This is a genomic window from Marinobacter flavimaris, from assembly GCF_002933295.1.
GTDB lineage: Bacteria > Pseudomonadota > Gammaproteobacteria > Pseudomonadales > Oleiphilaceae > Marinobacter > Marinobacter flavimaris.
Genome location: NZ_PSSW01000011.1, coordinates 54083 through 111753 on the forward strand (window position 1 = coordinate 54083; position 57671 = coordinate 111753).

At 57.2% G+C, this 57671-nt stretch carries 45 protein-coding genes and 1 riboswitch (1 of these 46 cut by a window edge); of the genes, 29 read left to right on the top strand and 16 right to left on the bottom strand.

Going from position 1 to position 57671, the window contains the following annotated elements:
* The 4 genes in view from MDHKLMBL_RS17485 to MDHKLMBL_RS17500 are tightly spaced (at most 34 nt apart) and all read left to right on the top strand, a layout consistent with a single transcriptional unit that may run on beyond the window.
* Window positions 1–466, top strand: partial view of a 3-deoxy-D-manno-octulosonic acid kinase gene (locus MDHKLMBL_RS17485; protein ID WP_104271636.1) — the 3' portion only. 251 nt of this gene lie to the left of the window's left edge; the window shows 466 of its 717 coding nt (coding positions 252–717); its start codon lies off the left edge, out of view; its stop codon occupies window positions 464–466.
* Complete coding sequence (locus MDHKLMBL_RS17490) at window positions 463–1581, top strand: glycosyltransferase family 4 protein (RefSeq protein ID WP_104271638.1); 1119 nt, start codon at window positions 463–465, stop codon at window positions 1579–1581. Before MDHKLMBL_RS17485 ends, MDHKLMBL_RS17490 begins: the two co-directional genes overlap by 4 nt.
* Entirely contained in the window at window positions 1582–2661 is a 1080-nt protein-coding gene (locus MDHKLMBL_RS17495) for a CDP-glycerol glycerophosphotransferase family protein (protein WP_104271640.1), read from the top strand.
* A 34-nt stretch (window positions 2662–2695) separates the two neighbouring features.
* On the top strand, window positions 2696–3742 hold the full coding sequence (locus MDHKLMBL_RS17500; RefSeq protein ID WP_092032926.1) for a polysialyltransferase family glycosyltransferase: 1047 nt from the start codon (window positions 2696–2698) through the stop codon (window positions 3740–3742).
* Here the strand turns inward: MDHKLMBL_RS17500 and MDHKLMBL_RS17505 are convergent.
* The 3 genes from MDHKLMBL_RS17505 to MDHKLMBL_RS17515 are packed head-to-tail and all read right to left on the bottom strand — an operon-like array spanning window position 3701 to window position 8027.
* Entirely contained in the window at window positions 3701–5710 is a 2010-nt protein-coding gene (locus MDHKLMBL_RS17505) for a glycosyltransferase (protein WP_104271643.1), read from the bottom strand. The genes MDHKLMBL_RS17500 and MDHKLMBL_RS17505 overlap by 42 nt on opposite strands.
* On the bottom strand, window positions 5704–6609 hold the full coding sequence (locus tag MDHKLMBL_RS17510) for a lysophospholipid acyltransferase family protein (RefSeq protein WP_104271644.1): 906 nt from the start codon (window positions 6607–6609) through the stop codon (window positions 5704–5706). The genes MDHKLMBL_RS17505 and MDHKLMBL_RS17510 overlap by 7 nt, the downstream gene beginning before the upstream one ends.
* Window positions 6606–8027, bottom strand: coding sequence for a mannose-1-phosphate guanylyltransferase/mannose-6-phosphate isomerase (locus MDHKLMBL_RS17515; RefSeq protein WP_104271647.1), 1422 nt, complete (start codon window positions 8025–8027; stop codon window positions 6606–6608). Before MDHKLMBL_RS17515 ends, MDHKLMBL_RS17510 begins: the two co-directional genes overlap by 4 nt.
* Before the next feature lie 131 nt (window positions 8028–8158).
* On the opposite strand from MDHKLMBL_RS17515, the gene MDHKLMBL_RS17520 reads away from it, so the two are divergent.
* The gene (locus MDHKLMBL_RS17520; protein ID WP_008170849.1) at window positions 8159–8953 is read left to right on the top strand and encodes a glycosyltransferase family 2 protein; all 795 of its coding nucleotides are present in this window, start codon (window positions 8159–8161) and stop codon (window positions 8951–8953) included.
* 23 nt (window positions 8954–8976) lie between these two features.
* Here the strand turns inward: MDHKLMBL_RS17520 and MDHKLMBL_RS17525 are convergent, their stop codons facing one another.
* The 4 genes from MDHKLMBL_RS17525 to lpxL are packed head-to-tail and all read right to left on the bottom strand — an operon-like array spanning window position 8977 to window position 13131.
* On the bottom strand, window positions 8977–10032 hold the full coding sequence (locus tag MDHKLMBL_RS17525; protein ID WP_008170847.1) for a glycosyltransferase: 1056 nt from the start codon (window positions 10030–10032) through the stop codon (window positions 8977–8979).
* Window positions 10029–11144, bottom strand: coding sequence for a glycosyltransferase family 4 protein (locus tag MDHKLMBL_RS17530; protein ID WP_053114344.1), 1116 nt, complete (start codon window positions 11142–11144; stop codon window positions 10029–10031). Before MDHKLMBL_RS17530 ends, MDHKLMBL_RS17525 begins: the two co-directional genes overlap by 4 nt.
* Complete coding sequence (locus MDHKLMBL_RS17535; protein WP_053114346.1) at window positions 11141–12136, bottom strand: mitochondrial fission ELM1 family protein; 996 nt, start codon at window positions 12134–12136, stop codon at window positions 11141–11143. Before MDHKLMBL_RS17535 ends, MDHKLMBL_RS17530 begins: the two co-directional genes overlap by 4 nt.
* A gap of 47 nt (window positions 12137–12183) precedes the next feature.
* Window positions 12184–13131 (bottom strand): LpxL/LpxP family Kdo(2)-lipid IV(A) lauroyl/palmitoleoyl acyltransferase, encoded by a 948-nt coding sequence (lpxL, locus tag MDHKLMBL_RS17540; protein WP_075267653.1) that lies wholly within the window; start codon window positions 13129–13131, stop codon window positions 12184–12186.
* 121 nt (window positions 13132–13252) lie between these two features.
* Between lpxL and waaA the strand changes: the two genes are divergently transcribed.
* Window positions 13253–14506, top strand: a complete 1254-nt coding sequence (gene waaA / locus MDHKLMBL_RS17545; RefSeq protein ID WP_008170840.1) for a lipid IV(A) 3-deoxy-D-manno-octulosonic acid transferase — start codon at window positions 13253–13255, stop codon at window positions 14504–14506.
* A gap of 48 nt (window positions 14507–14554) precedes the next feature.
* Here the strand turns inward: waaA and MDHKLMBL_RS17550 are convergent, their stop codons facing one another.
* Complete coding sequence (locus MDHKLMBL_RS17550; RefSeq protein WP_104271649.1) at window positions 14555–15958, bottom strand: TolC family outer membrane protein; 1404 nt, start codon at window positions 15956–15958, stop codon at window positions 14555–14557.
* Window positions 15959–16133: 175 nt separating this feature from the next.
* A riboswitch (TPP riboswitch) is annotated at window positions 16134–16247 on the top strand.
* Window positions 16248–16324: 77 nt separating this feature from the next.
* On the opposite strand from MDHKLMBL_RS17550, the gene thiC reads away from it, so the two are divergent.
* From thiC to cpdA, 4 genes are all read left to right on the top strand, one after another.
* On the top strand, window positions 16325–18202 hold the full coding sequence (gene thiC / locus MDHKLMBL_RS17555; protein ID WP_053114352.1) for a phosphomethylpyrimidine synthase ThiC: 1878 nt from the start codon (window positions 16325–16327) through the stop codon (window positions 18200–18202).
* A 61-nt stretch (window positions 18203–18263) separates the two neighbouring features.
* Window positions 18264–18878, top strand: a complete 615-nt coding sequence (locus MDHKLMBL_RS17560) for an NUDIX domain-containing protein (RefSeq protein WP_104271654.1) — start codon at window positions 18264–18266, stop codon at window positions 18876–18878.
* Between the two features lie 2 nt (window positions 18879–18880).
* Window positions 18881–19366, top strand: a complete 486-nt coding sequence (locus MDHKLMBL_RS17565; RefSeq protein WP_008170830.1) for a DUF1249 domain-containing protein — start codon at window positions 18881–18883, stop codon at window positions 19364–19366.
* Between the two features lie 202 nt (window positions 19367–19568).
* Window positions 19569–20375, top strand: a complete 807-nt coding sequence (gene cpdA, locus MDHKLMBL_RS17570) for a 3',5'-cyclic-AMP phosphodiesterase (RefSeq protein ID WP_104271657.1) — start codon at window positions 19569–19571, stop codon at window positions 20373–20375.
* On the opposite strand, the gene metE is transcribed toward cpdA, so the two are convergent.
* Complete coding sequence (gene metE / locus MDHKLMBL_RS17575; protein ID WP_008170826.1) at window positions 20369–22648, bottom strand: 5-methyltetrahydropteroyltriglutamate--homocysteine S-methyltransferase; 2280 nt, start codon at window positions 22646–22648, stop codon at window positions 20369–20371. The two genes, cpdA and metE, sit on opposite strands and share 7 nt — an antisense overlap.
* 119 nt (window positions 22649–22767) lie before the next feature.
* Between metE and MDHKLMBL_RS17580 the strand changes: the two genes are divergently transcribed.
* From MDHKLMBL_RS17580 to MDHKLMBL_RS17590, 3 genes are all read left to right on the top strand, one after another.
* Window positions 22768–23658: a LysR family transcriptional regulator gene (locus tag MDHKLMBL_RS17580; RefSeq protein WP_104271659.1), complete on the top strand. Its 891-nt coding sequence runs from the start codon at window positions 22768–22770 to the stop codon at window positions 23656–23658.
* A 46-nt stretch (window positions 23659–23704) separates the two neighbouring features.
* Complete coding sequence (gene gcvH, locus MDHKLMBL_RS17585; RefSeq protein WP_104271662.1) at window positions 23705–24097, top strand: glycine cleavage system protein GcvH; 393 nt, start codon at window positions 23705–23707, stop codon at window positions 24095–24097.
* Between the two features lie 193 nt (window positions 24098–24290).
* A complete protein-coding gene (locus MDHKLMBL_RS17590) occupies window positions 24291–25487 on the top strand; it encodes a class I SAM-dependent rRNA methyltransferase (RefSeq protein WP_008170821.1) in 1197 nt (398 codons plus the stop codon).
* 54 nt (window positions 25488–25541) lie between these two features.
* Here MDHKLMBL_RS17590 and MDHKLMBL_RS17595 read toward each other — a convergent pair whose 3' ends face one another.
* Window positions 25542–26198, bottom strand: coding sequence for a histidinol-phosphatase (locus tag MDHKLMBL_RS17595; RefSeq protein WP_104271665.1), 657 nt, complete (start codon window positions 26196–26198; stop codon window positions 25542–25544).
* Between the two features lie 173 nt (window positions 26199–26371).
* Here MDHKLMBL_RS17595 and MDHKLMBL_RS17600 point away from each other — a divergent pair, with 173 nt between their 5' ends.
* From MDHKLMBL_RS17600 to MDHKLMBL_RS17610, 3 genes are all read left to right on the top strand, one after another.
* On the top strand, window positions 26372–26902 hold the full coding sequence (locus MDHKLMBL_RS17600; RefSeq protein WP_041644941.1) for an RNA pyrophosphohydrolase: 531 nt from the start codon (window positions 26372–26374) through the stop codon (window positions 26900–26902).
* Between the two features lie 15 nt (window positions 26903–26917).
* Window positions 26918–29224, top strand: coding sequence for a phosphoenolpyruvate--protein phosphotransferase (gene ptsP / locus MDHKLMBL_RS17605; RefSeq protein WP_014576019.1), 2307 nt, complete (start codon window positions 26918–26920; stop codon window positions 29222–29224).
* A gap of 122 nt (window positions 29225–29346) precedes the next feature.
* Window positions 29347–30588: a patatin-like phospholipase family protein gene (locus tag MDHKLMBL_RS17610; protein ID WP_008170814.1), complete on the top strand. Its 1242-nt coding sequence runs from the start codon at window positions 29347–29349 to the stop codon at window positions 30586–30588.
* A gap of 56 nt (window positions 30589–30644) precedes the next feature.
* Here the strand turns inward: MDHKLMBL_RS17610 and hslU are convergent, their stop codons facing one another.
* The 5 genes from hslU to MDHKLMBL_RS17635 all read right to left on the bottom strand — a co-directional run bounded on the left by hslU (window position 30645) and on the right by MDHKLMBL_RS17635 (window position 37242).
* On the bottom strand, window positions 30645–31973 hold the full coding sequence (gene hslU / locus MDHKLMBL_RS17615; protein ID WP_092032952.1) for an ATP-dependent protease ATPase subunit HslU: 1329 nt from the start codon (window positions 31971–31973) through the stop codon (window positions 30645–30647).
* 12 nt (window positions 31974–31985) lie between these two features.
* Window positions 31986–32516 carry an ATP-dependent protease subunit HslV gene (hslV, locus tag MDHKLMBL_RS17620; RefSeq protein ID WP_008170810.1) on the bottom strand — a complete coding sequence of 177 codons (531 nt, stop codon included), beginning with the start codon at window positions 32514–32516 and terminating at the stop codon, window positions 31986–31988.
* A 90-nt stretch (window positions 32517–32606) separates the two neighbouring features.
* A complete protein-coding gene (locus tag MDHKLMBL_RS17625) occupies window positions 32607–33245 on the bottom strand; it encodes an SPOR domain-containing protein (protein WP_104271667.1) in 639 nt (212 codons plus the stop codon).
* A 5-nt stretch (window positions 33246–33250) separates the two neighbouring features.
* Complete coding sequence (gene argS / locus MDHKLMBL_RS17630; protein ID WP_104271671.1) at window positions 33251–34936, bottom strand: arginine--tRNA ligase; 1686 nt, start codon at window positions 34934–34936, stop codon at window positions 33251–33253.
* A 131-nt stretch (window positions 34937–35067) separates the two neighbouring features.
* Window positions 35068–37242 carry a primosomal protein N' gene (locus MDHKLMBL_RS17635; protein ID WP_085986433.1) on the bottom strand — a complete coding sequence of 725 codons (2175 nt, stop codon included), beginning with the start codon at window positions 37240–37242 and terminating at the stop codon, window positions 35068–35070.
* Window positions 37243–37505: 263 nt separating this feature from the next.
* On the opposite strand from MDHKLMBL_RS17635, the gene rpmE reads away from it, so the two are divergent.
* Complete coding sequence (rpmE, locus tag MDHKLMBL_RS17640; protein WP_008170804.1) at window positions 37506–37727, top strand: 50S ribosomal protein L31; 222 nt, start codon at window positions 37506–37508, stop codon at window positions 37725–37727.
* 251 nt (window positions 37728–37978) lie between these two features.
* The gene (locus MDHKLMBL_RS17645) at window positions 37979–39244 is read left to right on the top strand and encodes a malic enzyme-like NAD(P)-binding protein (RefSeq protein ID WP_053114367.1); all 1266 of its coding nucleotides are present in this window, start codon (window positions 37979–37981) and stop codon (window positions 39242–39244) included.
* Between the two features lie 65 nt (window positions 39245–39309).
* Here MDHKLMBL_RS17645 and MDHKLMBL_RS17650 read toward each other — a convergent pair whose 3' ends face one another.
* Window positions 39310–41838, bottom strand: coding sequence for a penicillin-binding protein 1A (locus MDHKLMBL_RS17650; protein ID WP_104271673.1), 2529 nt, complete (start codon window positions 41836–41838; stop codon window positions 39310–39312).
* 195 nt (window positions 41839–42033) lie between these two features.
* Here MDHKLMBL_RS17650 and MDHKLMBL_RS17655 point away from each other — a divergent pair, with 195 nt between their 5' ends.
* From MDHKLMBL_RS17655 to hemE, 11 genes are all read left to right on the top strand, one after another.
* Window positions 42034–43095, top strand: coding sequence for a pilus assembly protein PilM (locus MDHKLMBL_RS17655; RefSeq protein ID WP_062786515.1), 1062 nt, complete (start codon window positions 42034–42036; stop codon window positions 43093–43095).
* The gene (locus MDHKLMBL_RS17660; RefSeq protein ID WP_053114373.1) at window positions 43095–43658 is read left to right on the top strand and encodes a PilN domain-containing protein; all 564 of its coding nucleotides are present in this window, start codon (window positions 43095–43097) and stop codon (window positions 43656–43658) included. The genes MDHKLMBL_RS17655 and MDHKLMBL_RS17660 overlap by 1 nt, the downstream gene beginning before the upstream one ends.
* Window positions 43658–44269 (top strand): type IV pilus inner membrane component PilO, encoded by a 612-nt coding sequence (locus MDHKLMBL_RS17665; protein WP_008170795.1) that lies wholly within the window; start codon window positions 43658–43660, stop codon window positions 44267–44269. The genes MDHKLMBL_RS17660 and MDHKLMBL_RS17665 overlap by 1 nt, the downstream gene beginning before the upstream one ends.
* Window positions 44270–44271: 2 nt before the next feature.
* Window positions 44272–44820 carry a pilus assembly protein PilP gene (locus MDHKLMBL_RS17670; protein WP_008170793.1) on the top strand — a complete coding sequence of 183 codons (549 nt, stop codon included), beginning with the start codon at window positions 44272–44274 and terminating at the stop codon, window positions 44818–44820.
* Window positions 44821–44885: 65 nt separating this feature from the next.
* The gene (locus MDHKLMBL_RS17675; protein ID WP_199185529.1) at window positions 44886–46955 is read left to right on the top strand and encodes a type IV pilus secretin PilQ; all 2070 of its coding nucleotides are present in this window, start codon (window positions 44886–44888) and stop codon (window positions 46953–46955) included.
* Between the two features lie 136 nt (window positions 46956–47091).
* Entirely contained in the window at window positions 47092–47658 is a 567-nt protein-coding gene (gene aroK / locus MDHKLMBL_RS17680; protein ID WP_008170790.1) for a shikimate kinase AroK, read from the top strand.
* Window positions 47651–48745 carry a 3-dehydroquinate synthase gene (gene aroB, locus MDHKLMBL_RS17685; protein WP_008170788.1) on the top strand — a complete coding sequence of 365 codons (1095 nt, stop codon included), beginning with the start codon at window positions 47651–47653 and terminating at the stop codon, window positions 48743–48745. Before aroK ends, aroB begins: the two co-directional genes overlap by 8 nt.
* A 55-nt stretch (window positions 48746–48800) precedes the next feature.
* Window positions 48801–50258, top strand: a complete 1458-nt coding sequence (locus tag MDHKLMBL_RS17690) for an SPOR domain-containing protein (RefSeq protein WP_104271679.1) — start codon at window positions 48801–48803, stop codon at window positions 50256–50258.
* Between the two features lie 211 nt (window positions 50259–50469).
* A complete protein-coding gene (gene gltB / locus MDHKLMBL_RS17695; protein WP_104271682.1) occupies window positions 50470–54918 on the top strand; it encodes a glutamate synthase large subunit in 4449 nt (1482 codons plus the stop codon).
* A gap of 72 nt (window positions 54919–54990) precedes the next feature.
* Window positions 54991–56409, top strand: a complete 1419-nt coding sequence (locus MDHKLMBL_RS17700) for an FAD-dependent oxidoreductase (RefSeq protein ID WP_008170781.1) — start codon at window positions 54991–54993, stop codon at window positions 56407–56409.
* A gap of 126 nt (window positions 56410–56535) precedes the next feature.
* On the top strand, window positions 56536–57600 hold the full coding sequence (hemE, locus tag MDHKLMBL_RS17705; RefSeq protein WP_104271685.1) for a uroporphyrinogen decarboxylase: 1065 nt from the start codon (window positions 56536–56538) through the stop codon (window positions 57598–57600).
* Window positions 57601–57671: the final 71 nt, after the last annotated feature.

The following is a 57671-nucleotide window of genomic DNA, read 5'->3' on the forward strand; positions in this document are numbered from 1 at the left end:
GGAGCATGTGCGGTCCTTTGCAGAGTTCCGGTTGCTCAACAAGCTGGTTAGCCAGGGGCTTCCCGTACCCTGTCCTGTTGCGGCCTGGTATCGGAAACTGTCGCCAATTCAGTATCGGGCCGCCATCATCATTGAACGGTTGGAGAACACCACGCCCCTGGCTGACCTTATCTCGGAGCTGGGCAATGAGGCGTGGACGTCCATTGGAGAAACCATTCGTCGATTTCACGACGCCGGCGTCATGCATGCGGACCTGAACTGCTTCAATGTACTGGTCCGGGGCAACGAATACTTTCTGATTGATTTCGACAAGAGCAGGTTGATGACTGGCAGTGCCCCGGCGCGCTGGAAAGAGGCCAATCTTGATCGCTTCTCGCGATCGCTGGTAAAGGTGGCCGGAGAAGACGCACGGGCAAAAGCCTGGAGTTATTTCATGAACGGATACAACAGGGGAATGGCCACTTGACCAATCCACAACAGGGCGGATCGCTTCCGTCGATACTTTGTCTTACGGATGCCTGTGATCGTCCGGAGACTGAACTCTTTATCGGGCTCAGAAAGGCCGGGTTCGACGTCGACGTCATGTGTAACCCCAAGGGCCGGAACTATCGGCGTCTTGTTGACGAGGGCATGGTTGCCTGCCCCATGGCCTTGAAGAACCGCTTTGACAAAGAGGGCACCGAGTCCATCCGCCAACAACTGGCCAAGAAAAACTACGAGGTCATTCATGCTTATAATCCCCGGGCCCTGGCCTGCGGATTACGGGCTTCCCGGGGCACGGATATCAAGATCGTCGCCTATCGTGGTGTGATCGGTAACATCAGTTTTCTCAATCCGGAATCCTGGATTACCTTCCTGCATCCTCGCGTCAGCAAGATTGTCTGTGTCGCTGATGCCATCAAGGATTACCTGGCCAGCCTCCGGTTTCTGTGGATGCACATTCCTGAACGGAAGCTTCAGAGAATCTACAAAGGGCACGACCTGGACTGGTATCAATCGCCCAAGGCCGACCTGACACAGTTTGGTGTTCCGGAAGATGCCTTCGTGGTGTGCTGCACCGGGAGAAATACCCCGAGAAAAGGCTTCGATGACCTGATTGAAGCGATCGATAAGCTGCCTGAGGATGTAGATATACATTTGCTGCTGGTGGGAGACGTTATTGATAACAAAGAGATTCAGGCGCAGGCCGCTGCCACCTCTCACCCCGAGCGGATTCACTTTACGGGTTACCGCAACGATGCGCCGGCCATAGCGGCGGCCAGTGATGTGTTTGTGCTCCCCTCGAAGGAAAGGGAAGGTCTGCCCCGTGCGGTCATCGAGGCGATGGTCTACGGAGTGACGCCGGTAGTGACCAGTGTTGGCGGTATGCCGGAGCTGGTGGAAGATGGCGTCAGCGGTATTGTGGTTGAACCGAAAAATGCTCCCGGGCTTTCAGCGGCTATTGAGCGGCTTTACAGCGATCGTGAATTGGCGGCCTCTCTTGGGCAGGCTGCGAGGCAACGGATAGCCCGGAATTTTCACACCTCACAGACCGTCACTGAGACGGGTGAGCTATACAAATCGCTGACGGGCAGGGCTTGAATGCGCCGGTACCTGTTTTTTGTAAACCAACCCTATTCCTATTCAATACTGCGACCGCTGCAGGAAGAGATACGGCGCCGGGGCGATGAGGCTGCCTGGTTCGTCGCCGGGTGCTCAACAGCTCCACTTCAGGCCGATGAGCGCCGTCTCGTTTCCGTAAAAGAGGTCATGGATTACAACGCGGATGCGACCTTCGTTCCCGGTGATTGGGTGCCCTACTTTTTTCCCGGAATCAAGGTTGAGGTATTCCATGGCATGGCGCGCAACAAGCGGGGCCATAGCAGCGAAGATGAAAGTGACCATTACCGAATTCGGGGATGGTTCGATCTTTACTGTACGCATGCCCTTAAAGACACGGAAAAGTTCCGTGAACTGGCCGAGCGGTACCAGCATTTCGGGGTTGCTCACACAGGTTGGCCAAAGCTCGATCCATTGCTGTCGCGGAATGAAATCGGGAAGAGAAACCGTCTGGAAAATGAGTTGCCGGTTGTTTTTTACGCTTCAACGTTCAGCCGGTCCGTTACGTCAGCTCCGGATTTGGTGGAGAAGATCGGCGAGCTCTCCAGAAGTGGTCGCTGGAAGTTCATTGTAACGCTTCATCCGAAAATGGATCCCGCGGTAGTGGATCAGTATCGCAAGCTGAGTGGCGAGAACCTTCGTTTTGTCGAGAGCGATGAAGATCTGCTGCCTCTGCTGCCGCAGGCTGATGTGATGCTCTGCGACACCTCGTCCATCATGTTCGAGTTCATGTTCCTGGATCGCCCGGTGGTCACATTCAGAACCAAAATGCCGGGGCCTTATCTGATCGATGTTCAGGAAGTGGCGGGCGTTGAGAAAGCTCTGGAAGAGGCGGTGCAGTATCCCGATCCGCTGATGAAAGAAACGCGAGCTCTTTGCGACCAGTTGCACAGTTTCCGGGATGGTCGTTCCAGCAAGCGGGTTCTTGATGCGGTCGAGGATTTCCTGATCAACAAGCTTAGCCAACTCAAGCCAAAGCCGATAAACCTTTTACGCAAACTGAAAGTCCGACGTCGGTTGCGGAAGGAACTTGCACGCATGGCACCTGAAAGCTCAGGATAGACCAAGCGAAGATCCCGGCCAGGAAAGGAATGATTTGATCAGCGCCGCAAGCCCAATCAATGTCTTTGTTGCGAGTACGCCCCTGCAACTGATCAGTTGCTCCGAGGCTCGTTACCACTATGGCTGCGACTCCGAAAAAACACTTCTCATCATTGCTAGACCTGATAACCGCGAGACCGAGGGGCAAATGGCTTTCCTGGCCGAGGCGTTGGGCTGGCAGGGCATCGAAACCATTTATCTTAAAAAGAGTTCCTTTTACCTTCGTCTGGGGTCAGTTGCCAGGAGTCTCTCAAAGCGAACTATTGAGAGGTTGTTTATCGGAAACAAATCCAGCTGGATTCACGAAGTGTTTTATCGGGGGTTCGACAGCGAACAGCTGATTTTCGTGGATGACGGCTTGGCAACAGTAACCTATTACCATGCCATTCACGACGAGGGCATCGCCTCCCGGATTTCACCGGCCAAGAAGCGACTTTTGCGAACCATGGGGATCAGGATCCATCGTGTTGTTCCGGAGGTGATCGCATTCTTCTCCTTCTTTCCGTTACCGAACTCCGAGCTTGTCCAGGTGCGCGTTCACGATTTCCCGGTGTTTCGTAAAACTTTCAAAAAAACGCCCTGTGACAATAGCCAGATGCCCATGGTCGGGTTCCTTGGCCAACCCTTTGGTGGTGAGGATCGGCTTCAGCAATTGAAACTGCAAATCCAGCACGTGGTGGAGCGTCATCCTGATAGCCGCGTGGTGTACTTCATGCACCGAAAGGAAAGCCGGGAAGAGTTGGAGGCTTTGCTGGCAGAATTTCCGCTCGAGATACGGCAGGCCGGTCGTCCGATCGAGGTCGAAGTGGCTCTGTCCGGGGAAATCTATCTCGCTTTCTACAGCTTTGCTTCAACCGCTCTGTTTACCCTGAAAAAGATATTCCCGGAAATCCGGGTGTTCCAGATCGATGATGCCGCTCTGGGCGCCCGGCTCCCTTACTATGACGAATTAAGGCGTATGTTCGGGAGCGTCGGCGTGGAAACGACGCTCCTTCGGGGGTCACGACTTTTCAAAGCGGGCCGGCCGGTCCAGAGTCCATAACCCGGCATACTTGTTGAAAGTCACCTGTGCGTACGTCACAGCGGTAAGATAGCCCACAGCACCGTCCAGAAACCCGAACCGAATAAAGTACACCTGCACGAACGTCATCAGGCCCCGCAGGGTGGGGTAGATCATGGTGCGGGTCTTCTTGCCTTTGCGATGTTTCTCCAGTGAGCCAAGCCAGGCGTACTTGGCGCTTTTTTCCAGCGAGTGGCCGAAATCCCTGTGTGTATAGTGTGTCAGGCGGCCCCTCAGGGTTTTGATCTTGCGTCCGGACGGAATCAGTATCCGCTCGTGGACGAGGGCGTCCGAAAAGCTTACTCCCTCGCGACGGAACAGCCGGAGCGGGGCTCGGCCGCTGCGCCCGAAATCCAGGCGGCTGCCGTAGATTGTTACCGCCCAGGGGAGCTTGTAGGCGTCTGCATCGGGATCAGCCAGGTGATCATTGATTTCCCTTGCCAGCTCTGGTGTGACACGCTCATCGGCATCCAGTGACAGTACCCACTCACCGGTCGCTTTCTCAAGTGCGCGCTGCTTCTGGATGCCAAAACCCGGCCAGTCGGTGACTTCAACGACATCGGCCAGCTGTCTGGCCAGTTCGACAGTTCTGTCAGTACTGCCGCTATCCAGAACGATGATTTCGTCGGCGACCAGCCTCGCTGACTTCAGACAGTCGGTAATGTGGTCTTCTTCATTTTTGGTGATGATGGTCGCCGAAACCTTCCGCGCCCGGGCTCGAACATAGGACGCGCTCAACTCTGTGAACATAGCGGAGGCGATCGATGCAACTGCCAGAAGGTAGAAAGTTAGGAACAAAGTCCGATTGAAGGTGGCTTCTGTGAGGCCAAAGAAGAAGTAGCCAATAGAAATCATGCAACCGGCTGCCGCAAGGTGGGCCGTTGCTGCGTGGCGGCTGGACAGATTTCTGGCAAAGATGGCCAGTGGAATGAAAATGAGCAGGGCCCAGCTGAGAATGCCCGGAATGCCACTGGTTGCGGCGTTGTTCAGCAGATCGTTATGGGCATGCCCGGTGCAGCAGTCCAGGAAGTACTTCGGCAGATTGCCATCTGCAACTTCTGCTTCAATTTTATGGGTGTACCCGCCGAGGCCTGCGCCGGACCAAGGATTCTCTCTGAGCATATTCAAGGCCTGCCCCCATACTTCCAGGCGGATTTCCATGCCGGAGTCCAGCTGGCCATCATGGAGCAAGCCATTGAGTGAGGTGGACATGCGGTCGCTGGTGATAATCGCGCCGGCCACGATAAGTGGCACAACAATTAATCCGGCAACTCGAAGTTTTTTGCTGAGCAGCGGCACCAGCGCGACCAGAAGAAATGGCAGAGCAACCAGGTTGCTGCGGGTTTCAGACAGCATGGAGATCAGGGCCGCAGCCGTTCCACCCGTGAAAAACAATATCGCCAGGCCTACCCGTTTGTCCCGGATAAAAAACATGGCAGCAACGATCGTCAACATGCCGCCCAGGAGGGCGAGATTGCCAAAGCTGATAGGGTTGATTCCACCGCCAAAACGGGAATTCAAGACCTGACCAAGCGCGCCCTGGCGGGCAGCAATGGTCACCAGAAAAATCCCGATGACAGACACGGCCACCAGTCCGATGGCGGCGAAAGTCGTGCGGGCGCCAATCCGTGCATAGCTGATGGCAACAATCAGGGGCCAGAACAGGATGAACCGGGCGTGCGTGCCAAGGGTTTTTCCACCCTCGTAATCAAACCCTTCAAGGGCCCAGGACAGAAAACTCACCAGCACGAAGAACCAGAAGGAAAAGTGAAGCAGCCTGAGCTCTTTGGGTTTGTCCCAGCCGTCTTTATACAAAGATTTGCGGGCACTGAGCACCATTCCGGCAATCGCAAGCAAGAGAGTCGCGCCGGCCAGGATGCTTGAGGACAGGAGCGCGCCGCCGAGCCCGATGATCAGCAGCGCATGAAAGGCGAGTCTGGGGTTCAACATACTCGGTCCGGATTATAGGGGTTGATTTCGCCGGGCGGCCGATGGCGCATACGCTTGTATTCCCATTGATACTGCTCGGGGATTTCTCGCACGCATTGCTCAATCGCGTGATTCATGGCATTGGTCGCGGCAACAGGATCCTTGTCACCGAGGCCCGGGCCGGTCTCACGTACAACGATCCGGAACCCGGAAGCGTCGGGCAGGCGCTCGGCATAAGTAATCAGCACGTTGGCACCGGTGCGCTGAATCAGCTTGGATACCAGGGTCATGGTTTTCACTTCCATGCCGAAGAAAGGCGCAAAGGCGTTGCCCTTTCCGCGGGGCGACTGGTCCGGCAGGATTCCGGCAACCCCGCCTTCCCGAAGAATCGAGGCGAGCCTGGCCAGGCCGCGGCGGTCGCCCCGGACCAGCTCTGAGCCAAGTCGCCCGCGTACCTTGATCATGTAGTCCTCGAACTCGGGCATATTCGGCGGACTATAGAGCGCTGCCATTTTGTAGCGTGAGGAAAAGAACAGCCCGGCCAGTTCCCAGTTACCGAGGTGCGGCGCCAGGAGAATCAGGCCTTTGTCGCCGGCCATGGCCTTGTCGATAAGATCCAGGCCTTCGGTTTCCCGGATCAGGCCAAGGCATTTCTCCACCGGCCACTCCCACATCAGGGGCACCTCGAGCATGGTCATGCCGGTCTGGGCCAGGGATCTCTTTGACATAACCGCGCGTTCGGTGTCTGAAAGTACGGGGAGGCAAATGGACAGGTTAATGTCGGTTACCTGGCGAGATTTGGTGGGCAATCGCCATACCAGATAACCGACGAAACGACCTACCCTCTGGGCGCCGGCAAGGGATAGCCAGCCGGCAATCCTGAGCAGCCCGGCGATGATGAAATACTTGAGCTTGCTCATTTCCTACCGTACCGATCCTCGTAACGAACAATGTCGTCTTCACCCAGGTAAGAGCCGGACTGAACTTCGATCAGTTCCAGGTCGATGACGCCCGGATTCTCCAACGAGTGCACCTGACCAACCGGAATGTAGGTGGACTGGTTCTCGGTGACCAGGTAGGTTTTCTCGCCGTTGGTGACCCGGGCCGTGCCGCTTACCACGATCCAGTGCTCGGCGCGATGGTGATGCATCTGCACGGAGAGCTTGGCGCCGGGTTTCACAGTGATGCGTTTGACCTGATAGCGGGCACCGTTGTCGATGGAATCGTAGACGCCCCAGGGCCGGTAGACTTCCCGATGGTTCATGTGTTCGTGGCGGCCATCGGTTTTGATCCGTTCCACCACGGTTTTGACGTCCTGAACACTGTCTTTATGGGCGACCAGCAGGGCATCCTTGGTTTCGATAACCACCAGGTTGTCCACACCAACGGTGGCCACCAGCCGGCTATCGGCACGGATCAGCGTGTTGGCGGTGTTATGGGTAATCACGTCGCCGGTCAGGCTGTTGCCGTCCGCGTCCTTGTCACTGACTTCCCATAGCGCGGACCAGGAGCCAATATCGCTCCAGCCGGCATCCAGGGAAACCACGGCGGCCTTGTCGGTCTTCTCCATGACGGCGTAGTCCACTGAGTCCGACGGGCATTCGGCGAAGCGCTCGGCGTTGATTCGCGTGAAGTGCAGGTCATCGGCGGTGTCTGCGATGGCGGCACGGCACGCGGCCAGGATATCAGGGCGATGGGCTTCCAGTTCCTCGAGGTACTGACGGGCACCAAACAGGAACATTCCGCTGTTCCAGAGGTACTCGCCGGAATCGAGGTAACCATTGGCGGTCGCCTGGTCCGGCTTTTCGACAAACTTGTCCACCAGGTAGCTGTCAGGGCCCAGTTCGGTGCCTCGATGAATGTAGCCGTAGCCAGTTTCAGGATGGTTAGGGACAATGCCGAAGGTGACCAGCTTCCCTTCCCGCGCCAGCGGAATGGCTTTCTTCACCCCTTCCTGAAAGGCGGTGACGTCCTTGATCAGGTGGTCGGCTGCCAGCACCAGCATCAGGGGATCATCGGCACCGCTTTCTGCAGCCTCGGTCAGCTGCAGCGCTGCCAAGGCAATCGCCGGCGCCGTATTCCGGCCACAGGGCTCCAGAATGATCCGCGTATCCTCGTGGCCGGATTGCCGCATTTGTTCCGCAGCCAGGAACCGGTGTTCCTCGTTGCAGATCAGAAGAGGGTTTGCTGCGTCCATGCCCTCAAGCCGCGCAACGGTGGCCTGCAACATCGACAGGGGGCCGTTGGTCAGTTTCAGGAACTGCTTCGGATTCAGCTGGCGCGACATCGGCCAAAGGCGTGAGCCGGTACCGCCAGCCATAATGACGGGGTGAATCATCTGTACACTCCGGGCTTGAGTTAAAGAATTCCAAGAAAAACATCAAAATCAGGCGCGCCATCTTATCATAAGGCAACCATGATATTGTTTTGACCAGTCCGTAAACTGATTGCCCGATACCAGGAATTTTGATGAAGCTACCGTTATCCGTTTATTACATCACCCAGGATGAAGAACTGCGATTGCCGGAATCCCTCGCAAAGGTTTCCGGCTGGGTTGATGAGATTATCGTAGTCGATTCCGGAAGTATTGACCGAACCCGTGACATTGTTGAAGCGGCGGGTGCCCGTTTTGTTCATAACGACTGGCAGGGGTTTGCCTGCCAGAAAGCCTTTGCTGCAAGCCTTTGTCGTAATGACTGGGTGCTGGACCTGGATGCGGATGAGGTGCTATCGGACGAGCTTGTGGCCAACATCCAGGACCTGTTTTCAAAGCCGATTGACCCGGCCATTGCGGGATTCCGGATGCGCTGGGTGCTGTCCCAGCCGGATCCCCGGCATCCGTTCCGCCATGATAAATCGAAGAAGATCCTCAGGCTCTACAATCGTAACAAGGCAGTGATTGAGCCCGAAAAAGACAGCAACAATGACCGGCCGCAGGTGAAGGCTGGCCGGGTTGTGGATTTAAAGGGCGATGTGTTGCACCGCACGCTGATTTCTCTGGAGCAGATGGAGCGCAAGTACTGCCAGTTGTCGACGGAGCAGGCCCGCTTTATCGCCGCAAAGGGACGGCGAATTTCCAGCCCCCGCCTGTTTGCCGAGTTTCCCCTGAAGTTCCTGAAATATTACCTGCTGCACCGCCAGATCCTGAACGGTTGGTTTGGTCTAAGCGTTGCCATTACCGCAGCCAACAGGAACTTCATGCGCTTGGCCAAGGCTCGGGAGATGCAGATGCTATCCGAATTTGAGAGGGAAAATACCCGGTAGGTCTCTGCCGAATACAGCGGACATCAGGTGCCTCGTTGCTCGCCCATTGCCCTCAGGTACAGCGCTTCCGTTTGCTCCCCCATGGCGTTGATCGTGAGAGTTTTACGGGCAAAATCCATGGCGGGCTGCTCGCTCTGTTTCAGTGTTTCCAGATCAGAGAGCGCTCGTGTTATCAGTTCGGCAAGGTCCCGATCCCGATGCCCTGCGCTGAGAGACGATTCTGGAAGAATATCCCGCGGTCCGGACACCGGAGTGGAGACCACTGGGCAACCACTGAGAAGGGACTCCGCCAGTACATAGGGAAAGCCTTCCCGTTCGGAACTGATCACCGTCAATTCGGCCTTGTCATAGACGGGCGCCAGATCCTCCCTGAACCCTGCCAGAGTGACCGACTGTTCCAGTTTAGACTGACGGATGAACTTTTCCAGCTGTGACCGTTGGCTGCCCTCGCCGAAAATAGTGAGATGGCAGCGATGAGTGGAGTCGCCGAGCATGGCCCATGCTCGGATCAGCGCATCAAAACCTTTAACGGTTTCGAGTCGTCCCACGGCGATGACATTGGTGACTCCTGACGGTAGCTTCGGGCCGTCGTCAGTTTTAATTCCTTGGCCCTTGCAGTTCACGCCGTTATAGATCAAGTGTTTTCGGGGATGTCGCAGGGCTGCCAGAATTTGGGGGCTTACGGCAATGACCTCATCAAGTCGATCAAATGCCTTATGGTTGGACTTGGTGCCGTGCACCGTGCCGATTCGCACGCGGACAAGGTTTCCGGTTTTCGCCGCGAGTTGTGCAGCCTTGTTGCCTTGGGCGTGCAGAATATCAGGTGCTATTTCTCGAAGTCGCCGGCGGAGGGCCAGTTGGAGCCAGAGGTTCCGTCGCCCCAGTTGAACGGGCAGCGCATGAAAGTGGATGCCGGAATGAAATCTATCCCGGTAGTCTTTGTGAGCCACTACATGGACGCAATGCCCCCGTCTGGCCAGGTTGGCTGCCAGATCGGCGGTGTGTTTTTCCATGCCGCCCCAGGTTGTGCCGGGCGTGGCAATCAGAAGGGCGATCGTAAATCGGGGCGGTGAGGTCATGATCGACTTGCGGCATTCTGAAGCACCGTCTCGTAAACGGCCAGGCTCGCTTCTGTTTGTGCCTCCAGGCGGAACCGGTAGGGGATCTCAATGGCCGGAGGCCCGGCATCCAACATCCGGGAAACGGCCTTTGCGAACTCCTCCACGTTATCCGGCGCCACCAGGCCTTCCCGGAAGCACGCCTGCAGTGTTTCCGCCGCCCCGCCACGATTATAGGCCACGACCGGTGTTCCCGAAGCCAGGGCTTCGGTCACTGTCCGGCCAAAGGGTTCCGGTTTGGTGCTCATATGGCAGACCACATCGGCGAGCAGGTACAGCGTGGTCATGTCATTGCGCTGGCCGAGAAAGCTGACCTTGTCGGTCAGGTCCAGGCGTGCCCGCTCCTTTTCCAGTTCATCCAGGAAGTGCTCTTTGCCGGGCTCCGCGCCACCGACAATGATGCCATGGCAATCGGGCCGCTCGCGCACCAGCTTCGCCATCATGGCCAGGAAATCCAGTTGGCCTTTCCAGCGGGAAATCCGTCCGGGCATCATGATGATTTTCTTGCCGGCAAGCTGCGGATACTGACGGAACCAGCGGTCCAGCCATTGCTGGCTAAGTTCACGTTGGTGGAACGCATCCACATCGACACCACGCTGAATAACCGTCAGCTTCTCCGCCGGAACGGGGTAGTTGTTCATCACGTAGTCCCGCACACACTGGGACACAGCAATGATGTGATCGGCGCGGGTCATGATGGCGCTGTAGGGTGTTACCGAATACATGCCGTGGAATGTGGACACAACCGCCGGGCGTTCCCGTTTCGGGATGCTTTTCAGAGCCAGGAAGATAATCCAGGCGGGCATGCGCGAGCGGACATGAACGATGTCCGGCTTCAGTTCAAGAAGCAGTTTTCGCATCGGCAGGATTTGCCCGAAGGACGCCGGATTTTTCCGGTGAATCGGCATGAAAATATGCTTTGAACCCTGTCCCCGCAGTTGTTCCGCCATGGGTCCGCCCTTGGAGACGACAAAGGATTCGTGGCCGCGTTTGACGAGGTCTGCAGCGAACTCTACGGTACCTCTTTCTACACCGCCGCTGTACAGCGCTGGAAGTGCCTGAAGAATTCTCAAGGCTGGGCCCCCTTGGGCAGGCGTTGATTGGTTTTGTGGCTCTTTGGCAGTAACCCGTTTTCGATGACCCATAGGGCTGCGCGATTGGCTTCCCAGAGCGACTGGTTGTGGTCGGCCCTGCCGGCCATGACGCTGGCGTGATCCGTCCACTTGGCAACATAGCCGTCCCGGACCAGCCGTTCCACTCCGTCCACGACCCGGCTGCCGGGTCTCGCCGCCAACTCGAAAAGGCCCGTTGGCACTCCGGAGGTTGCCGCCTCGCAAACCATGGACATGCTGTCGGGAGTCACCCAGACCGCCCGTGAGGCGGAAAGTTGATGGCTTAGCCAATCCTCGTGGGTCTGCTGGGGGTGAACAACGGTGATCCGCACTCCGGCCATGTCGTCGAGGCGGTCCTGCAGGGGCTCCGGTGTTCGCCGTGAGGTGCTGATGGTCCAGCGCCAGTCAGGGTACTGACCGATCAGGTGGGATATCTGGCCCAGGACGACATCGTCGTCCCAGTCGAAGTGCGGCGAAGGCCCGCCTATGAGTAATAACGCTTCCCGTTTCTCGGTGATTCTGGCCAGGGGTGTGATGGTGTTCAGAACGCCTTCGGTTAACAGCACCCGCGGGCCTGGTTGGACGCGATCATGGGCTGGAATCAGGGCGCCGCTGACCAGAGACAGCGGAAACGCGGGCTTCATGATGACCAGCGTTCGGGTCCCGCGACGTTTTCGCAGCGCAAGCAGTAATCGATGCGTGCCGGACCCTGCCGCGACGACAAGATCGGGGCGAGGCAGTGACGCCTCCATACGTGGCGAAGAGGCCAGCAATGCCCGCCACAGAGGTACCTCTACGGTGGAGGCATCAACCCAGTAGGTGCTTGCTCCCGCCAGGACGCGAAGCCGGTTGCCAAGCCCCTTCAGTTGATTCCGGTGACCCGGCTTGTTGTCGGTCAGAAGCCACACCACCGGAGTGGATGCATCCTGCGTTCTGGGCTCGGGTTTGGCCATGGTGTTCCGGCATGTATTGCCGGCCTCCGTGTTGCCTGAGTTCGTTATTACCGGCGTTTGTAGAATCCCGGATCGTTCTCATCAGGGCGGGTCTTGAAGCGCCGGTGCATCCACAGATATTGATCCGGGGCGCGCCGCACTTCTCGCTCGATAGTCTGGTTGATCAATGTTGCATCCTGAAGATCGTCCCCGCTGGGAAAGCTCTCAAGGGCAGGATGGAAGTAGATGTCGTAACCCGGACCATCGTCACGTCGGAAATGACTGAACGGGACGACCTTGCAGCCGCTGCGCTCCGCGATCCTGGACGTAGCGGTAATCGTGCCCGCCGGTATTCCGAAGAAGGGCGCAAAGACAATATCCTTGCGGCCGTAATCCTGATCGGTGGCATACCAGACGGCCCGGTTTTTCTTAAGGCTGCGAAACAGGCCCCGGAGGTCCTTGGCGCCGAGCACGTTGCCATACCGGCGTTCACGGGCTCTCGTCATCACGGCGTTCATCAAAGGGTTGTTATGGTCCCGCTGCATCACGTCTGCTTCAATGAACTCGGTCACCAGGCTCCCGCCCAGATCCAGAGTGCTGTAATGGCCTCCCAGTAATAAAACGCCTTTGCCCTGCGCCAGAGCATGCTCGAAATGCTCAAGGCCATGGACCTGTGTGATGCCTGTCAGTTTGGCTGGATCGCGGAACCAGGCGATGCCAATTTCCAGCAAGCCAATACCATTGGCAATAAACGCTTTCCGAACCAGCGCAGATTGCTGAGCGGCCGTGAGTTCCGGGAAGCACAGCCGAATGTTCACCTCGGCGATGTGCCGACGTTCCCGGGCAAGGCGGAACGCCAGCAGTCCCGCCAGTTTGCCCAGCCACCACTGAACGCGTATTGGCAGCCGGGACACACACCACATCAAAAAGACTCCCAGCCAGGTGGGCCACCATCGGGGATGGCGGTAGGCCGAGTAATCCGTGTTTCGCGGTATTTTGCGGTATTTCGTTTTCACGTAAAGCCGGTCCTGCAAAGTCTGAATCGATTGATGGTGGCACAATGGCCCGAGCCATCAATCGGAAGCAAATCAATAGGTTTTGCGCTATGATAGCGCACTGTTTTGCCCGGAGTCCTGTGTGCTGCAATTTATCTATTCCCAGCTTATTAGGCTGATTCTGCCGTTCATTCTGCTGCGCCTGTGGTGGAACGGACGTCGAGCTCCGGAACTCAGGCGCAACTGGTACCAGCGCTTGGGCATTGTGCCCCGGGCTAGCGGCACGGTTGTGTGGGTTCATGCTGTCTCGGTGGGTGAAACCATAGCGGCAGCGCCCATGGTTCGACGATTGCTGGCCCGGAACCCGGGTATCACCATCCTGATGACAGCCATGACCGACACCGGCCTGGCCCAGGCACGCAAGATGTTTGGTGATCAGGTGCAGTACGCCTACGCACCCTATGATACGCCGGGCGCCATCCGGCGTTTCCTGGATCGCGCCAGCCCGCGAATACTGGTCATCATGGAAACCGAAATCTGGCCGAACATGATTCGTCAGTGCCGGGCTCGCCGGGTTCCGGTGTTTTTGATCAACGCCCGCCTGTCAGAACGATCCGCCCGGGGCTATGAGCGTATTCGCGGCCTCGCAGCCCCAATCATGCGCAGTATCAGTTGGGTGGCGGCCCAGGCAGAGAAAGACGCCGAGAGGTTTCGGCGAATTGGCGTTGCGCCTGAGAAAGTGGCCGTAACGGGTAGTGTCAAATTTGACGTTGATATCCCTGAAGATGTGCGAGCTGCGGCTATGGCGCTCCGACAGGAGCTGGCGGGGCGGCCAGTCTGGATTGCCGGCAGCACCCACGGCAGCGAAAACGATCAACTGCTGGCGGCTCATGGAAAAGTTTTGGCAGAACATCCAGGCGCTCTGCTGATCCTGGTTCCGAGACACCCCGACCGCTTTGAGCCTGTGGCAGAAAAAGCGGTCAAGGAGGGGCTGACTCTGGCCCGTCGCTCCCTTGGAGAGGGCCCTGCCCAGGCCCAGGTGTATCTCGGAGATACCATGGGGGAGCTGATGATGCTTTACGGCGCCAGTGACCTGGCCTTTGTAGGCGGCTCACTGATCGAGCGCGGCGGCCACAACCCCCTCGAACCCGCCGGATGGGGTATTCCGGTGTTTTCAGGCCCGCATATCTTTAATTTCGAAACTATATACCAGAGCCTGCTGAATGACCGGGGCGTTAAACTGGTTACCGATGCAGATGATCTGGCCGCTCACGTGTCGTCTCTTTTTAGTGACGGTCAGGAACGTGAAGCGATTGGTCAGCGAGCCCTGGAAGTGGTGAACAAGAACCGCGGGGCGTTAGACAAGGTGGTTGATGGGATTATTGAGCGGGTGTGATACATCCGCCCAAAAGATGCGGGCGAGCCTTCGGGCCCGCCCTGGTGGTTACTGGGTAGGATCGTCCAAGGTTTTCTTCTCGTTGGCCAGCGCCTCGATGCCGGGTGCAGCGGCGCTCAGCCAGTTGTTCAGGTCGATCAGGTCCCGAGGGGTCAGGGTTCCGGCGGCCTGTTTGAGCTGAAGCGAGTTGATCAGGTAATCATAGCGGGCGTTGGCGTAATCTCTCAGGGCTACGTAGTAGGCCCGTTCCGCATCCAGTACTTCCACAATATTGCGCGTTCCAACCTCATAGCCGGCGCGGGTGGCGTCGAGGGCGCTGCGGCGAGAGATGATGGTCTGTTCCAGGGCGGAAGCGGTCTCTATATTGTTGTTGACCGTCAGGAACAGGCTCCGGGTATTCACCCGTACGTCCCGGCGCACCGTATTCAGGTCCTGTTCGGCGGCGGTGAGCAGCGAGCGCTGTTCCCGGACGCCGGCCTGGGTGCCGCCGCCCGTGTAGAACGGGATGGTCAGTGACAGTGAGACAATCGATTGGTTGCCTTCTTGCTGAGTAAAAAGGGCGTTCTCCAGACTGGATTCCTGGTAGGAGGCGCTCAGCTCAAGAGTTGGTAAATGATCAGACTTTGCCGCTTTCAGGCTGGCTTCGCTGGCACTGAACTGTCTCTGGGCCGCCTGAATGGACCAGTTCTGCTCCACGGCGGTTGTTTCCCAGGAAGTTGGATCCATAGGCTCCGGGCGCCCGAGCGGAAAATTCTGCCTGAGATTTTCCATGGCGTCCGGATATTCTCCGGTTAACCGGGCCAGTTGTTCTTTGGCCACATTGAGGTCGTTGTCGGCGGCGATGCGCTGGCTTCTGGCATCGTCGTAGCTGGCACGCGCCTCATAGACTTCGGTGATGGCAATGAGCCCCACGTCAAACCGTTCCTGGGCCTGTTCGTACTGGCGCTGGATGGCCGTTTCAGTTGCTTTGGCGGTTGTGACGGTGTCTTTGGCGCGCAAGACATCGAAGTAGGCGGTTGCTACATCAAGAATCAGCTGTTGCTGGGCCAGGTTGTACTGGGCCTCGGCCGCCTCGGTCTGGAACTGGCTGGCCTCATAGCTGAACCAGTCTTGAGCCCGGAACAGTGGCTGAGTCAGTTCGATTCCGTAGCGGTAGGTGCGATAACTGTCTCCCGAGAAGAGTTGCCGCGTCAGTTCATCGGCGTTTGCCCCCCCGGGTATATTCCTGGGCTCGAAACTTGTGTAGCTTGCTGACCCAACCGCCGAGATTTTGGGCAGCAGGGCGCTCTTGCTGACATCGCTGGTTGCCTGCTGTGCCTGGAACTGCGCCAGGGACGAGGCAATGCCGGAGTCATAGGACAGTGCCTTTTCATAGGTTTCCATCAGATCCAGAGAGAACGCAGGCTGGGCTGCGAGCAGGCTGATCAATCCTGGAAGTAAACGCTTATTCATTGCTTCTCCTGACAAACTATCTCCGGGTATCCCTGATCTGGATAGGGGGTTCGGAAGGCATGTATTCAAGGTATGGGCCGGTGCCGACGGTGACCCAAAGGTATTGGTTGCTCATTATGGACAATAAACGCCTCCGCCTCTACACTTGCAGAGTTCACTCATTTTGTGAGCAGTTCGCGTCTTGACGGGGTGCTGATACACCGAAAACCGGTGGTTGGCTGAGATTGCAGTGCGGAACCCGCAACCTGATCCGGATAATGCCGGCGTAGGGATTAAGACCATTCAAAACGTGCTGGTTCCAGCCTCTTCCGTACCGGAAGGCCCGTCATACGCGACCCGACAACCCTCCAATACCGGGAGCAGACCATGACGGACTTGCCAGCCTATCTCAGTGAATCCGCAGCGGCGGATTCCGCCGCCATCAAACCATTATCAGGCTCACGAAAAGTATACGTGCAGGGTAGCCGATCCGATCTGCGGGTACCTATGCGGGAAATTACCGTGCAGGACACGCCCACGGAGATGGGCGGCGAGCCGAACCCTCCGGTGGTTGTGTACGATACGTCCGGCCCGTACACAGATCCTGAAGCTGCTATTGATCTTCGTAAAGGTCTCAAACAAGTCCGCGCCGCCTGGATCGCCGAACGCGGTGATGTGGAGCAGCTTCCGGACTACTCTTCCGGGTTCACCCGCCGCCGCATGAAAGACCCCCAGCTTGACCCGCTGAGGTTCATGGACGAGCGAAAACCGCTACGGGCCAAACCTGGCCAAAACGTTTCCCAGATGCACTACGCCCGGCAGGGTATCGTGACCCCGGAGATGGAGTACATCGCCATCCGTGAAAACATGAAGCTGCAGGAGGCCCGGGAACAGGGTCTGCTGAAAGACCAGCATCCCGGACAGTCCTTCGGTGCGGGCCTGCCGGACCAGATTACCCCCGAATTCGTCCGGGACGAAGTGGCTCGCGGCCGCGCCATTATCCCCGCGAACATCAATCACCCGGAATCCGAGCCGATGATCATTGGCCGTAACTTTCTGGTGAAGATTAACGGCAACATTGGCAACTCAGCGGTCAGCTCCTCCATTGAGGAAGAAGTCGAGAAACTGACCTGGGGCATCCGCTGGGGCGCCGATACCATCATGGACCTGTCTACCGGCAAGAACATTCACGAGACCCGGGAATGGATCATCCGCAACTCCCCGGTACCCATCGGCACCGTGCCGATTTACCAGGCCCTGGAAAAAGTCGGCGGCGTGGCCGAGGACCTGACCTGGGAAATCTTCCGGGATACCCTGATCGAACAGGCCGAGCAGGGCGTGGATTACTTCACCATCCATGCGGGCGTCCGCCTGCACCATGTGCCTATGACTGCCAAGCGCACCACAGGCATCGTCTCCCGGGGTGGTTCGATCATGGCCAAATGGTGCCTGGCTCACCACAAGGAAAGCTTCCTGTACGAGCACTTCGAAGACATCTGCGAAATCATGAAAGCCTACGATGTCTCTTTCAGCCTTGGCGACGGCCTGCGCCCCGGCTCCATCGCCGACGCCAACGACGCAGCCCAGTTCGGCGAACTGGAAACCCTCGGTGAGCTCACCAAGATCGCCTGGAAACACGATGTGCAGTGCATGATTGAAGGCCCCGGCCATGTGCCCATGCATCTGGTGAAAGAGAATATGGACAAGCAGCTCGAATGTTGCGACGAAGCGCCGTTCTACACCCTGGGCCCGCTGATTACCGATATTGCGCCGGGCTACGATCACATCACGTCCGGTATTGGTGCCGCCATGATCGGCTGGTATGGCTGCGCCATGCTTTGCTACGTCACACCCAAGGAACACCTGGGGCTGCCCAACAAGGACGATGTGAAAACCGGCATCATCACTTACAAGATCGCCGCCCACGCCGCGGACCTGGCGAAGGGGCACCCGGGTGCCCAGATTCGCGATAATGCGCTCTCCAAGGCCCGTTTCGAATTCCGTTGGGAAGACCAGTTCAACCTCGGTCTGGACCCGGATACGGCTCGCGCCTACCACGATGAGACCCTGCCGAAGGAATCCGCCAAGGTGGCGCATTTCTGTTCCATGTGCGGACCGAAGTTCTGCTCCATGCAGATTTCCCAGGAAGTTCGGGATTATGCGAAGGAGCACGGCCTGGATGAGGTGTCGGCAGTGGATGCCGGCATGCAGGAGAAATCCCGCGAGTTCGTGGAGTCCGGGAGTAAGCTTTACGACAAGGTTTGAACTTGAAGTAATACCCAACTAAAGGCTATCGTTCCAAGTCGATTCAACGACCGGACAAAAAATGGCCAAACCGTTCCAGTTCAACGCCGACGACGTCAACGTCGAAAAACGTGAAACCGTCTTCCAGGGCTTCTTCCGCATGGATAAGCTCTGGTTGACCCATCCGCGTTTTGACGGCCGGGACATGCCGGTGTTTACCCGAGAACTCTTCATTCGTGGCGATGCCACCTGTGTACTTCCCTACGACCCGGAACGGGACGAGGTAGTCCTTCTTGAGCAGTTCCGTCTTGGTGCCCTGGGTCGTGATCAGTCGCCGTGGCTGCTGGAGCTGGTGGCTGGTATGAACGAAGACGGCGAGAGCCCTGAAGAAGTCGCTCAACGCGAGGGCCAGGAAGAGGCCGGACTTACCTTTGAGCCGCTGGAAAAAATCTGCGATTACCTGGTGTCACCCGGCGGCAGCACGGAAATGATTCACCTTTATTGCGGGTGTGTCAGCACCGCGGATGCCGGTGGTCTGTATGGTATGGAACATGAACATGAGGATATCCGTGCCCATGTGGTGTCATCCGACGATGCCATAGCGATGATCCACGATGGCCGTATCAACAACGCTGCCGCCATTATTGCCCTTCAGTGGCTCGAGCTGAATCGGGCCCGCTTGAGAAAAGGGTGGTAGTAATGGGTGAGTGGACCATGAAACCCAGGCGGTATGTTCCGGATCTCAGACAGCTCGGCGCCTTGTGTGACGGAAACTATCAGCGGCTCCGTAAGCTGAGGCAGCTGGAGGTGGACGGCAAGCCCGTGTGCGAGTTCGAGCTGCATCGGGAGAACCACTACCTGGGGCGAGTCCGGATTCAGGTGCTCCAGACAGCAAAGTTCACCGAAACCCTGTTGCTTGAGCAGGTCCATAATTCCGGTCGTTGGTTAAACAACCCTCAAATGACCGTACGGGTCTACCACGACGCCAGCATGGCGGAAGTGATCAGCTGCTACCGTGATCGCCAGATTGCTCCCGTCAACGATTACCCCAATCGCTTCATGCACCATCCGGATGAAAAGGTCCAGGTCAACGGCTTCCTCGCCGATTGGCTGGATTACTGTCTCAGGTTTGGTCACCTGCCCATGGAACATGCAGCCTGGTCTGCCGGCGAAGGCGTCGACTGAGGCGGTTCGATACACGCTTATCCTGTACTAAAGTGGTGTGGCTATGGCGCACCGATGTGCCATAGTTGTCAAAAATTGCAATATATCGTCTAAGCCTTGCCAGAATGTGACCCGGGTTCGATTCGAAAGTGATAAATCTGTGAATCGGCGTCGTACACTTGTTATCAGACCACGTATTGCCAGCGAGTAGATCCAGAACGCCATGACCACGAAGGAAAAAAACCGGCCACTGCGGGTACTGCAGCTGACTGATCCGCACCTGATGGCGCGTGCCGACGGAGATCTGTTGGGCGTTAGAACCCGGGAAAGCCTGCAGGCGGTTATTGCAGAGGTATTGAAAGTGCACGGTCAGCCGGATCTGATTCTGGCTACCGGGGATCTCGCTCAAGACGGGTCGGTGGAAGCGTACCGAGTCTTTGGTGAGAGCCTGAAGTCTTTCTCCTGTCCCTCAGTCTGGATCGCTGGTAATCACGATCATATCGATAACCTGCTCCAGGTTTCTCGCGAGTACAACGCTTCTGATCGTCACGTGATTCAGGGTGGCTGGCAGTTTGTGATGCTGGATTCCTCTGTGCCCGGCAAGGTTTTCGGCGCTTTGGCTGAATCCGAACTGGCGTTCCTCTCGGAGACGCTTGAGCAACATCCGGACATACCGGCAGTGATTGCACTCCATCATCATCCGGTGGATATCGGCTCCGACTGGATGGAGAAAATTGGCCTAACCAATCGCGATGCGTTCTGGCAGGTGCTAGATCGATTTCCTCAGGTCAGGATCGTGTTGTGGGGGCATATCCATCAGGAGCACGAGCGCGAGCGCAACGGCATGCAGCTGTTGGCCACGCCGTCCACCTGCATCCAGTTTACTTCCGGTTCCAGCAAGTTTTCGGTTGAGGATTTACCGCCCGGTTACCGCTGGTTCGAATTCCACGATTATGGCGACTTCGCAACGGAAGTCCGCCGGGCCGAGGATTTCCAGTTCGAGCTGGATCAGAACAGTTCCGGTTACTGAATACTTTCTCTGAGTTCCCGAGCGGCGGCGACCATGCCTTTCAGGGCAGGGCGGACCTCCTCCCACTGACGGGTCTTCAGGCCACAGTCTGGGTTCACCCATAGCCGCTCTGCTGGTATCCGCTCTGCCGCCTTTATCATCAATGATCGAATCTGCTCGCTGTCGGGAATATTCGGCGAGTGTATGTCATAGACACCGGGCCCGATGTCGTTCGGGTAATGGAAACCACGGAAGGCATCGAGAAGCTCCATGTCCGACCGGGAGGTCTCGATGGTAATCACATCAGCGTCCATCCGGGCGATGGCTTCGATAATGTCGTTGAACTCCGAATAGCACATGTGGGTGTGGATCTGGGTTTCGTCTCGAACGCCGTTGGCAGATATCCGGAATGACTCGATGGCCCAGTCCAGATAGTTCTTCCAATCGGCTTGCCGCAGCGGCAAGCCCTCCCGAAGGGCGGCTTCATCGATCTGGATAATTCGGGCGCCCGAGGCCTCCAGATCCAGCACCTCCTCCCGGATGGCCAGTGCCAGTTGAAGGCAGGTCTCTCGCCGTGGCTGGTCGTCCCGCACGAACGACCAGTTGAGGATGGTGACAGGTCCGGTCAGCATGCCCTTCAGAGGCTTTTTCGTGAGCGACTGGGCATAGCGGATCCATTCGACGGTCATGGCTTTCGGGCGAGATATGTCTCCGAACAGGATGGGTGGTTTCACGCATCGCGAGCCGTAGGACTGAACCCACCCGAACTGACTGAAGGCATAGCCGTCCAGTTGTTCGCCGAAATATTCGACCATGTCGTTTCGCTCGGCTTCGCCGTGAACAAGCACATCGAGCCCCAGGGCCTCCTGCTCGACAATGCAGCGACGAACCTCTTCGCGAATCCGGGCGTTGTATTGCGGCTCCGTTAGCTCACCCTTTCGGAACTGCAAGCGGGTCTGGCGGATATCCCGTGTTTGGGGAAAGGACCCGATGGTGGTTGTCGGGAAGCGGGGTAGGCCAAGCTTCCGTTGCTGTATGGCGATGCGGTCCGGGAAACGGCTTTGCCGCTGACCGAGTGCCGGGCTGACGTCGGCGAGACGGGCCTGCACAGAAGCGCTGTGAACTTGTTCGGATGTTGCCCGACTGTTGACGGCTACCGTCGATTCCGCCAGTTGTTCGCGAACGGCCGCTCTTCCATTACTCAACGCTGTGGCGAGAGTCTTCAGTTCATCCAGTTTCTGGACGGCGAATGCCAGCCAGCTGCGGATTTCCGGGTCAAGCTTGTCTTCACTCGTTAGATCGACAGGCACATGAATCAGTGAGCAGGATGGCGCGAGCCAGAGACGATTCCCCAACTTTTCATAGACCGGTTCGAGCCAGTCGAGGGTCTTCTCCAGATCCGATCGCCAGATATTCCGGCCATTGATAACGCCCAAAGAAAGTTGCTTGTGGGGCGGTAGCCAGTCGACCACACGGGGGACTTCCTGTGGGGCACTGATGGCATCGAGGTGCAATCCGGCCACGGGTAATTCACAGGCCAGCTGCAGATTTTCTCGCAATTCACCGAAGTAAGTGGTTACCAACAACTTCGGCGTGCTTGTCTTGAGGTGGTGATAAGCGAGGCTGAAGGCGTGGCGCCAGTCCGCATCCAGGTCGGTCACAAGCGCGGGTTCGTCTACCTGAACCCACTCAACGCCACGGTCTGCTAACAGTTCCAGAAGCTCTGAGTACACGGGCAGTAAAGACTCCAGCAGCAATAGTCGGTCGCTGTCGTCTTTGGCTTTGCCAAGCCAGAGATAGGTGACGGGGCCGATAATCACCGGCTTTGGTGTTAATCCTTGGGCTCGCGCCTCGTCGATCTGATCGATTAGTCGGTTGCCATTGAGTCGAAAGCGGGTGTTTTGGTGGAACTCGGGCACGATGTAGTGATAGTTGGTGTCGAACCATTTGGTCATTTCCCCTGCCTGAACACCACAGCAGGCTGATTCCTGCCCGGAACGCCCCCGGGCTACCCGGAAATAACGGTCGAGTTCGCTGCCTTTGGTGTCGTTCACCCGCTCAGGCAGGTTGCCCAGGGTGACACTCATATCCAGTATCTGATCGTAAAAGGAGAAGTCTCCGACGGGCACTCGGTCCAGTGGGCGTTGGTTCTGCCAATGCCTGCGCCGGAGATCGGCACCGGTAATCTGCAGATCCTCCTCGTTTATCCGGCCTTTCCAGAAGGCTTCCTGGGCAAACTTCAGCTCGCGGCGGGCCCCGATTCGTGGGAAGCCGAGATTGTGGGTGGTTACCATGGTGTGTCCTCTGCTTGATTTCGTGATTTTGAAGAAAGTGCAGAATATCCACCTGGCGGAATGAAAAATAATGGTATTATTTCAGAGATCAATGAATATTGCTCATGCGAAGGGTGATAATGATCGAGCGAAGCCATCTGGAAATTCTCCGGGCAGTGAATCAGCAGGGGTCTTTGACGGCGGCCGCCGAGTGCCTGCACTTGACGCAATCTGCCCTCAGCCATTCCATCCGTAAGCTGGAACACCAGTTTGGTACCGACATCTGGGTGCGGGAAGGGCGGCAGTTGCGACTGACCCAGTCGGGGGAATACCTGCTTTCGCTGGCCAACAGGCTGCTGCCGCAGATGGAGCACGCGGAGATGCTGATCGGCCAGTTTGCCAGGGGGCAGCGTGGCACGCTGCGTATCGGAATGGAGTGCCATCCCTGCTATCAATGGCTGTTGAAAGTAGTCGGGCCCTATCTGGAGGGCTGGCCCGGGGTGGATGTGGATGTAAAACAGAAATTCCAGTTTGGCGGCATTGGCGCCCTGTTCGGTCACGACATCGACATGCTGGTAACTCCGGACCCCCTGCAGCGCCCGGGCCTGGTTTTCGAGCCGGTGTTCGACTACGAGCAGGTGTTGGTGGTGGCAGCGGACCATGCTCTGGCGGACAAGGCCTGGGCTGAACCCGGGGATCTGGAGAAAGAAACCCTGATCACCTACCCGGTGGAAATCGAACGTCTGGATATCTACACGCGGTTCTTGCTTCCGGCCCACGCCAGTCCCGCGCGGCACAAAACCATCGAGACCACCGATATCATGTTGCAAATGGTTGCGGCAGGGCGCGGGGTGGCCGCGCTCCCACGCTGGCTGGTCGAGGATTACGGTACCCGGATTCCGGTTCGGCCGGTTCAGCTCGGGGAAACGGGGATTCCGAAACAGATCTTTTTGGGACTTCGTGAGCGGGATCGGGAGGTGGATTACCTGAATTCGTTCATGAAGCTGGCACGTGAGGTTCGCTGGAATTAACCTCTTCAGTTAAACTGCGCAAAAAATTCGTTCAGGAAACCAGACTATGAGTGAGATACCCGCAGACCTGAAATACATTGAGACCCATCAATGGGTTCGCGTGTCAGACGATGGCACGGCGACTGTCGGTATTACGGATTTTGCCCAGGAGCAACTGGGTGATGTGGTATACATCGGTGTTCCGGATGTGGGCGCAACGGTTAACGGTGGAGAGGAAGCCGGAGTCGCTGAGTCTGTGAAGTCGGCTTCGGATGTGTTCAGCCCGGTGACCGGTGAGGTTGTCGAGGTGAATGAGAGCCTTGAGGACGAGCCGGAGAAGGTCAACGAAGATCCCTACGGTGACGGCTGGCTTTACAAGGTGCGGCTTGAGGATGCTGGTGAGCTGGATGGCCTGATGGATTCTACAGCTTATGCGGAGCATGTGGCGGCCGAGGAATAACACTTCCGCTTGGGAGGCTGGCCTGACGGGGCGGGCCTTCCAAAACACGCTGTGAATACGTCCCTGTACGCTTGGCTCCGCCATCCCTGGCTCCGCACAGTTTTGGAAGGCCCGCCCCGTCAGCCCGTCATACATCGGTATCAGTTTCAACTCATCTTGTATAATCCCTGTCTTTCCTTTCCAGGTGGTCTTTATGAATTTTCCGGTTCTGTATCTTCGAAAAGGCGCAGAGCGCCGTCTCCGTGCTGGCCATCTATGGGTTTACAGCAATGAGGTGGACACCCGCCGCAGTCCGCTGACGGAATTCGAGGCCGGTGTTCAGGCGGAGCTTCGGGCGTCGAACGACAAGCCTCTGGGTACAGTGTTCGTTAATCCCCATGCGCTGATTTGTGGCCGGCTGATCAGTCGGGATCCGGGCCACGGTATGACGCCCCAGCGGTTGACCCAGCGGATGGAGGCTGCGCTTGCGCTCAGAGAACGGCTTTTCGACAAGCCGTTTTACCGTTGGGTGTTTGGCGACAGTGACGGGCTTTCGGGGCTGGTGATTGACCGGTTTGATTCCACGGTGGTGGTGCAGATTTCCACGGCCGGTATGGAAGCGATGAAGGAGGCAGTTGTTCGGGCAGTCCAGCGGCTGGTGCACCCTGAGGCGATCATCCTCAAGAACGATGGCAAGATGCGCAAGGTGGAGGGGCTGGATACCTACGTGGAGCAGGCCCATGGCGCTGCGGTGAGTCTGCTGGAGGTGGAGGAGAACGGTGTCCGGTTCGAGGTGCCGTTGGAAGGCGGCCAGAAGACGGGCTGGTTTTACGATCATCGGATGAACCGTGCCCGTTTGCAGGCCTATGCGCCGGGCAAGCGGGTGTTGGATGTGTTCAGTTATGTCGGTGGCTGGGGCATTCAGGCCGCTTGTGCCGGGGCCACCCAAGTGACCTGTGTCGACAGTTCGGCCGGTGCCATTGATTCGGTTCACCACAACGCCAGGCTCAATGGCCTCGACAATGTGGAAACCATTGAGGGAGATGCCTTCGAGGCCCTGAAGGCGCTGGCGGATGAGAAGGAGAAGTTTGATGTGGTGGTTCTCGATCCGCCGGCACTGATTCCCCGGCGCAGGGACCAGAAGGCGGGTGAAGAGGCCTATGCCCGGCTGAACCAGCTCGGTCTGCGGTTGCTGGAGCGCGATGGGATACTGGTTTCCGCGTCCTGTTCGATGCATCTCTCGCAGGAGAAGCTGGTGGACATCATTCGAGGCAGCGGCCGCAAGATCGACCGCTTTGTCCAGTTGCTCGAGCAGGGGCATCAGGCTCCGGATCACCCGGTGATTCCGGGCATCCCCGAGACCGATTACATCAAGTCCTGCTTTGTACGCTCACTAACAGGCTTCTTCTGAAGCATTTGAAGTCGGGGTCAGATGAAAGCTTTCATCTGACCCCATATTCACATTTCAGCCTCTCAGTGACATCACTTTCCAGCCGTTGTCCCGGGCAAATTGCTCCAGGGTCGGGTCCGGGTCGACGGCTACCGGGTTGTCCACTTTTTTCAGCAGCGGCAAGTCATTGTGGGAGTCGCTGTAGAACCAGGCCCCCTCGAGTGTCCTGTTATGGGCACTCAGCCAGTCATCCAGTCGCGTGACCTTGCCATCCTGAAAGCTCGGAGTGCCGGCCACTTCGCCTGTATAACGGCCGTTGACAAGCTCGGGCTCGGTGGCAATCAGATGTTCGATGCCGAGGGCCTCGGCAATGGGTTCAGTCACAAAACGGTTGGTGGCGGTGATGATCATCAGGGTGTGACCCTGCTCCCGGTGGCTGTCCAGCAGCGTATTCGCAGTGGCCTGCATCATGGGGCGTACTTTTTTCTCCATAAAGGCTTCCCGCCACGCCAGTAGCTCTTCCATGTTGTGACTGGCCAAAGGCTGAAGGGCAAACCCCAGGTAGTGCAGGATATCCAGCTCGCCGTTCAGGTATTCCTGATAGAAGCGGTCGTTGGCAAGGCGGTATTCCTCGGCATCGACAATGCCTTCCTCCACCAGAAATTCGCCCCAGGCGTGGTCGCTGTCTCCGGCTAAAAGGGTGTTGTCGAGATCAAAAATTGCGAGCGTCAAGCGGCTACCTCCGGTGATCACAGGGCTTGCAGTAAAACGCCAAGTCTATCATGACCTGTCCCCAACGGCTCCGTTTGCCGAACCCTTGGGATTCTGTAAGAATGAGAGCAACTTGGACAAATCCGACCGGTGAATTTTTGTACCGGTCAACCGACTTTTGAGAGGACTGTGCCGTGATCGATTCAGACGGTTTCAGACCCAACGTCGGAATCATTCTGGCCAATCACAGAGGAGAAGTTCTCTGGGCAAGGCGAATAGGGCAGGACTCCTGGCAGTTTCCCCAGGGTGGCATCAAACATGATGAATCCCCCGAGGATGCGCTGTACCGGGAGCTTGGAGAGGAAATCGGCCTCTGTGCAAACGATGTGGAAATCATCAGCTGCACGCGAGGCTGGCTGAGGTATCGACTCCCGAGGAGGATGGTACGCCAAAACTCCCACCCCGTTTGTGTGGGCCAAAAACAGAAATGGTTCCTGCTGAGGATGTTATCGCCGGACGCGCAGGTTTGCGTGGACGGTACGGATTCACCGGAGTTCGACGGCTGGCAGTGGGTAAGCTACTGGTATCCGTTGGGGCAGGTGGTTTCATTCAAGCGAGAAGTGTATCGACGCGCGCTGAGAGAGCTTGCGCCGCGACTGTTCTACAACATGGAGCAGTGGCACAGGGCGGAGCAGAATCGGCGTTTACAGGAACACCAGAAATGACGGACTGACACCGCCATGCTGAGCATTCTGCGAAGTCTAGTACAAGAGGTAAACAGCGCCCGCGATCTGCAGGAGGCGCTGGATATCATTGTATCGCGGGTGCAGAAAGCCATGGGAACCGAGGTCTGTTCCGTCTACCTGCTTGACCCTGCCACCAACCGCTACATTTTGATGGCCACCGAAGGCCTTTACCGCAAGGCGGTTGGCCAGGTGAGCCTGGCCTATTCAGAGGGTCTTGTCGGCCTGGTGGGCTCTCGTGAGGAGCCTATCAACCTCGAGGATGCGCCCTCCCATCCACGCTATCGTTACTTCCCCGAGACTGGTGAGGAGCGCTTCCGCTCGTTCCTGGGTGTTCCGATCATTCACCATCGCCGGGTGTTGGGTGTGCTCGTTGTCCAGCAGAGGGAGAGTTCCCGGTGCTTTGATGAGGGCGAAGAGGCATTCCTGGTAACCGTTTCCGCTCAGCTGGCGGGGGTCATAGCCCATAGTGAAGCCACCGGCGCCATCAGTGGCCTGTCCCTGACCGGTGAGGAGGCACACGATGTCAGTTTTAACGGCGTGCCGGGTGCTCCAGGTGTTGCCATCGGCAATGGCGTTGTCGTTTATCCATCCGCTGACCTTGATGTGGTTCCGGAAAAGCCGACTGACGATATTGATCAGGAACTGGCCCTGTTCGGAGCGTCGGTTAAAGCGGTGAGGGAAGATATCGAGCGGGTTGCCAAGCGGTTGGCTTCGCAGCTGCGTCCTGAAGAGCAGGCCCTGTTCGATGTCTATCTGAGAATGCTGGGCGACGATGCCATGCCTGGTGAGGTGTCGAACAAGATCAGGGAAGGGATCTGGGCCCAGGGCGCTCTCAAGCAGGTGGTCCAGCAGTACATCCGTCATTTCGAGATGATGGACGATCATTACCTGCAGGAACGCGCTGTTGATATCCGGGACCTGGGCCGCCGTCTGCTGTCTCATCTGCAGGAAGGCGAGCAGAAACACCTGAACTACCCCGAGCGCACGGTCCTGGTCAGCGAAGAGCTGACACCGGCCATGCTTGGCGAGGTCCCCAAGGGGCAGCTGGTGGGTCTGGTGTCGGTCAAAGGCTCCAGTAACTCTCATGTCGCCATTCTGGCACGCGCCATGGGCGTGCCGACTGTTATGGGGCTGGTCGATATTCCCGTAAATCAGCTCGACGGCAAGGAGCTGATCGTAGACGGCTTTGAGGGCCAGATTTTTGCTTCGCCATCGGCAGACCTCCGCTCCTACTACCAGGCGATCTGCGACGAAGAAGACGAACTTATTCGCGGGCTTGAAGTTCTCAAGGACAAGCCCTGTGAAACCACCGATCACCATCGGGTCTCACTGCTGGTGAACACCGGGTTGATGACCGATGTGGTGCGCTCGCTCTCGCACGGTGCCGAGGGTATCGGTCTTTACCGGACCGAAGTGCCCTTCATGATCAAGGACCGGTTCCCCTCCGAACAGGAACAGCGTGAGTATTACCGGGAGCAGCTTGAAGCCTTTGCGCCCAGCCCGGTTACCATGCGCACGCTGGACATTGGCGGCGACAAGGCGTTGACCTACTTCCCGATCCAGGAGGAAAACCCGTTCCTCGGCTGGCGGGGGATTCGGGTAACCCTGGACCATCCGGAGATCTTCCTGGTGCAGGTCAGGGCCATGCTCAAGGCCAGCGAGGGTCTGAACAACCTCCAGATCATGTTGCCGATGATCTCCAACATCTCGGAGGTGGAAGAATCCCTGCACCTGATTTACCGGGTGTATCACGAGGTTCGCGAAGAAGGCTACGACATTCACATGCCCAAGGTGGGCGTGATGGTCGAAATCCCCGCTGCCGTTTACCAGATCCGGGAGCTGGCGGACCGTGTGGACTTCCTGTCGGTGGGCTCCAACGATCTGACCCAGTACTTGCTGGCAGTGGATCGTAACAACCCCCGGGTTGCCCAACTCTATCATTCTTATCATCCGGCGGTGCTCCAGGCGCTGGTCCGGATTGCCCAGGACGCTCACTCTGTCGGTAAACCGGTTGGTATCTGTGGCGAACTGGCGGGTGATCCCGGCGGTGCGCTGCTGTTGATGGCCATGGGTTACGATTCCCTGTCCATGAACGCCGCCAGCTTGCCCAAGGTCAAATCGGTGATTCGCAGTGTCAGCCGTGAGTGGGCCATTCAGCTATTGGAGGATGTGTTGTTACTGGACTCGCCTCACGTGATCAAGAGCTGTGTCGACCTGGCGTTGCGTAATGCCGGCTTCGGCCGTTACCTGCGCCCCGGCAAGTCGACGGCTATGGCGGTATCAGAGGCCGCCGTTTCCTGATCGCAGGTACGGGTTTGGGCAATATAGGGTGCGCACTCTAAATACGGTTGTTATCTTGAAACTGGAATTATCCGGCGGTCTGCCTGAAGGACCCGCATTCTTAATCCGGAAAAGGGAAGGCTATGAGCTCGCCAATTGACCATAAACCCGCTCCCCGCATCGGGCTTGCCCTTGGTGGCGGTGGTCCTCTGGGCGGCATTTATGAAATCGGAGCGCTCCGGGCGCTGGATGAGGCACTTGATGGTCTCGATTTCAACAACATCGATGTCTATGTTGGTGTTAATGGCGGCTCTTTTGTGGCGGCGAATCTCGCCAACCAGATGACCACGGCGCAACTTTGCCGAATTTTCGTGCGTAACGAGGCGGAAGTACACCCGTTCCATCCGGAAGTATTCTATCGCCCGGCTTTCCGGGAGATTGGCAGTCGATTGCTGGCAATTCCCGGGTTGGTTTCGACGGCAGTGAGTCGCTTCGTCAACAACCCCTACGATCAGAGTCTGCTGGAAGCCATGACCATTCTGGCCCAGGCAGCGCCGGCCGGGCTGTTTGATAACGAAGGCCTGCATGAGTATCTCAAACGGGCCTTCACCATGCTTGGGCGCACCAATGATTTCCGTCAGCTCAAGCGCAGCCTCTACATCGTGGCTGCCGATGTTGAGAGTACCGAAGCGGTCTGCTTTGGTGCTCCCGGTTTTGATCATGTGCCCATTTCCAAGGCTATTCAGGCCAGCACTGCCTCACCGGGGTTGTATGTGCCAGTGGAAATCGATGGGCGGTATTATGTGGACGGTACGCTGCGCAAGGGTTTGCACGCCTCCGTGGCTTTTGAAGACGGTGCCGACCTGGTTTTCGCCGTGAATCCCCAGGTGCCGATTGACGCCAGTGCGGCGGTCCGGGCCGGCTCCATGAAGCCGGGCGAGCTGACCCGCTCAGGTATGCCAAACGTTCTGTCACAGACCTTCAGGACCATGGTGTACTCAAGGATGCAGTCGGGCATTGCCCAGTATGCCCGGGATTATCCCGACAAGGATATTCTGCTGTTTGAACCCACCCGAGACGACGCCAAGCTGTTCTTCTCCAACGTATTCAGCTTCCAGTCCCGTAGAATGGTGTGTGAGCACGCCTATCAGATGACACGGCGGGATCTTCTGAGTCGCGCAGACCAGCTGGAGCCCAAGCTGGCGAAATATGGCATCAAGCTTCGCCGGGATCGCCTTGAAGACGAGCAGCGGACGATCAGTACCAGTCTATATGGCGAAATGCTGCCACTGTATGTGGCCAAGGGCAGGAAGAAAAAAGCCGAGAAGGGCCGGTTGGCGGGTGGCTTGACTAACGTGTCGCACCTCTTTTCAAAGGCGCAGTAGTGTTCAGTAGGTGAGGGGGGCAGATGACTGTGTCATCTGCCCCGTCTCGCTCACGCCTACAGGATGTACCGGCTCAGATCCTCGTCTTCGGACAACTCTCCAAGTTTTTCATCCACGTATTCGGCGGTTACCTCGAAGCCATCGGTAACCTTGTCACCGGCATCGAAGGAAAGGGTTTCAAGCAACCGCTCAAGGACGGTATGCAGCCGACGGGCACCGATGTTTTCAGTGCTCTCGTTCACCTTCCAGGCAACCTCGGCGATACGTGCAATGGCATCCTCCCGGAAGGTCAGTTTCACACCTTCGGTCAGCATCAGCGCTTCGTACTGCTGCACCAGGGAGGCATCCGGTTCGGTCAGGATGCGTTTGAAGTCCTCGGGTGTCAGTGCTTGAAGCTCAACGCGGATCGGCAAGCGGCCTTGCAGCTCCGGAATCAGATCCGAGGGCTTGGACAGGTGGAACGCGCCGGAAGCGATGAACAGAATATGATCGGTGCGCACAGATCCGTATTTCGTGCTTACGGTGCTGCCCTCAATTAACGGGAGCAGATCGCGCTGGACGCCCTCGCGGGAAACATCCGACGAGGTATTCTCGGATCGCTTGGCGACCTTGTCGATCTCGTCCACGAACACGATGCCATTCTGCTCGACGGCCTGAATGGCTTTCTGCTTGATCTCTTCTTCGTTGACCAGCTTCGCAGCCTCTTCTTCCTTGGCCCGCTTGAGGGCGTCAGAAACCTTCATCTTCCGTGTTTTTCGCTTGTCGGAAGACAGGTTGGAGAACATGCTCTGCAGCTGATTGGTCATCTCCTCCATGCCCGGAGGCGCCATAATTTCGACTCCGGCGTTGGAATTACGCAGGTCGATCTCGATTTCCTTGTCATCCAGTTCGCCCTCCCGGAGTTTTTTCCGGAACAGCTGGCGAGTGGAGGAGTCGGAACTGCGTTGGCTGTCTTCACCGAAATCCCGGGGCGGCGGGATCAGTGCATCAAGGATGCGCTCTTCCGCCGCGTCCAATGCCCGTTCTTCGTGACGCTTCATTTCTGCTTCGCGCAGCATCTTGACGGCCATATCCGCCAGATCACGAATGATGGATTCCACGTCGCGGCCGACGTAGCCGACTTCGGTGAATTTGGTGGCCTCCACTTTCAGAAACGGGGCATCGGCCAATTTTGCGAGGCGCCGGGCAATCTCGGTTTTACCCACACCCGTGGGACCGATCATCAGGATGTTCTTGGGAGTGATCTCATCGCGCAGGCTGCTGTCCAGCTGCATCCGGCGCCAGCGATTTCTCAGGGCGATAGCCACCGCCCGCTTGGCTTCTTCCTGGCCCACGATGTGTTTGTTGAGCTCGTGGACAATCTCACGGGGAGTCATTGCAGACATGGTCGCTCCGGATCAGTCGTTTTTGGAGAGCACTTCAAGGGTGCGATTGTGGTTGGTGTAGATACAAATATCGGCGGCGATATCCAGACCTTTCTCGACTATCTCGTGGGCGGACAGGTCTGTGTTTTCCAGCAAGGCCCGGGCTGAAGCCTGGGCAAAGGGCCCGCCAGACCCGATGGCAATCAGGCCCTGTTCCGGCTCGATCACATCCCCGTTGCCGGTGATGATCAGCGAGGCGGTTTTGTCCGCTACAGCCAGCAAGGCCTCGAGCCGGCGCAGCGCACGGTCAGTTCGCCAGTCTTTCGCCAATTCCACCGCAGCCCTGGTGAGGTTGCCCTGGTGTTTTTCAAGCTGGGCTTCGAATCGCTCGAACAGGGTGAAGGCATCGGCGGTACCGCCCGCGAAGCCGGCGATCACCTGGCCGTTGTAGAGGCGGCGAACCTTCCGGGCATTGCCTTTCATTACGGTATTGCCGAGGGAAACCTGGCCGTCGCCACCCATGGCAACTTCGTCATCGCGCCTGACGGAAAGAATGGTAGTCATTTGGGCTCCAATTGCCTGATTGAAATTGGTATCCCGTTGTTATGGAGGCTTCTGGTGCGAATTCAAGGTGTTCGCAACAGGCCCGAAAGATCAGCCTTCCTTGGGGATCTTCCGGACCAGTGGCTGGATATTCAGGGAAACCAGTTTGTCGATAGCGGAATTCATCTGGCTTCTGGATGTGAAAGGGCCAACGTTGACACGGTACCAGACGGAGCCGTTGTCCAGATCAATCCTCTGGGTGCTTGCCCGCAAACCCTGGAAAGCGATCTGGGCCCGCTGTCGTTCCGCGTCTTCCTTGCTGCGGAAGGAGCCGGACTGAAGCAGATAATTGAAATCTGTTTGAGTCGGTCCAGGCGTGTATTCTTCGACTTTCGGCGGCACCACCTCGGATTCCGGCAGCATTTCGTAGAAACGGAAGCCGGGTTTTTCCTCTTCCTTCGCGGTCTCTGCGGGCGTCTTCGCAGGTTTCTGGACCGGTTTCTCAGTGACTGATGGCTGCTGCGAATGCGGACTCGTTGGCAAGGAGTTCAGGTAGACGATAAACCCGATAAAGCCGCCCACGGCCGCCAGGGACAGTATCCACTTGAGCGACAGGCCACCGTGCTGGGAGCGGGCACTGGCCGCCGGTTTCGGCCGGGCAGCCTTCGGCTTTGCCTGTTTCGCAGGCTTTTTGCGTGAAGTGGCCGACGCTTTGGCGGGTCTGTCCTTACGGGCGTAGTCTCGGGACATTCGTCTTACATCTCTTCCGGTGCGCTGACGCCCAGCAGGTCCAGACCGTTGGCGATAACCTGCCTTATGGCAAGGTAGAGGCTGACCCTGGCGTCACGAACGGCGGTATCTTCAATCAATACCTTATGGGCGTTGTAATACGTATGGAACTGGCCCGCCAGGTCCCGCAGGTAGTGCGTGAGATGGTGCGGTTCACGTTGCACGGCGGAATTGGCAATGAGCTCAGGATACTTGGCCAGCTGGTTGGCCAGATCCTTTTCCTCGTCAAGCGTTAGCAGTGACAGGTCGCCGACGCATTCGTTGCGGCCGCGCTCTACACCTTCCTCGGCCAGTTTTCGAAGCACGCTGCAGATGCGCGCATGGGCATACTGCACGTAATAAACCGGGTTTTCATTGGTCTGGGAACGAGCCAGATCGATATCGAAGGTCAACTGGGAATCCACCCGGCGCGCGGCCAGGAAGAAACGGGTCGCGTCGCGGCCAACCTCATCAATCAGGTCCCGGACGGTCACGTAGCTGCCTGCGCGTTTGGAGATTTTCACCTCCTGGCCGGAGCGGGTCACCATCACCATCTGGTGCAGTACGTAGTCTGGCCAGCCTTCCGGAATGCCGGCATTCAGTGCCTGCAAGCCGGCGCGGACGCGGGTAACGGTAGAGTGGTGGTCGGCACCCTGTTCGTTGATAACGGTGGTAAAGCCCCGTTGCCACTTGTCCAGGTGATAGGCGACATCCGGCAGGAAGTAGGTGTAGCCACCGTCCTTCTTGCGCATGACCCGATCCTTGTCGTCGCCGAACTCGGTGGTTTTCAGCCACATGGCACCATCTTGCTCGTAGGTGTAGCCATTTTCCTGCAGGCGTTTGACCGTGGCTTCAACCTTGCCATCCTCGTACAGGGAGGATTCCAGGAAATAGACATCAAACTGAACGCCGAAGGCTTTCAGGTCCAGGTCCTGCTCCCGGCGCAGGTAGGCGACGGCGAATTCGCGGATGGCGTCGCGGTCTTCCGGGTCCGCCTTGGCGGTCACTTCCCGATCGTCTGCAGTAACGGTGTCGCCGGCAAGGTAGGCCTTGGCGACATCAACAATGTAATCGCCCCGGTAGCCGTCCGCCGGCCAGCTTTCGTCGTCCGGCGTCAGACCTTTCACCCGCGACTGGACTGAGAGCGCCAGGTTATCAATCTGCGCCCCGGCGTCGTTGTAGTAGAACTCCCGGGTTACATCGTAACCGTTTGCTTCCAACAGCCGGCAAAGGCAGTCGCCGATCGCAGCGCCACGGCCGTGGCCAACGTGGAGGGGGCCTGTGGGGTTGGCCGAGACAAACTCCACCTGAACTTTTTCGCCCTGGCCCTGATTGTTGCGGCCGAAACGATCGCCTTCATCCAGTATGGTATTGACCACTTCGAAGGCACTCGCAGTGCTCATAAAGAAGTTGATAAAACCGGGCCCGGCAATCTCCACCTTCTCCACCGCACTGCTCTCAGGCAGGTTCTCGATCAGAGCCTCCGCCAGTTTGCGGGGCGCGCAGCCAGCCGCTTTCGAGGCAACCAGGGCAATGTTGCAGGCATAATCGCCGTGGGACTTGTCCTTGGTATTGCCCACCTGTGGAGTGAAGGACTGGTCCGCAGGCAGCGTGCCATCGGCTTGGAGTGCTGCCAGTGCAGACTGGAGCAGATCGGAAACGGTCTCTTTCATGCTGTCAGATGACTCGGTTTACAGGAGAATTGGATTCGGGGCAGGAGGCCCGTTGAAAACAGAAGGCGGCTATTATCGCGGAAAGTTTGGCTGCAAGCAAAAGGCTCGGGATTCCGCAGTCTCGGCTCAAATTATCCTGTTTCCTGCGGATCAACATCAATCATCCATTTGACCCCGGCAGGCAGCTTTCTCTGGTCCAGTTCCTGACAGATTCCGGTAAGCAGGCTGTTCAGCTTTTTCCGGTTGCGGGCGTTGAGGATCAGTTGCGCGCGGTGCTTGTCGGCGCGCCGGGCAATCATGGCTGGCAACGGTCCCCAGGTTTCGATGCCTGTGGTATTCGCGAGGGGCTTAATTGTATCCAGCACTTGCAAGCTTTTCTCCATGGTGTCGCCTTCTGCCCTGAAGATAGCCATGGCGCGGAATGGCGGGAATTGGCCTTCTTCCCGCTCTTTCAGGAGTTGGTCGGCGATGTCGAGGTAGTGGCCTTCGCACAGTGTCTTTAACAGCGGGTGGTCGCTGTGGCAGGTTTGCACAAGCACTTTGCCGGGCTTTGTGCCCCGTCCGGCGCGGCCACTGACCTGCAGAAGGGTCTGTATGAGTTGCTCGGGGGCGCGAAAGTCCACGCTGAACAGCCCACCATCCGCGTTTACCACCACCACGAGTGTGACATTCGGGAAGTCGTGTCCTTTCGCCAGCATCTGGGTGCCCACAAGCACGCACGGTTTGCCGGTGTTTACCTGGTTCAGGATGCCCTGGATGCTGCCTTTGCGCTGCGTGCTGTCGCGATCCACTCGCACCACCGGTGTATCCGGGAAAGCCGTGGCAAGAATGTCCTCCGTTCTCTCGGTGCCCTGCCCAACCGGTTTGAAGGCCTCACTCTTGCACTTTGGGCACTGCTCGGTCGCCGCCGTCTGGTAGTCGCAGTGGTGGCATCTCATCGCCCGGTCCCGGCGGTGGTAGGTCAGGCGAGTGTCGCAGCGCGGGCATTCAACCATGTGGCCGCAGTCAAAGCACATCATGACCGGGGCAAACCCTCGCCGATTGACGAAAACCAGCGCCTGCTCACCTTTTGCCAGAATCTGTTCGATGGCATTCAAGGCAGGGCGGGAGAGGCCGCCCTCCAATGGGCGACTCCGGATATCCAGCAAGCTGATGACCGGGGGCGCAGCATTGCCGGCGCGCTCTTCAAGCTTTACCAGATGGTATTTGGCCTGCTCTGCATTATGAACGGATTCCAGCGACGGAGTGGCGGATCCCAGAATTACGGGGCATTTGTTCAGGTGTGCGCGGTAGACGGCCAGGTCCCGGCCGGAGTACCGAAAACCTTCACCCTGCTTGTAAGAGCTGTCGTGCTCTTCATCGACAATGATGGTTCGCAGGTTGGTGAACGGTAGCAAAGCAGCCGATCGCGTACCTACAAGGATAACGGGCTCGCCGTTCCGCACTTTCAGCCATGTCGTCAGACGTTCACTGTCGTTCAGCGCTGAGTGCCATACGACAATCCGTGCGCCAAAATAGCGCTGGAATCGGGCGACCGTTTGGGGCGTCAGATTGATCTCCGGAACCAGTACCAGGGCCTGATCCTGATTTCCCAGGTGTTCTTTCAGGTAATGAAGGTAGATCTCGGTTTTTCCACTACCGGTGATGCCGTACAGAAGGAAGGCGGAAAACCCTTCGTCCGGGGTAGCCAGCTGCTCGGCGGCAGATGTCTGCGCCTCGGATAATCTGGGTCGGCGGGCCAGCAGCTCGGGGGCTTCATTGAAATCCGCCGGTCGGGCTGGCGAGACAACCTCGATCAGTTGCTTCTCCTGCAGTGCCTTGAGTTGCGCCCGGTTGAATCCCGCCCTCAGAATATCGGTTGTCGGGGCGCCGTTGGATCGCTGGTTCAGCCAATCCCAAAGGGCTTTTTGTTTATGCGCATTCGCGGGAATCGTCGAGCCGCTGTCGATTGCCAGCCACCACTGATCCTTTTTTTCCTCTGCAATGCGCCCTCGTCTGAGTGCTGGGGGCAGGGCAGTGAACAGGCATTCGCCGAGCGGATGCTGGTAATAGTCGCTTGCCCAACTGAGAAGCTTGAAGGTTTCCACGGGCAATGCAGGCCAGTTTTCCATTGCCCCTGCCACAGCCTTGAGAGTGATGCCGGGAGGAGGCTCAACGCCCACCTGAACAACAAGACCCGTTGCCTGCTGCCGGCCAAAGGGTATTCGCACCCTCTGACCAGGCGTCAGTTCAAGGCCTTCCGGGATAATGTAATCGAAGAGTCGACGCAGGGGACGATTCAAGGCAATGCGTGCGATCAACGGCACTGAGTGCTCCACGGGATGACGGGTGTCACGGTTTTTCCTTATCCTGTCTAGTCGGCGGCCTGCCGCGAAATCCAAGGTGGGCGAGTCCGGAAGTCAGTGTGGTGCTTGCCTGCAGAACTAATTGCAAGTAAGATTCGCGGTCTGTTTCCGGCAGGGCATGATTGTGCCCCGTCTTCTCAATTGATTCAAACGTGCGGTGCCTGGCGCCTGGGCAGATTCGATGCCCCGTGATCAGGTAGCGGCATGACCTAACGAGGTTCGCCATGAAAGAAGGTATCCACCCGAAGTACGAAGAGATTACTGCGACCTGCTCTTGCGGTAATACATTCAAGACTCGTTCTACCTACACCCATGATCTGCAGCTGGATGTGTGTTCCCAGTGCCACCCATTCTACACCGGCAAGCAGAAAGTTATGGATACCGGTGGTCGTATCGACCGTTTCCAGAAGCGTTTCGGTGGTCGCATCGGCGCCAAGAAAGACTGATCGAGCTGGATTCGGGAAAAGCGCCTTCGGGCGCTTTTTTTGTGCTCGGTTGTCAGAGTGTATCTATAAGATACATACGCAATTAGCCCTATTGACTGTTCACAAAATGTTCATGAGGCACTTGTCGTTTCCGGGCTGGCGGGCCATAATGGCGCGCTCCGCCGAGTAGGGGCCTTCGATTCGGAGTTGATCTGAGGCTCTCTGGCTTCGGCGGTTCACTACCTTTAAACGTGACAAACGGAACAGTGGCAATGTCTCAAGATCTGAAAGAAGCAGCCCTTGAATATCACGCCAAGCCGCGGCCTGGTAAGCTGAGTGTCGAAATCACCAAGCCAACCAAGACCTCCCGCGACCTTTCCCTGGCGTATAGCCCCGGGGTTGCCGAACCGGTCCGCGAGATCGCAAAGGACCCGGAGAACGCATACAAGTACACTGCCAAGGGCAACCTGGTGGCTGTCATCTCTGATGGTTCTGCGATTCTTGGTCTGGGTAACCTGGGTCCGCTGGCAAGCAAGCCGGTTATGGAAGGCAAGGGCGTACTGTTCAAGCGCTTTGCCGGAATTGATGTCTTCGATATTGAAGTCAATTCCGAGAGCCCGCAGGCGTTTATCGAAACAGTTGAGCGTATTGCAGATACCTTCGGTGGTATCAATCTGGAAGACATCAAAGCGCCCGAGTGCTTTGAAATTGAGCGCGCGCTGATCGAAAAGTGCAACGTGCCCATCTTCCACGATGACCAGCATGGTACTGCCATCGTAACTGCAGCCGGCATGATCAATGCCCTCGAGCTGCAGGGCAAAAAGATTGAAGAGGCGAGGGTGGTCTGCCTGGGTGCCGGTGCTGCCGCCATTGCCTGCATGAAGATTCTGATTAGCTGCGGTATTCGTTCTGAGAACATCTTCATGCTCGACCGCAAGGGTGTGATCCACTCTGGTCGTGATGATTTGAATCAGTACAAGGCAATGTTCGCCAACGACACGGACAAGCGCACTCTGGACGACGCGATTGATGGTGCTGACGTATTCCTGGGGCTGTCCGGTCCGGATCTCCTGACTGCTGAACAGCTCAAGAAAATGGCTCCCAAGCCGATCGTTTTCGCCTGCTCCAACCCGGATCCGGAGATTAGCCCGGAAATTGCCCTGGCAACCCGCGATGATCTGATCATGGCCACCGGTCGCTCTGATTATCCGAACCAGGTTAACAATGTGTTGGGTTTCCCGTTCATTTTCCGTGGAGCGCTGGACGTTCGTGCCACCGCGATCAACGAGGAAATGAAGGTGGCGGCCGTCAATGCAATCCGTGAGCTGGCCAAGGAGCCTGTGCCTCAGGAAATTTGCGAGGCATACGGTGTGGAGAGTTTCGAGTTCGGGAAAGAGTACATCATTCCCAAGCCGATGGACGTCCGCTTGCTGGAAGTTGTGCCGGCCGCCGTTGCTCGCGCTGCCGTGGATTCCGGCGTTGCACGTAATCCATACCCTGCGCACTACCCGCTGAAGTCAATGGACGACATTATCTGATCTGTCATCCAGGGTATAAAAAACCGGCGGTGATCCCGCCGGTTTTTTTGTGCCTGCTCCTGATGTCAGAAGATTCGTCTTGACAGGTCGTCTTCCTCGGAGCCTCCATTACGGTCGTTCTCGGTTTCGGATGTCAGGGGCGGTGGCGCATCCTCTTCCCGGAAGACCTCGAAAATGCCATCCTCGCCCGGTCTTGCGCGCTGTCCGGTTTCGGGGTTGATCCGGATATTGACGATGCCATTGGGTCGAGGCATGAAGGAAGAGGGTGCCCCTTCGAGCGCTAATTCCATATAGTTCAGCCAGATGGGGAGCGCGGTGCTGGCGCCAAACTCGCGTCTGCCCAAAGGTGCCGGTTGGTCGAATCCGACCCAGGTGGTTGTGGCCACTTCGTGATTAAAGCCGGCAAACCAGGTGTCTTTCTGTTCGTTGGTGGTGCCGGTTTTACCGGCGATGTCATCCCGGCCAAGGGTTAGCGCCCGTCTGCCGGTACCGCGACGAATGACGTCCTGCATCATTGAATGCAGAATAAAGACCGAGCGTTCGTCCGCCAGTCTGGGCATAACCCGAACCTCGGGCGAGTCCTCACTTGTTTCAGAGACATTGGCGCCGGTGTTTGGCGAGCCTTCTTGCTCGCCCGATGGTTCCTGTGCTGTATCGTCGTCGCAGTCTTTGTCGCACAGAACGGTTTTCGGCGCCTGGTAAATGGTCTCACCGCTAAAGTCAGTGATAGTCTCGATGAGGTAGGGTTCAACGTCGTAGCCTCCGTTGGCAATCACGGCCATGCCTCGGGCAAGTTCCATGGGAGTAAGCTGCCCGCTGCCCAGGGAGAGTGACAGATCGTCCGGCATGTTTTCTACCGGGATTTCCAGTTGTGCCAGGTAATCCAGCGTGTTCTGGATGCCCAGGTCGCGCAGCAGTCGGATTGAGACCAGGTTGCGTGAGCGATAGAGTGCTTCCCGCAGGCGGGTTGGGCCATAGAACTGTCCGGAGGAGTTCTGGGGGCGCCAGGCAGTCTCCAGTTCCGAGTCATCGAAGACAATCGGCGCATCGTTGTAGATGGTCGCCGGTGTCATGCCGCTTTCCAGAGCGCTCAGATAAAGAAAGGGCTTGAAGGTGGAGCCAGGCTGTCGTCTTGCCTGTATGGCACGGTTATATTTGCTCTGACCAAAACTGTAGCCTCCGCTCAGTGCCTCAATGGCGCCGGTTTTGGCTTTCAGTGAAATGAGCGCGCCTTCAACCCTCGGGATTTGAGCAAGCGCAACAGAGGCTTCAGCGAGCTGCTCCGACTGCTCATTCGGGGATTCGTTCCCGTTGGCTTCTGGCTCTGGCGAGGCCGATTCCGGGTTCTGGGCGCGCACATAGATAACGTCGCCGGGAGCCACAACATCGGAGGGTTTCTCAGGCTCAGGGCCTGTGAGATTTTCAGTTTTGTAGCGCCTCGCCCAGGTCATGGTTTCGAAAGCCATGGTGGCGGGGCCGATGCGGCGCGCGTGCACCGCCACTTTGCCGGATTCGTCGTCAACCTCTGTGACGATTGCGGGAAGCAGGGACTCCACGCGAGGGTAGTTCAGGATCAGATCTGATGGCTCACTCTCGGCGAGGGTTTCCTGATCAATCTGCCCAATGGGGCCCCTGAAGCCGTGGCGCCGATCATAGGCTTCAAGGCCGTCTCTTAATGCCTCTGTGGCAACCTGCTGTTTCTTGCCGTCAACTGTGAGGGTGACGGTGTAGCCATCGGTGTAGGCGTCCTCGCCGAACCGCCGAACCATCTCGGATCTCGCCATTTCGGCAACATAGTCGGCGTCGACTTCAGTCTCCGTGCTGTTGTAGCTGGCAGTAATGGGGGCGGAAACAGCAAGTTCGTGGGCATCCGGAGTGATGTATCCCAGGTCGCGCATTCGTCCGAGAATCCAGTTGCGCCGGATCATCGCACGGTCCGGATTGGCCAGGGGGTTGAATGCCGAGGGCGCTTTTGGCAAGCCGGCGAGCATGGCCATTTGGGCCAGGGACAGTTCCGAGACCGGCTTGTTGTAATAAACCTGTGCAGCGGCGGCAATTCCGTAGGCCCGATTGCCCAGATAGATCTTGTTCAGATAGAGCTCGAGAATGCGGTTTTTATCCAGTTCACGTTCGATCTGAAGAGCCAGAAGTATCTCGTTGAACTTCCGGATAAAGGTTCTGTCCCGTGACAAAAAGTAATTTTTTGCAACCTGCATTGTGATGGTACTGCCCCCGGACTGGATCTCGCCGGTAGAGACCAGTTCGATTGCAGCCCGCGCCAGGCCTTTGATGTCGACCCCGAAGTGCTCGTAAAAACGCGAGTCTTCAGCTGCCATAAAGGCTTGTAACTGAATTGTTGGGATCTGTTCGATTGTGATGGGTGCCCTTCTCTTTTCACCGAATTCTGCTATTAATCTGTTGTCTTTGCTATAGACCCGTAATGGCGTCTGAAGCTTGATGTCCAGAAGCTGATGTACCGGCGGAAGGCCAGGGCGAAGGTAAAGATAGAAGCCTGAGGTTACGATAACGGCGACACTCAGTCCGGTAAGAAACAACCAGGCAAAAAGGCGAGATGTGCGCAACAAATGAGACATTTTTTTCTGACAACTGTTGGATATAGGTCTATCATTTGAGAAATTGCTTTAGGATGGAAGAGGTGCTTCACCGCTGCAATAGTTCTCAACTAAAGAAGAACACGCATTGTAGACGGAATGGTGAAGAAATTCTCTTAAATAAAAAACACATAAGTTACGTAACCGGGTGCATCTAACCAGGTATAGGGTGAGCGCGTGTTTGGATTAGGAAAGAAATCCAGTGCAGTGCTGGGCGTGGATATAAGCTCCAGCTCGGTCAAACTTCTGGAGCTATCGAAGCAGGGCGACCGTTATAAGGTCGAAAGCTACGCGGTGGAGCCTTTGCCGGCCAATGCCGTGGTGGAAAAGAACATTACGGACGTAGAAGCTGTGGGCGAGGTAATGAAGCGCGTAGCTTCCAAGTCCCGTTCTGGTGTCAAACAGGTGGCTGTTGCGGTCTCTGGTTCTGCGGTTATTACCAAGCTTATCCAGATGGATGGCGGCCTGAACGAATTCGAGATGGAAGATCAGATTGCCCTTGAGGCCGATCAATATATTCCATACCCGCTGGATGAAGTGGCGATCGACTTCGAGGTTCAGGGACCTTCCGAGAACAACCCCGACCAGGTGGATGTGCTTCTGGCTGCTTGCCGGAAGGAAAACGTCGACATTCGCGAGGATGCACTCGAGATAGCTTCACTGACTACCAAGGTGGTTGACGTTGAAGCCTATGCCCTTGAGCGTGCCTATGCACTGATCGAGCCTCAGCTGGACTCTCAGGGAGAGGAGCTGGTGGTAGCGATCGTGGACATTGGCGCGACCATGACCACGCTGAGTGTTCTGGCCGGTGGCAAGACCGTTTACACGCGAGAGCAGATTTTCGGTGGCAAACAGCTGACCGAGGAAATCCAGCGCCGATACGGTTTGTCGCTCGAGGAAGCCGGTCTTGCGAAAAAGCAGGGCGGACTGCCTGACGATTACGAGTCAGAAGTGCTTACGCCGTTCCGCGAGGCTGTCGTGCAGCAGGTTGCCCGCGCGCTTCAGTTCTTCTTTGGTGCCAGTCAATACAATGCCGTCGATTACGTGGTTCTGGCCGGAGGCACGGCCTCGATTCAGGGGCTCACTGAAATGGTCGAAGAAAAAACGGGAACGCCGACCATGGTCGCGAATCCTTTTGCAGATATGGCGGTAGGTTCAAAGGTGAACGCGTCGGCACTGAGTAATGATGCGCCTTCCCTGATGATTGCCTGCGGCCTGGCAATGAGGAGCTTCGACTGATGGCAAAGATTAACCTACGACCATGGCGCGAGGAGCTTCGCGCCGAGAAACAGAAACAGTTCGTGGTCATGATTCTGGGCGCTGCGATTATTGCTGGCGGCCTGGTCTTCCTCTGGAAAACCGATATGGATAGCCGGATTGCCTACCAGCAATCCCGCAACGCCTACATCGAGACCGCCACCAAAAAGCTGGACCAGCAGATCAAGGAGATCGAAAACCTCAAGCGCAAGCGGGATGAGCTCCTTGCCAGAATGCAGGTTATTCAGGATCTCCAGGGCAAGCGACCCGTGATCGTGCGCGTCTTCGACGAACTGGTGCGGACATTGCCCGATGGCTTGTTCTACACCGATCTCAAGCGAACCGGCGAGCGCGTTGATATTGTAGGGATGGCGGAGTCTAACAGTCGGGTTTCCACGCTTATGCGCCAGTTCGAGGACTCCGAATGGTTCACGGATCCCAACCTCTCGAATGTCTCTGCAGCTGATAGTCGCCGGGCCGGTTACAGCCAGTTCAATCTCTCGGTTAAACAGAAAACGCCCGAGCCCGAAGGGGAGGATAAGTAATGAGCCTCGCGGACTCTCTGAAAAGTCTCAATGAATTTGATATCAACGACCTTGATGTCAATAACGCGGGTATCTGGCCTGCTCCAATCAAGTTCATCGTAGTTCTGATTATCTTCGGGCTGATTGCCGGAGGTGGTTACTGGTTCTTTATCAAGGATCAGTATGCTCAACTTGAGCGTGTAGAGCGCACCGAGCAGGAACTCCGGAAAACTTATGAAGAGAAAGCCTATCAGGTTGCAAACCTTGAGGTTTTCAAGGCCCAGATGGCGGAAATGGAAGAAACCTTTGGCGCCCTGGTAAGACAGCTGCCAAGTGAGACCGAAGTGCCAGGATTGCTTGAAGACATTACGAATACGGCTTTGGGTAGTGGTTTGGCACTTCAGGAAGTGAAGCTGCAACCGGAACAGCGTCGGGACTTCTATTCCGAGCTGCCAATCAATATTCGGGTGTCCGGTTCTTACCATGAGCTGGCATCATTTGTCAGCAGCGTTGCCAGCCTTCCACGGATCGTAACGCTACACGACTTGACGATAAAACCAACTGGCGGAGATGCGGACCGGCTTGATATGCAGGTTTTGGCTCGTACTTACCGCTACCGGGCTGGAGAATGAGCATGACAGGAAAGCATGCGGTAAAAGCCTGGCTGGGTGTGTGTCTGGTGTCTCTCCTGACAGCATGCTCCCAGGGCAGCGGATTTTCAGATCTTGATCAGTTCATGGCCGAGACGCGGGCAAAACCGAGAGGGTATGTTGAGCCCTTGCCGGAGTTCAAGGCGTACGAAGCTTTCAGTTACTCAGCGGCAGATCGTCGGGCGCCCTTTGAGCCGCCGATTGATGTCCAGCTCACTATGGTGGACGAACAGCCGATCAGTGATGTGGAGCCGGATCTGGATCGTCCCAGAGAGGTTCTCGAGAATTTTGACCTGAAAGCACTTCAAATGGTCGGCACGCTTCAGGGTGCATCGGGTAATCTGTTTGCTCTGATTGAAGACGATACCGGCGGGATCCATCGAGTCCGCACGGGAAATTACATGGGGCAGAACTACGGTCGCATTGTGGGCGTTAGTGAAACCCGTATCGAGCTCATTGAAATCGTTCCCAATGGCCGGGGTGGCTGGGTAGAGCGTCCTCGCTCCCTGACCCTGGAAGAGGGCGCAGGCTAAGGAGCGGCTGGATGAAAGTTGAAAGAAACATGCACGTACAAAAAAGTTTAGGGTCGAGGCTAGCGATGTTCAGAAAACTCAATGTATACGTCAGCGTGATTGCTTTTGGGTTGTTATCCGGCCTGGCCAACGCGGTCACGCTGGAAGACGTGTCGTTTTCGTCGCTACCGGGCGAGCGGCTTGAGGTGACACTGCAATTTGATGGGGCGCCACCGGAACCCTCCGGTTACACCATTGAGCGCCCCGCTCGGATCGCGGTGGATCTTCGGGATACGACCAGTGGTCTTGATAGCCGAAGCGTGCCTCTGGGGTCGGGTAATGCCCAGAGCATGACCGTGGTCGAAACCAAGGATCGAACACGGTTGATTTTCAACCTTGTCGAGCTGGTGCCCTATGACACAGTTCGTTCTGGTAACTCCCTGGTCATGACGATTGGTGGGCAGTCTGAGGGAGTTGTTGCCAGCGCCTCAACCTCCTCTTCACAGAGCAGTGGAACAACCAACGCGGCACCATCTAATACTCTTGCCGGCGTCGATTTCCGTCGTGGCAAAGACGGCGAAGGCCGTGTGCTTGTGGATCTTGGCAGCTCCAGCACGCCAGTCGACCTGACAGAGCGTTCCGGCAAAATCCGTCTTACGATGAATGGTATTGCGGTGCCTGCAGATCTGCGGCGCCGGCTCGACGTGACGGATTTCGCCACGCCGGTTACTCGCATTGACACCTTTGTGGAAGATGGCAATGCCGTTGTTGAGATCAGCCCTCAGGGCAACTACGACTACATCGCTTACCAGTCTGGCACTCAGTTTACCGTCAGTGTCGAGGAGCTGAGTCAGGAAGAAGCGGAATCCCGCCGGGAAGAGAAGTTCCCGTATACCGGCGACAAGCTGTCCCTGAATTTCCAGGATATCGAAGTGCGCTCGGTGCTCCAGTTGATCGCCGACTTCACCGGACTGAATCTGGTGGCCAGTGACACCGTAGGTGGCAGCATCACTCTGCGACTTCAGAATGTACCCTGGGATCAGGCGCTTGATCTGATCCTGAAGACCAAAGGTCTTGATAAGCGTCAGATCGGTAATGTGTTGCTGGTAGCCCCTGCCGATGAAATTGCAGCTAGGGAGAAGCTGGAGCTCGAGACCAACAAGCAGATCGCCGAATTGGCACCGGTTCGCCTGGATATTATTCAGGTAAATTACGCAAAGGCAGCCGATATCGTTGGGTTGATTCAAGAGGACGAAGAACTGATCTCTGATCGCGGTTTCGTTTCCTCGGATGTCCGCACCAACACCATCAGTGTTCGTGAGACTGCAGAAAAGCTTGATGAAATCCGCCGCCTGGTCTCTACATGGGATGTGCCGGTACGGCAGGTCTCTATTGAGGCCCGGATTGTGCGTGCCCAGACCAACGTAGCTGAGAACCTTGGTGTTCGCTGGGGTGGCGCAGCATATGACATTAGCGGAGACAACATCTTTTCGGTCGGCGGTGGTCTTGATGGCGTGCAAGATGCCCGTGATTCCGCCGCGACTCCGGGATCTTTCCAGACGTCTTTCCCCGGCGCACTTGCGGTAGATCTGGGAGTGAGTGGTGACGGAGCGTCCTCCTTCGCAATCGGTTGGGGCAGCGACGACTTCCTGGTGGATCTTGAACTCTCGGCCCTTGAGAGCGATGGTCAGGCTGAAGTGGTCTCCCAGCCACGCGTTGTAACTGCCGATCGCCAGACGGCGTCGATCAAGTCTGGTGAGGAGATCCCTTATCAGGAAGCGTCCTCAAGCGGTGCGACGTCTGTTTCATTCAAGGAAGCCGTGCTCTCGCTCGAGGTCACGCCGCAGATTACACCAGATGACAAGATCATCATGGACCTGGTGGTCAATCAGGACTCCCGAGGCGAGGTAACTGCAGGTATCCCGTCCATCAACACCAATGAAGTCACCACACAGGTTCTGGTCGGCAATGGCGAGACAGTGGTTCTTGGCGGTATCTTCCAGTCGGAAGTGGCGACCCAGACCACCAAGACCCCATTCCTGGGCGATATCCCTTACCTGGGGCGTATCTTCAAGCGCACCGAACACATTGACGAGCGCAGCGAGCTGTTGATCTTCATTACGCCGAAGATCATCAAGAACGATCTGCTTCGTTAATCTGTGCAGTAAAAAAGCCGCCGCTTGAAACCGGCGGCTTTTTTGTGTCCGAAATTGGCCCGATACGGGTCCTGAACTTATGCAAGCACGGGCCCTGTGATATTCTCACCCGCCTGAACAAAACTGAGCGGAAGTTATGTCTTTGCCGAAACGCGTTGTCCTGGTTGGCCCCATGGGAGCAGGTAAAAGCACGATTGGCCGGATGCTCGCCAAAGAGCTCGGCTATCGTTTTCTTGATTCTGATCGAATCATTGAAGAGCGGTGCGGGGCTAACATTCCGTGGATTTTTGATGTTGAGGGCGAGGATGGATTCCGTTTGCGGGAAACAGCCATGCTGGACGAGCTGTCCCACGAGGACCGAACCGTGCTGGCTACTGGTGGCGGAGCTGTGATGCGCCAGGAAAACCACCCGATTCTCAAGAGAGATGCAACGGTCATCTATCTGAAAACATCCATAGAGCAGCAGGTAGAGCGTACACGCAAGGACCGCAATCGGCCTTTGCTACAGAACGACGACCCTGAGGCGGTCTTGCGGAAACTTTTCTCAATCCGCGATCCGCTGTATTCAGGTCTCGCGGACATCATCATGTTCACGGACAGAAAGAGTCCCCGGCTGGTGGTGCGTCAGCTGGTCAATCGGCTGAACCCGAAAACGCCGCGTCACAAAAGGCAGATACGTAAGGAAGGTCGCAACCATGTCTAATCGGTATCGGGAGCTCTCGGTAGAGCTCGGTGAACGCAGCTACCCCATATTTATCGGTGAGGGGCTTCTCGGCACTCAGGATCTGTCAGCTTTTGTTTCCGGGGCGCAGGTCATGATCGTTACCAATGAGACTGTGGCACCACTCTATCTTGAGCGGGCGAAAGCCAGCTTTCCGGGGAAGCGGGTTGATACCGTCGTACTTCCGGATGGCGAGAGGTTCAAGGATTGGCAGACTCTTAACAGCATCTTTGACGGTCTCCTTGAACATCGCCACACCCGAAAAACCCTTCTGGTTGCCCTCGGTGGAGGTGTGGTCGGGGATATGGCTGGTTTTGCAGCAGCCTGTTATCAACGTGGTGTACCGTTCATCCAGATTCCAACGACGCTGCTTTCCCAGGTCGACTCTTCTGTCGGTGGCAAAACTGGCATTAATCACCCGCTTGGCAAGAACATGGTTGGGGCTTTCCATCAGCCGCAAGCGGTGTTGATAGACACGGCAAGTCTACAGACTTTGCCCGCAAGAGAGGTGTCAGCGGGGCTGGCGGAAGTTATCAAATATGGGCTGATCCGGGATCAGGGCTTTCTTGGCTGGCTTGAAGAGCATATGGATGCATTGGTCAGTCTTGATCCGGAGGCGCTGGCAGAAGCCATCTTCAGGTCCTGCGCTTGCAAGGCCGAAATTGTTGCACTCGACGAGCGCGAAGGTGGCCTCAGGGCGATCCTGAATCTTGGTCACACCTTCGGCCACGCGATCGAAACCTATGCCGGTTACGGCAACTGGCTGCACGGGGAAGCAGTAGGCACCGGTATGCTGATGGCCGCCGAATTATCCGCGCTTGAAGGGATGATCAGCCGTGACGATTGTGATCGTATAAACCGACTGATCCTCCGGGCCGGTTTACCGGATAAGCCCCCGGTTGCAATGACGGCCGATGACTTTATGGGGCTGATGGCTGTCGACAAGAAGAACGTGGATGGCCTTTTGAGGCTGGTCCTGCTTCGGTCGGTTGGAGACGCCGTGGTCACAGCCGAAGCGAGTCCTGAAAACCTTGCTCTCACCTTTGCACGTTTTTGCAGCTCGACATGATGACGGCCCGAAGGCATCAATGATTTGGTAGCGGACCAGAAGACAAGGAAGACCCGTGACTGAAGAAAGCTTGAACAGTCTTGATGGCGGAGGCCTGTTCCCCAGGTTGCAGCAGCGCTACAGCCTCCGTGCCAACCCGCTGGAAATGGAGACGCCGTTCTTTCCGGATGCCATGCGTCATCACGCTCTGGAAGCGTTGCGCCATCTATGCGGCTTCGGTGATATGGCTCTGTTATTGACCGGAGCTGCTGGCTCGGGCAAAACCCGAATACTGGCGGAGCTGGTCCGCAGCGAATCATCCAGACTCGACTTTCACCGTATACCGGCGGCAGCGCTGACCAGCGCCCAGGCCCTTGCCCGGGACCTGAAAGCGGTTTCCCGCTCAAATCTCGGCCCGGAAGACAGCCCCCGAGACCTGGTTTATGGCTTTTTCAAGTGGTCTGAATCGCGGGTCCGAAAGGGCCAGCGTATGGTCCTTTTGATTGACGATGCCGACCGGGCGCCGACGGAGTTGCTAAGGCTTATCCTGTCCGCCTATCTGGCTTCAGAGCGTGGCTCTTCTGCCGTTCCGGTGTTTGCCGGAACGGATAGCCTGGTCCAGTCGATGGGCCTGGATGATGCGAGCACAAGTGTCCACCAGATACATCTGCGGCCTCTCACCAGGGATGAAATCGTTGCCTATCTGGAACCACGGGTTCACGCTGCCGGCGGCAAGGCAGGGGAACTTCTGAGTCCGGCCCGGGTCTCCAAAATTCACGCCCTGAGCCAGGGTAGCTTTGCGCGACTCAAGCGTGTGACTCCGGGCGTTTGGCTGGACATGGTGGCCTCGCGGAGTGTCGATCGCCCTAAGCACGTTCCGTGGAAGCGGTTCCTTTTGCCCGGGCTGGCCCTTGTGCTCCTTGCGGGCTCCTGGTGGTTTGTGTCGCGCCAGTATGATGAATCCGTGGCCGGCGAGACTGTAAAAGCACCGGAGCCGGTGAGAAAGAGTATAACCATTGGGCCTGAAACAGAGAATTCAGTGCCATCCCCGGAAGAGCCGTCGCAGGACCAGCCTGCCGTGGAGCCTGAAACGGTATTGACAGAGCCGGTAACCGAGCCGGAAGCTGACCAGCCAGAGCCAGAGCCAGAGCCAGAGCCAGAGCCAGAGCCAGAGCCAGAGCCAGAGCCAGAGCCAGAGCCAGAGCCAGAGCCAGAGCCAGAGCCAGAGGCCGCGCCGGGCTTCACTCCAGCAAACCCGGCGTATTTTTCGGCGATTGATCAGGTTCGGGCGCGTGGAGGCTGGACCATTCAACTGGTGGCCGGCAATCTCGAACAGACTGCTCTGAACGTTATTTCCCGCTATTCACAGCTTGGTGATCTGGTCTACACCCGCGGGGAAAGGCAAGGCCAGCCCTGGTTTATGGTATTCTATGGGGAGTTTCCTACCCGGGAGGCGGCAAATGCCGCGGCAGCTGGTTTGCCAGAGGAGCTGGCTTCCAGGTCACCCTGGGTGCGTCCGGTCGACAATTTATAGCGCCGCTGTTTCGGCGCTAACTCGTTGTTCCATAACCTTGTCGACTGGTAATCCCGGTTTCGGCTTCCCACAATAACGTCACGCCGATTTGAGTACGTATTTCTACGTGTGTAAAATAGCCAGCCCCCATTTTCAGTGTCGAAGGGTGGTTGTTTGGCTGTGCGCCAATTAACTCTTTGATTGAAAAGCATTTCTACGCGAGAGAACGCTTATGATGACAGGTTTGTATCATCCCGATGAATTCAGGGACAACTGCGGATTCGGTCTGATTGCCCACATGAAGGGCGAGGCCAGCCACAAGTTGTTGCAAACTGCCATCGAGTCTCTGACCTGCATGACCCACCGAGGTGGTATCGCTGCAGACGGAAAGACCGGCGATGGTTGTGGCCTTCTGATCCAGAGCCCGGATGGCTTTCTGAAAAAAGCCGCCAAGGCATCGTTTGGTAAGGAGCCGGGTGATCTTTTTGCTGTCGGCCAGGTCTTCCTGAACCCCGACGAAGCCAAGGCCTCGGCTGGTCGTGCGGCCATCGAGAAACGGTTGACCGAGCAGGGCCTGGAGATTCTCGGCTGGCGCGAAGTGCCAGTCGATGACAGCTGTCTCGGTCCTATGGCGCTTGATTGCCTGCCCCGTATCGAGCAGGTCTTCGTGGTGCCTGGTGGCAAGGCGGAGCGTGATTTTGCGATCAGTCTGTTCGTGGGCCGTCGCCACGCCGAAAGCGATATGGCCGACGATCCCGAGTTCTACATCTGTAGCCTGTCACACCGCACCCTGGCCTATAAAGGCCTGATGATGCCGGCAGATCTGGCCAACTTCTACAAGGATCTGGGTGACCCCGATCTCGAGACCGCCATCTGTGTTTTCCATCAGCGGTTCTCCACCAACACCATGCCACGCTGGCCGCTGGCCCAGCCGTTCCGGTATCTGGCTCACAACGGTGAGATCAACACCATCGACGGCAACCGTAACTGGGCCATCGCCCGGGCCGCCAAGTTCAGCTCTCCGGAATTGCCAGATCTGCAGACCCTGCAGCCTCTGGTGAACCTCACCGGTTCTGACTCCTCAAGCATGGACAACATGCTGGAAGTGCTGCTTGCCGGCGGTGTTGACCTGTTCCGCGCGGTCCGCATGATGATTCCGCCAGCCTGGCAGAATGTCGACAGCATGGATTCAGAGCTGCGTGCGTTTTACGAGTACAACTCCATGCACATGGAGCCCTGGGATGGTCCTGCCGGTCTGGTCATGTCGGACGGCCGCTATGCCGTCTGTATGCTCGACCGGAATGGTCTGCGCCCGGCCCGGTGGGTCATGACCAAGGATGATTTCATCACGCTGGCCTCAGAGATCGGAACTTACGGTTATCAGCCGGACGATGTGGTAGCCAAAGGCCGTGTCGGACCGGGTCAGATGCTGGCGATCGACACAGAGTCCGGTGAAGTCCTGCACACCAAGGACATTGATCAGCGTCTCAAGACCGCTCAGCCCTACAAGCGCTGGCTGCGGGAAAACGCTCTCCGCGTCGAGACCACTCTGAATCAGGATACCCCGGATTTCAGGCTGATGGATTCCGGCGAGCTTCTGGTGCACCAGAAGATGTTCATGGTCTCTTTCGAAGAGCGTGACCAGGTACTGCGTCCGCTTGCGGAGAACGGCCAGGAAGCGGTTGGATCCATGGGCGACGATACCCCGATGGCCGTGCTCTCGAGCAAGGTACGCCACGTGGCGGACTACTTCCGTCAGAAGTTCGCCCAGGTGACCAACCCGGCGATTGACCCGTTGCGTGAGTCGATTGTCATGTCCCTGGAGACCTGTCTGGGTGCCGAGCGTAACGTATTCGAGGAAACCGCCGATCACGCAGACCGCATTATTCTGACAACACCGGTTCTGTCGCCTGCCAAGTTCCTCAAGATTGCCAACAATGAGCGCCCGGGCTTCGAAGTCGCGCGTATTTCCATGAGCTACCGCCCGGAACAGGGATTGGAGCAGGCGATTCGCCAGGTTTGTGAGGAAGCGGAACAGGACGTCCGGGATGGTAAGGTGCTGCTGATCCTCACCGACAAAGATCTGAAGGAAGGTGAACTGCCGGTCAATGCCCTGATGGCAACCGGTGCGGTCCACCACCATCTGGTGAAGAAAGGACTGCGCTGCGATTCCAACATCGTTGTTGAAACCGGTTGGGCTCGCGATCCTCATCATTTCGCCGTGCTCTTCGGTTTTGGTGCAACGGCGGTCTACCCGTACCTGGCTTACCAGGTTCTGAACGACCTGATCCGTACCGGCGAACTGCTGATGGATCCGATTGATGCCAAGAATAACTACCGCAAGGGCATCAACAAAGGGTTGCTGAAGATACTGTCGAAGATGGGAATTTCCACCATCACTTCCTATCGTGGCGCCCAGCTGTTTGAGGCGGTCGGTCTGGCCGATGATGTCGTTGACCTGTGCTTCAAGGGTGTGCCCAGCCGAATTCAGGGTGCCGGGTTCTACGACTTCCAGCAGGATCAGGAGCAACTGGCGTCTGTGGCCTGGAAACCGCGCAAGCCCATCATTCAGGGTGGTCTTCTGAAGTATGTCCATGGCCAGGAGTACCATGCCTTCAACCCGGATGTGGTCGGCAAGCTCCAGGAGGCGGTAACCAGTGGCGACTATGGCCACTACAAGGAATACGCGGGTCTGGTTAACGAGCGTCCGGTTGCGACGCTCCGTGACCTTCTTGTCCTCCGGAAAGACATCAAGCCGATTGATATTTCGGAAGTAGAGCCGGTTGAAAACATCTTCCCCCGCTTTGATTCGGCCGGGATGTCACTTGGTGCCCTGTCACCCGAGGCCCATGAAGCCTTGGCGGTGGCCATGAATACCCTGGGCAGCCGGTCCAATTCGGGCGAGGGCGGTGAAGATCCCGCTCGCTACGGCACTGAAAAACGCTCGAAAATCAAACAGATCGCGTCCGGACGTTTTGGCGTTACAGCCGAATATCTGCGTAGTGCGGATGTCATGCAGATCAAGGTGGCCCAAGGTGCCAAGCCGGGCGAAGGCGGCCAGTTGCCCGGTGGCAAGGTCAATGAACTGATCGCCCGCCTGCGTTATTCGGTCCCGGGCGTAACGCTGATTTCACCGCCGCCGCATCACGATATCTATTCCATCGAGGATCTGGCCCAGCTGATTTTCGACCTCAAACAGGTCAATCCGCAGGCTCTGGTGTCTGTGAAGCTGGTCTCTGAGCCCGGCGTCGGTACGATTGCCGCAGGTGTGGCTAAGGCGTACGCCGACCTGATCACGGTGTCCGGGTACGATGGCGGTACAGCGGCGAGCCCGCTGACGTCGATCCGCTACGCCGGTTCTCCCTGGGAGCTGGGGCTTACCGAAACCCAGCAGGCGCTGCGAGCCAATGACCTGCGTGGCAAGATTCGCCTGCAGACTGATGGCGGCCTGAAAACAGGTCTGGACGTGGTAAAGGGCGCGATCCTTGGTGCCGAGAGCTTCGGTTTCGGTACCACCCCGATGGTGGCGCTGGGCTGCAAATACCTGCGTATCTGTCACCTGAACAACTGCGCGACCGGTGTGGCTACCCAGAACGACCACCTCCGTGAAGAGCACTTCAAGGGCACGGTGGAAATGGCGATGAATTTCTTCCGCTTCGTGGCCGAAGAGACCCGGGAGTGGATGGCCAAGCTGGGCGTGCGTACCCTGGAAGAGCTTGTGGGTCGCGTTGACCTGCTGGAGCGCCTGCCCGGTGATACCGAACGTCAGAAGAAACTGGATCTGAGTCGCCTGCTGTCTAACGACCATATTCCTGCAGACAAGCCGCAGACCTGTCAGGTCGAACGGAATCACCCGTTTGATGAGGGCAGGCTCGCGGAACAGATGGTTCAGGATACCGCTGCGGCGATCAAAGAGAAGAGTGGAGGCGCGTGGTCCTATCGAGTCACCAACTGTGATCGCTCTATTGGCGCCCGCCTCTCTGGCGAAATCGCCCAGATCCATGGTAACCAGGGTATGGTGGATGCACCGATCACCCTGGACCTGACCGGTACCGCTGGCCAGAGTTTTGGTGTCTGGAACGTGGGTGGTCTCAACCTGATCCTTGAAGGGGATGCCAACGACTACGTCGGTAAGGGCATGACCGGTGGCAAGCTGGTTGTGAAGCCGCCCCGCGGCAGCGCGTTCAAGACTCAGGAAACCTCTATCGTCGGCAATACCTGTCTCTACGGCGCAACCGGCGGCAAACTCTTTGCTGCCGGAACCGCGGGTGAGCGATTTGCAGTTCGTAATTCCGGTGCCCATGCCGTTGTGGAAGGCGCCGGAGACCATTGCTGTGAATACATGACCGGTGGTCTGGTGACGGTGCTGGGCTCTACTGGCCACAACTTCGGTGCTGGTATGACCGGTGGCTTTGCTTACGTCATGGATATCAACAACACGTTCGTGGACAAATACAACCACGAGCTGGTGGAAATTCAGCGGATTTCCAGCGAGGACATGGAGTCCTACCGCAATCACCTGCGTGGTGTTATCCGGGAGCACATCTCGGAAACCGGCAGTGAGTGGGCAGAGCACATTCTTGAGAATTTCGACGACTACATTGGCCGCTTCTGGCTGGTGAAACCCAAGGCTGCGAATCTGCGCAGTCTGCTGGCCAGCACCCGGGCGCGTCCGGAATAAGAGGCTGAGAGGGTTTGGGGCGAGCAGCCTGGCTGCCGCCCTTGTCGAAATCGAGTTGATGAGAGCATCCAGATGAAAGAACGACTGAGTAATGACTTCCAGTTTGTCGAGGTTGGACGTGTCGACCCGAAAAAGGTCCCGGCCAAGAAGCGGAAGAAAGAGTTTGGTGAAATTTACCACCCCTTCACAGCAGATAACGCGGCGTCCCAGTCCCATCGCTGTCTTGAGTGTGGTAACCCCTATTGCGAGTGGAAGTGCCCGGTTCACAACTATATTCCGAACTGGCTCAAGCTGGTTTCCGAAGGCAATATCATGCGGGCCGTCGAGTTGTGTCACCAGACCAACTCCCTGCCTGAAGTTTGCGGCCGGGTTTGTCCGCAGGATCGCCTGTGTGAAGGTGCCTGCACGCTGAACGACGGGTACGGTGCGGTTACCATCGGGTCTGTCGAGAAGTACATTACCGACACCGCCTTTGCCCTGGGCTGGAAACCGGATATGTCCGCCGTGAAGTGGACAGACAAGAAGGTTGCAGTCATCGGCGCTGGGCCTGCGGGTCTGGGCTGCGCGGACGTTCTGGTTCGCAATGGCGTCAAGCCGGTTGTATTCGATATCTATCCGGAAATCGGTGGCCTGCTGACCTTCGGCATTCCCGAGTTCAAGCTGGAAAAATCCGTTATGACCCGTCGCCGCAAGGTGTTCGAGGAGATGGGCGTGGAATTCCGCCTGTCTACCGAGGTGGGCAAGGACGTTCAGCTGCAGGAGATCATTGACGAGTACGATGCCGTTTTCATGGGCATGGGCACCTACACCTACATGAAGGGAGGTTTCCCGGGTGAGAACCTGCCGGGCGTGTACGATGCACTGCCGTTCCTCGTTTCGAACGTCAACCGTCGTCTCGGCTTCGAGAAAGACGAAGCAGACTTCATTGACATGAAAGGCAAGCGGGTTGTTGTCCTCGGTGGCGGCGATACGGCGATGGACTGCAACCGCACCTCGATCCGTCAGCAGGCCGAGAGCGTCACCTGTGCCTACCGCCGGGACGAAGCCAACATGCCGGGTTCTCGCCGGGAAGTGGCCAACGCCAAGGAAGAGGGCGTTAAGTTCCTCTTCAATCGTCAGCCCATCGCCATTATTGGTGAAGACCGGGTTGAGGGTGTGAAGGTGGTTCAGACCCGTCTGGGCGATCCGGACGAAAATGGTCGTCGCCGTCCGGAAGTGGTCCCGGGTAGCGAGGAGGTTATTCCTGCGGACGCGGTTCTGGTCGCCTTCGGTTTCCGTCCGAGCCCGGCCGACTGGTTCGATGAGCTGAAAGTGAATACCGACGATTCGGGCCGGGTAACTGCTCCGGAAGGCGCAGAGTTCATGTTCCAGACCAGCAACGAGAAAATCTTTGCGGGCGGGGACATGGTCCGCGGTTCGGATCTGGTCGTAACCGCTATCTGGGAAGGCCGTCAGGCTGCCGAAGGCATCATGGATTACCTGGATATCTGATTGCACGGTTGATCCTGATGAGAAGGGCGGTTTCCTAAGGGAAAGCCGCCCTTTTTTATTCCCGCAAACCGGGTATTATGGCCTCCATCCAATTTTCCCCTTTGTACAGAACACGCTGGATTTTCTATGACCGAGCTGAAGAATGATCGTTTCCTGCGCGCCCTGATGCGCCAGCCCGTGGACCGCACACCGGTTTGGATGATGCGACAGGCAGGGCGATACCTGCCGGAGTACCGTGCGACCAGGGCAAAAGCCGGCGACTTTCTCAGCTTGTGCAAGAACACGCCGTTGGCCTGCGAGGTAACTCTGCAGCCTCTGGAACGTTTCCCACTGGACGCGGCGATCCTGTTTTCAGACATCCTGACGATTCCGGACGCTCTGGGTCTTGGTCTGTACTTCGAGACCGGTGAAGGCCCGAAATTCCGGAACACGATCCGCTCCGAAGCCGATGTTGCGGCTTTGCCGAAGATCAACGCCGAGGTGGATCTGGACTACGTTATGAACGCGGTTTCTACCATCAGGGGTGCCCTGAACGGCAGCGTTCCCCTGATCGGTTTCTCCGGCAGCCCCTGGACCCTGGCGACTTACATGATTGAAGGTGGCTCTTCCAAGGATTTTCGGGAGGCCAAGAAGCTCATGTACGGTCAGCCGGAGGTTATGCACCGCTTGCTGGATCATCTGGCGGATGCGGTCATTGATTACCTCAACGGCCAGATCAAGGCCGGTGCCCAGGCTGTACAGATTTTCGATACTTGGGGCGGCGTTTTGAGCAGCTGGGCGTACGAAGAGTTCTCGCTCCGCTACATGAAGAAGATCGTTGACGGTCTGATTCGCGAGAATGATGGTCGCCGGGTACCGGTGATTCTGTTCACCAAGAACGGCGGCCAGTGGCTGGAAACCATTGCTGATTCCGGTGCAGATGCCGTTGGCCTGGACTGGACCACCGATATCGGCAATGCCCGCGCCAGAATTGGTGACCGTGTGGCACTCCAGGGCAACATGGACCCAGCCATGCTGTATGCGCCGCCAGAGCGGATTCGCCAGGAAGTGGCCGATATCCTGAGGCGCTTCGGTTCCGGCTCCGGCCATATCTTCAACCTTGGTCACGGCATTACGCCGGATGTGGATCCTGAGCATGCCAAGGCGTTCATTGAGGCCGTGGTAGAATTAAGCCCGGAATATCACCGCTGAGTGTTGGAGTCCGTTCTCTTCTAGCCTTTAAGTAAGTGCCTTCGGCCGCCGAACGGGCCCTTCCAAAAAAC

Coding starts and splice junctions, on each gene's coding strand:
- MDHKLMBL_RS17495 (WP_104271640.1), top strand. CDS start 1,582: ATGCGCCGGTACCTGTTTTTTGTAAACCAACCCTATTCCTATTCAATA.
- MDHKLMBL_RS17505 (WP_104271643.1), bottom strand. CDS start 5,710: ATGTTGAACCCCAGACTCGCCTTTCATGCGCTGCTGATCATCGGGCTC.
- MDHKLMBL_RS17510 (WP_104271644.1), bottom strand. CDS start 6,609: ATGAGCAAGCTCAAGTATTTCATCATCGCCGGGCTGCTCAGGATTGCC.
- MDHKLMBL_RS17515 (WP_104271647.1), bottom strand. CDS start 8,027: ATGATTCACCCCGTCATTATGGCTGGCGGTACCGGCTCACGCCTTTGG.
- MDHKLMBL_RS17520 (WP_008170849.1), top strand. CDS start 8,159: ATGAAGCTACCGTTATCCGTTTATTACATCACCCAGGATGAAGAACTG.
- MDHKLMBL_RS17525 (WP_008170847.1), bottom strand. CDS start 10,032: ATGACCTCACCGCCCCGATTTACGATCGCCCTTCTGATTGCCACGCCC.
- MDHKLMBL_RS17535 (WP_053114346.1), bottom strand. CDS start 12,136: ATGGCCAAACCCGAGCCCAGAACGCAGGATGCATCCACTCCGGTGGTG.
- MDHKLMBL_RS17550 (WP_104271649.1), bottom strand. CDS start 15,958: ATGAATAAGCGTTTACTTCCAGGATTGATCAGCCTGCTCGCAGCCCAG.
- thiC (WP_053114352.1), top strand. CDS start 16,325: ATGACGGACTTGCCAGCCTATCTCAGTGAATCCGCAGCGGCGGATTCC.
- MDHKLMBL_RS17560 (WP_104271654.1), top strand. CDS start 18,264: ATGGCCAAACCGTTCCAGTTCAACGCCGACGACGTCAACGTCGAAAAA.
- MDHKLMBL_RS17565 (WP_008170830.1), top strand. CDS start 18,881: ATGGGTGAGTGGACCATGAAACCCAGGCGGTATGTTCCGGATCTCAGA.
- cpdA (WP_104271657.1), top strand. CDS start 19,569: ATGACCACGAAGGAAAAAAACCGGCCACTGCGGGTACTGCAGCTGACT.
- metE (WP_008170826.1), bottom strand. CDS start 22,648: ATGGTAACCACCCACAATCTCGGCTTCCCACGAATCGGGGCCCGCCGC.
- MDHKLMBL_RS17580 (WP_104271659.1), top strand. CDS start 22,768: ATGATCGAGCGAAGCCATCTGGAAATTCTCCGGGCAGTGAATCAGCAG.
- gcvH (WP_104271662.1), top strand. CDS start 23,705: ATGAGTGAGATACCCGCAGACCTGAAATACATTGAGACCCATCAATGG.
- MDHKLMBL_RS17590 (WP_008170821.1), top strand. CDS start 24,291: ATGAATTTTCCGGTTCTGTATCTTCGAAAAGGCGCAGAGCGCCGTCTC.
- ptsP (WP_014576019.1), top strand. CDS start 26,918: ATGCTGAGCATTCTGCGAAGTCTAGTACAAGAGGTAAACAGCGCCCGC.
- MDHKLMBL_RS17610 (WP_008170814.1), top strand. CDS start 29,347: ATGAGCTCGCCAATTGACCATAAACCCGCTCCCCGCATCGGGCTTGCC.
- hslU (WP_092032952.1), bottom strand. CDS start 31,973: ATGTCTGCAATGACTCCCCGTGAGATTGTCCACGAGCTCAACAAACAC.
- hslV (WP_008170810.1), bottom strand. CDS start 32,516: ATGACTACCATTCTTTCCGTCAGGCGCGATGACGAAGTTGCCATGGGT.
- MDHKLMBL_RS17625 (WP_104271667.1), bottom strand. CDS start 33,245: ATGTCCCGAGACTACGCCCGTAAGGACAGACCCGCCAAAGCGTCGGCC.
- argS (WP_104271671.1), bottom strand. CDS start 34,936: ATGAAAGAGACCGTTTCCGATCTGCTCCAGTCTGCACTGGCAGCACTC.
- rpmE (WP_008170804.1), top strand. CDS start 37,506: ATGAAAGAAGGTATCCACCCGAAGTACGAAGAGATTACTGCGACCTGC.
- MDHKLMBL_RS17645 (WP_053114367.1), top strand. CDS start 37,979: ATGTCTCAAGATCTGAAAGAAGCAGCCCTTGAATATCACGCCAAGCCG.
- MDHKLMBL_RS17650 (WP_104271673.1), bottom strand. CDS start 41,838: ATGTCTCATTTGTTGCGCACATCTCGCCTTTTTGCCTGGTTGTTTCTT.
- MDHKLMBL_RS17660 (WP_053114373.1), top strand. CDS start 43,095: ATGGCAAAGATTAACCTACGACCATGGCGCGAGGAGCTTCGCGCCGAG.
- MDHKLMBL_RS17665 (WP_008170795.1), top strand. CDS start 43,658: ATGAGCCTCGCGGACTCTCTGAAAAGTCTCAATGAATTTGATATCAAC.
- MDHKLMBL_RS17670 (WP_008170793.1), top strand. CDS start 44,272: ATGACAGGAAAGCATGCGGTAAAAGCCTGGCTGGGTGTGTGTCTGGTG.
- MDHKLMBL_RS17675 (WP_199185529.1), top strand. CDS start 44,886: ATGTTCAGAAAACTCAATGTATACGTCAGCGTGATTGCTTTTGGGTTG.
- aroK (WP_008170790.1), top strand. CDS start 47,092: ATGTCTTTGCCGAAACGCGTTGTCCTGGTTGGCCCCATGGGAGCAGGT.
- aroB (WP_008170788.1), top strand. CDS start 47,651: ATGTCTAATCGGTATCGGGAGCTCTCGGTAGAGCTCGGTGAACGCAGC.
- gltB (WP_104271682.1), top strand. CDS start 50,470: ATGATGACAGGTTTGTATCATCCCGATGAATTCAGGGACAACTGCGGA.
- MDHKLMBL_RS17700 (WP_008170781.1), top strand. CDS start 54,991: ATGAAAGAACGACTGAGTAATGACTTCCAGTTTGTCGAGGTTGGACGT.
- hemE (WP_104271685.1), top strand. CDS start 56,536: ATGACCGAGCTGAAGAATGATCGTTTCCTGCGCGCCCTGATGCGCCAG.